Origin of the sequence: Bradyrhizobium sp. NBAIM18, from assembly GCF_020193825.1 — a bacterium.
Lineage (GTDB): Bacteria > Pseudomonadota > Alphaproteobacteria > Rhizobiales > Xanthobacteraceae > Bradyrhizobium > Bradyrhizobium yuanmingense.
In genome coordinates this window covers 112189-169387 of the sequence record NZ_JADYVO010000003.1, presented here as the reverse complement: position 1 = coordinate 169387, position 57199 = coordinate 112189, and the positions used below count along the sequence as shown (strand labels likewise).

Below are 57199 nucleotides of genomic sequence, written 5' to 3'. Positions count from 1 at the left end.
CGAACCGCTCGTCGAGTGCCTGCTCGGTCTCCTCGGCCAGAAACGCAAGCGCTTCGTCGAACGCTTCGTCGCGAAGCTCGGCATAGACTTCGGCCACCAGGCGGTCGGTCTCGGACTGGCTTGCGCCGCCATCGAGCGTCGCTGCGAATGGCGTGAGATTCTCGCTCCACGGAGCGAAGCCGATCGCCGCGCCGTTGCCGGTTTCGGCGAAGGCTTCAGCGAACGGATTTTCCTGCGCGGCGAAGAGATGGGATGACTCTTGTTGATTCAGCATCGCGCGACTCCGGCCTCCTGAACATCTGCGGTGCAGTTGAGCATGACCGCCGTCCGCCGCTGTGTGTGGCGCCGTCGCCTTGCCGTCTTGTTCGCGCGCTCAGTGCGGATTGCTGCCGTGGCCGCGGCGCTTTCCGAGGCGTCCACGCAGCGTCGCAGGATCGTCCGCGGGCAGACGACGGCCGTCCCTGCAGACTCCGGAAAAGGACGAGACAGAAAGGAAGGAAGGGAAGGGGAAGCTAGTGCGCGGTGCGTGAGGCGGGACAAATGCCGGCCACGCGCTTCGCGAGCGCCTCATCCGGGGCGACGCCCAGCTCGCAGGCAAGGCGCTTTGCCAGCGAACGGTAGCACTGGACCGCCTGGTAGCGATTGCGCTGGGCGAGATATGCATCGATCAGCGCTTCGGCCGCCGATTCGCGCAGCGGCTCGGCGGCGAGCGCGGCGACTCCCGCCTGTGCTGCCAGCGCGAGATCCCCACACGTCGTCATCATCCGGCAGGCCGCCTCGAGCGCCTCCACCCGCAGCAGGCGAAACGCCTCCTGCGCGGCGATCAGCCACTCCTCATGCCAGCCGGGCAGAACGTCGTTCGATAGCAATACGATGTCCTCGAAGGTAAGCGCTTCGCCCTTGAGGGCACGGGCCGCGATGGCCTGCGCGCGCGAGAAATCGACGTCCGCCGACAGCACCAGCTCGTCGCCCATGGTCTCGATCCAGCCGCGCGGAACGTGCCAAAGCGCGCGGCGGAGGTTGGCTCGGCCCGCGTCTTCGGCGAGATCCAGCCAGAGATTGCTGGCGGCTGCGGTGCGCGAGACCGGCCCGCCTTGAAGCGCGAGAAAGGCGAGAAGCCGGCGCGCCGGGAGCGAGAGGCGAACCATCGGGTAGACGCCAAGCCGCCCGAGAATGGCGACCTTGCGCTCCACTATCCTCTCACTGATGCCCCCCGTCATGAAGAGCCTTCCTGGTCGCGAGATTATGAACAGTTCGACCGAGCTCTGGCCGGCCGAGTAAAATCTTCTGTTAGGCCGTTCGTATTGCGGCCGGTCCTTAAATTCTCGACACTAGGCTGACAACCGGCGTGGTATGGTACGCCCGCCGCCCATCGTGGGCAACAAATCGGGCTGGAGCCCGAGGCCGGGACTTAGCGACAGATTTAATCGCGTTTTACTGTTCAATGGCGCGGGTGCGTGCGTATGCCGAAAACCGTGGTCGAACACTGTGGCGAACACGAGGCCTGTTGGCAGTTCGCCGCGCGCGCAGAATTTGCCGCAGATATCGCACATGGGCGTGCCCAGTCCTGTGCACATGTGGACCTCACCACAACTCCGACACGCGTTGATCGAAATCAGGCTCGACGGATTTGCAGCCAGAGCATCCTATGCTCGCGTGAGGGATGCGCGAGGCGGACCAAGAACCCAGACCGAATTCCGACCCGGACAGTCGTCCGATGCAGATGCTTTATCTCTCGATCAGTTCGTACCGTAGCGGTGTTTTCTATCCCGATAGTATGAACTAGTTCATTCTTGAGCCGCAACCAGAAGCTCCACGTCGAGCATAGCGGGTCAAAATGCAATGTTCGGTTGTAAAAATGAAGCGGCGCACGCATCTGACAAGAGTACTGCCTTGACCGTCTGAGACGCGGCTGTTCACGCCAGCTATCTGCCTTCGCTGCAGCAAAGGCGAGCAAGGGGCGGCCGACTGTTATCCTGGCGAAGACCAGCTCCTGCCCCATCAGCGAAGTTGCACCTCCGCGGCCGGTAGCCCGCTCGTTGAGCCAGAGCCGGACCAGATTTGCTCAACCTGAATTCTTCGCGTTTTTGCCCATCTGCGACATAAGCTGAATCGCAATCCCGCAGCACAGCAGTTCCTGCCGTATCGAGGTGTGCTATCCTTCAGAAGCACGGGAGGGACCGGGCAATGAACCGACGCTGGTTCATGACGATGCTCGGCGGCGCGGCCGCGTGGCGCGCGCGCAGCAAGCCCCAAAGATTTATCGGATAGGCTGGTTGAGCCCGGGATCGGGGATCTATCCTAGTACCGACCATAGCAATGAGCTAAACGGAGCTTTCACTGAGGGCCTCCGCCAGTTGGGCTGGATTGAAGGGCAAAACTTCATCTTTGAGCGTCGATACGCCGAATGGCTCGACCGAATGCCTGAGCTAGCGAAGGAGCTTGTAAATCTCGAGGTGGATGTGATTGTAGCAGGGGGAACGCAAGCGCCGCTTGCTGCCAAGAGTGTCACCGCAACAATCCCCATCGTCATGACAGGCGCGGGCGACCCGCTAGGAAGTGGTCTCGTCGCCAGTTTGGCGCGGCCAGGCGGAAACGTGACCGGACTGAGTCTCATGGTGCCGGACCTGGGCGGGAAACGACTGGAAATGCTCAGCGAGTTTGCCCCTAGTACCTCTCGCGTGGCAGTCATTTGGAATGCGGCGAATCCTTATTCAGCACGCGTCTTCGGCGAAACCAAAGAGGTGGCCCAGAGATTGGGGCTTGAGGTTCAATCCATCGATGTGCGAGTTCCCGCTGACTTCGACTACGCGCTCGAAGCCGTCACGGAGCAGCGCGCGAATGCTCTGGTTGCGGTAGAGGAACCTCTAACCATCACCTATCGGGGCCAAACCGACGCGATTGACCCTAAGCGGACTTGGGCGACGGTCAGTGGCCTGCTTTGTATTTGCGAGCGGCTCAATTTGAGTTACCGAAAGAATAATTACTTCTCGCTGCGTATCAAAAGATACATAACCAAACCCGGGGCTGTGTCATTATCCCTTCATCACGGACCGGACCTTGGCTTTTATCCGTGACGAGAACGCCGATTGCGCTCCCGCCTTCCTCCAATGGAAAGGAGCGCGTTATGACGATCATTCGTCGTCGTCGTTTCAAACAAACTAAGTCACTAAAAGTACGGCTTCTCGAAGAGGCTCATAAGCTCTTGGAGGAGGCTAGGTTGCTGCCACACGGACCGGTGCGCGACGCGGCATTAAGAAGAGCGAGGCAAGCAGAGACAGCCGCTCACATGGACGATTGGCTTAACTCGCCCGGCCTACAGCCGCCGAAGAAGGACGATCTCCCGGGGCCGAAGTAAGGCCGTCTCAGTTCGCGGCCTCTTTCATTGGTTGTCCCTCACTTCCGCTTGTGGCCCGGAACTGACCGTCTGCGGCCTCGGGCCAACGTCGCCATGTGACCCTGAGGCGAAGCCGAGGATTCGCCCGTCTTCTACTTTGCATCAACAAGCCGACCACTTACCAACGGACCGCTACCTACGGTGCGGCGCGCAGCCCGATCCTGCCTCCATCGACCACTCGGTCGCTGGGATGCAGAACTACCTGGCCCCCGCAGCCAGCCCGGAGAGCACCTCGGCCACTTGGTTGTTGCGGTGACCGATGCTGACCAGCACGGTTTTGGCGCGACCGTTCTCATCGGCGAAAACAGCCCACTGATCGCCTTTCCTGAACAAGGCGCTCACCGGCACAGTCAGAGCGTCCGAAGCGCTCCAGGTGGTGACGTGGACGACGACCCGGTAGTCGTGGCCGAGCGATGCCCACGCCTCGGGCGGATCCACGAAGTCGATGGTTACCCGAACTCGCTGTTCTTCGATGCCCAGGGCCGAGACCTTCAGGAAGCCGGCCGGGTCCACACGGACCAGCTTTCCCTTGATCGGCTGGCCGCCCCAGCCGTCGATCCGGACGGGGGCGCCGACCCTGACCTGGACGGCATCGGTCGAGAGCAGGTCTGCCACAACCTCCAGATCAAGTGGGTTGCCAATGTCGACGAGGGGCGTCCCGGGAAGGACGGTCGCCTCGCTGTCCTGGGCAATCTTCAGTACCCGTCCGTTCGCCGGCGCGAGCACCCGGACGCAGCAGGTCGGCTCCGCAGAGGGCACGGCGTTGGCCGGATCCATCAATCGAGCTGCCAAGCTGGTCCGCACCGCGCGGCGCATCTCGACCTGGGCCTTGGCGCTCGCCAGATTGGCTTCGCTGGTCGCCACCTCGAACTTCGCCTTGTCGAACGCCTGTGCCGAGGTGGACTGCGTCCGCAACAGCGCTTGCGCCCGTTGAAACTCGGTCTTGGAAAAATTCAGTGCGGCCTGGATCCGTTGCACCTCTGCCTCCTGCTGCTGAATGGCCGCGTCGGCGGCAAGCACCTCGGCCTGAAGCTGGTCCCGCGAACGCACGTCGATGAAACCGGGCAGCGCCGGCTGCATCAGGGCCATGACCGTCTCGTTGGCGACGACTTCGTCGCCAACGTGTAGCGAAGGTCCCTTCTCGCGCATCGGATGCGAGATCCTCAGGACCTTCCCCGCGATCGGGGCCGAGACCGTGTAGACATGGGCACATCGGTCTTCCCGTCGTCGTCCGCCGTGACTTCGATAGGCCCCTTCCCGACGATCGCGAGGTCCACCAAAACAGGCCGGGGCCAGGCGAACCAGGCCAGTCCTCCCGCGACCGCAGCTAGAATCGCGGCGCCGATGATGCGTTTGATCCACTGTGCCGGCATGGCTAGTCTCGCGTCTTGAGGACCGCGACCACGTCCAGGTTGTCGATGCGTTGGCGGATGACGGCCGCGGAGGCGATGGCCGCCAGCACCACGACGGATGTGGCGACCACATAGGTCGAATGCTCGACGACCAGGCGGACGCGCATCAGTTCACCGGCAAGGTTCGTCTTCATGACCCAGGCGAGCCCGTAGCCCATCAACCAGCCAGGCGGTTGCGCGATCAGGGTGAGGATCGCGAGCTCCAGCAAGAGGATGCGCAGCACCTCGCCCCGCGTGAAGCCGAGCACACGCAGGCTGGCCCCGGAATTTCTGGAGGATTGGGTAAGCGAGGACAACTCGGTCCATGTGATCGATGTGTTCGTCGAGGCGCTCGACCTGCATGGACTGGGGTTTGAGCGTGTGATCGCCAAGGGGACGCGCCGGCCCTCCTATCATCCGGCAGTTCTTCTGAAGCTTTACATCTATGGTTATCTCAATCGGGTGCAATCCAGTCGCCGCCTGGAACGTGAGGCTTGCCGCAATATCGAGGTGATGTGGCTGATCGGCCGCCTGGCTCCCGATCATAAGACGATCGCCGATTTCCGGAAGGACAATGGTGCGGCGATCCGGAAGGTTTGTGCGAAGTTCATTGCACTATGCCGGCAAATGGGCCTGTTGCAGACCCCAAGCGTCGCGATCGACGGCAGCAAGTTCAAGGCGGTGAACAACCGCGACCGCAACTTCACGCATGCCAAGATGGCGAGGCGGATGGCGCAGATCGAGGAAAGCGTCGGTCGATATCTGCGTCAACTCGATAGCGCCGATCGGCAGGAGCCATCGGAAGCGATCAGCATCAAGACGACGAGGATCAAGGAAAAGATCGCTCGGCTGAAGCAGGAGATGAGCCGCCTGGAACTGCTTGATGCGCAGATGCGCAACACGCCGGGTCAACAGATATCGCTCACCGATCCGGATGCCCGTTCGATGGCCACCAGTGGACGCGGATCGGGTGTCGTCGGGTACAATGTCCAGGTCGCGGTGGACACCGAACACCATCTAATTGTTACGCACGAGGTCATAAACGTTGGCAACGTCGTGGGCAGCTTGCTCGGATGTCGAAGCAAGCCAAAGAAGTGCTCGAAGCGGACAAACTCGAGGCGGTCGCCGACCGTGGCTACTTCGATGGAGAAGAGATATTGGCCTGCGAGAAGGCTGGCGTTGCAGTCACCTTGCCCAAGCCCATGACGTCGAACGCCAAGGCGGAGGGCCGGTTCGGCAAACAGGACTTCGCCTACCTGCCTGATGAGGACGTCTACCGCTGCCCATCCGGCCAGCTGCTGCCCTATCACTACACCAACATCGAGCATGGAATGACGCTGCGCCGTTACTGGTCGACAGCAGCGTGCCAAGACTGCGCGATCAAGAGCCAATGTACGCCCTCAAAGGAGCGTCGCATCACGCGTTGGGAGCATGAGCATGTGGTCGAGGAGGTTCAGAGACGGCTCGATTCCAACCCAGACGCCATGCGGACGCGGCGCGAGACGGTCGAGCATCCCTTCGGCACGATCAAAGCCCGTATGGGTGCGACCCACTTCTTGATGAAGCGCCTGCGGAATGTCGCCGCCGAGATGGCGCTGCATGTTCTCGCCTATAACCTCACACGAGTGATGAACATCATCGGCAAGCCGAGCCTGATTGCAGCCATCCGCGCCACCTGAAGAGCGGAAAGTGCGCCCAAAAGCGCAATACTGCCTCGCGATCCCCCCTTTGGCCGTCATTGGGCGATCCGACGCGAGAACATCAGCCGCCTGCAGTGATTGGCGACCACGGCCGCGTGCCGACCATCCGTTTGCACACAACCAAGACCCATAGCTGACGTAGGCCGGCTCTCCGGCGCGACCTGCTCCTGTCGCTTTTGCCCGCTAGGGTGAGGAAGCGACCTAACCGTTCCCCGGTAGGAGCGCGGAACACTTGGACTGAATGTACATTAATCAACATGAACGACCAATTCAGGAAATTTGGCGTCATGGGTATCGAACGTATGCACTCGCCTCATTACTGGGAGATGCGAGCGGAGGAGTTTCGGACGAAGGCGGACAACTGCGAGCATCCTGAGACAAGGAAAAGCTTGCGTAAGGTCGCTAAGACCTATGAGGAGCTCGCCCGCCGCGCGGAGCAGGTCCGCACCCTCCGAGATGTAGCAGAGCAGCCAGTTAGGAACTGCGGCAACTAGTGCGGCACTGCCTGTCTCGCCGCGCATTGTTGGCAGAAGGGCCGACTCGCTGGATTGGCAGTCTTGATGGTGCGGCCGTGTAGTTGCCGCTGTTTAAAGGTGTGGCAGGGAAGCTTGCGCTATCATGGCCGGATGAAGGGAAGAACCTGATCATTGACTACCGATCGCCTGTCGCGATTAGACGTAGTCCCCGAGCGTCAGGTGCAAGGCGCAGGAAAGGCTCGCCGATGCACACTACCTGTTACACCAGTCCTGACGCTCTTGGATGGCGAGTTCCACCTTGGTGGCGAGCCCCAATAGGTTCGAGGAGAGATCAGCAAACAACTCCTTCTTCGATTGGTCGGCTGCGTGGCGTCTGCTGATAACCGCGCACTCCTCCGCTTCCGTGAGGAGTTTTTCTTGGTGGATTCGCATGTCGTGCATGGCTGTATCCTTGCGGCACTAACGTGCTGGCGCGCCACCGTGTCGCGGAACTGACGTCCCTCAATCTTCAATGGGCCGCCGGGTTGGTCGTTCCTAAAGCGAATGTGGGTATTGGCCAATTCGGCTACTTTTGAGTAGTTCCTGGATAGTTGCGTGTGGACGAAATAAACCGTTGGCCTTGTCACCTTCCTAGCCGCACTTTGTTCCATCACCGACTGGTCCGACACCTCTATCGGTGTGTGAACGCCAGTTGCGCTCCGCCTAACTCACCAATGGAGCAGCGCCATGATAGAGCGCCGTCGGTTCAAGCAGACCCAATCTCTCGACGAACGGCTTCACCAGGAAGCCAATCGACTGCGCGAGGAGGTGAAGTCTCTGCCGCGCGGCCCCGAGCGCGAGCAAGTTCTGCGGAAGGCCCGCCAGGCCGAAACCGCTTCGCATATGAGCGAGTGGTTGACGTCGCCCAGCAAACTCCGTCAGAAGGCGCGTACTGGTTTGGAAAACGCCAAGCGCTTTCAGGACAAGGCCGCCGAAGCTTTACAGATGGCCGATCAAGTCGGCAATGAGTCTAGGCGCGAAACATTACAACATATCGCCAAGAGCTAGACATCAGCCTTCGTGGTCGGCGATTATAAAAGTTAGATTGAATTGGTTGACCGGGCGGTTGCGCTCAACCCAAGTTCATTTGTGGCATGGAGTTGCAGAGGCCAAGTCTTCAGAATACTCGGCTCGTGCACAAGGATAGCCGCCAAGAAAGCAAGCCGAACCGTCGAAAGAGGTGCGAGGAAAAACTCGGCGCTCCAGCACTCCAATGGATTTCTGGGAAGGAAGAGTTGGCAGCCGGTTGGCCGGCGGCGTAGGAGCAGTCGGTCGAAACTGAGATGTCTGTTGGGACGACATGGCAGATCGGTTCGTCCTGTCGAATACGGGAAAAACTGGCAAAAGTTCCCATTGAGCGCGAGAGTGGGGAGCTTGATGTGGAACCTGCTGGGCGAGGAGGGGCTGCCCGGTAATGGCAAAGCAGACCCGGCATCGACGGCTTTGCACCTGAATGCCGACCTGAAGCGGGTCATCTTTCGCTAGCTTCTTAGCTGCTGTTCGTGTCAGCACCCCGAGCCTACCCATGGCGCCAACAGCAATTCGACACCTGCCGGAGCCGCCGTTCTGCTCGAACTCGGCGAAGGACAATCGGGAGGTGCACGCTAACGGGCATTCGAGCGGCGGTGCTGCAAGGGGTTTGCAGTTGAGGCCTGCGACTTTTTAGGAACGTCGCATCCAAAAGCAAGTTGCGGGATCAAACAGGCTTCAAGGATAATGTCATGGCCAACTCTCCCGAAATGGTTCGTTCAAGCCACCGCACGCCCCCTCAGACGAGCGAGGTCGTTCCCGCTGACGAAATTCGCACAATCATGTTGAACCAGGTCGCGTGGGGCGCCGTTTTCGCGGGTGCAGCCATCGCCCTTGTCATACAGATTATCCTGAACATGATCGGTCTGGGCGTGGGTTTATCGACGGTCGACGTTGGGGAGGGTAGTACGCCCAGCGCAAGCTCGATGTCGGTTGGTGCTGGTATCTGGTTCGTAGTTTCTGGAATTGTGGCTGCAGCGCTAGGGGGCTACATAGCCGGTCGGCTTTCTGGCAAGGCGTCGGCTTCAACGACGGCTTATCATGGACTGATGTCATGGGCCGTCTCGACGCTGGCAGTAATGTATCTGCTTTCTTCCGCCGCTTCCGGCATCGCTGGTGGCGCTCTCAGCACAGCGTCCTCCGCTTTGGGCGGAGCGGGCAAAGCGCTTGGAGGGTCGGTACAAACGGCAGTTCAGACGGCGGCGCCTACGCTGAACAATGTTAGCGATCCGATGGCTGCCATCGAAAGCAAAGTTAGAGGCGCCTCGGGAGGGCAAGATCCCGCTGCGCTTCGTGATGCCGCGGCCACAGCCGTCCGCGCGGCGCTAACGGGTGACGCTTCTCAGCAGGCAGCGGCTAACGACAAGGCCGCCGAGGCTCTAGCCAAGGCGCAGAATATATCACAAGACGAAGCAAAGGCGCAGATCAGTCAGTACCAGCAACAATATAAAGAAGCGGTAGCCAAGACGAAGGAGCAGGCCAAGCAGGCGGCGGACACAGCGGCCAAGCGCGTCTCGCAAGGTGCATTGTTCGCGGCGGTGGCTTTGTTAGTGGGCGCCTTGGCCGCGTTCTTTGCAGGGCAAGCCGGTGCCGTGAATCCAACAGTGTCGGCGCAAGTCGCCCGGCATTGACAACACGGACCGAAAAATTGACCTCAGCTCTCGACCAAGTTTAGCTGACCGAAAGTCGTCGTTCAGCCCTTTGTCCCTCGTTGAAACGCAGGCGACCTATCATGCATCATCGCTGGCAGATGATCAGGAAGGTCGCCGCGGACGAGCGGCTCCAAATGATCGTCTTGGCGGCCATTGCTTCATTTGCGGCATGGATCGTCACGGAATCGCTCCGAGCTTTGCTGGACTAGGACCAGGCGCTCGAAGAGCGCTCTAAGAGCTCCGATGGAAAAAGCGCAGGCGAGAAACAAAAGGACTAAATTCGCCAACAAACCGGTCGCGGCTCGCCTCCACAATGACTGCGCGGCCTTCGGGCGGCTCGCCATGTGAAGCGCGCTTAGACACCTGCGGGAGAATGCCGGCAGACTCCCCGGACCTTTCCCTCATTTGGTGTCCGCTTCTGGCCGCTGAGCAGACGTTTCCGGGCTGGTCGGCTGACCGCCGCTTTTGACCGAAGGCGAAGTCGCCGCCGTCTATTTGCATATCCGTCAATGGGGATCTGAGCCGGCTCATTGCACTCGCGGCGAGTCTTTCCGTTGATGAGTGCAGCCCACCGCCTATTATCCAATGCGTCGTTAAGGGAGCCGACCGGTCATACGTCTGGCGGCAGTGATAGCATTGTTGCCTCATCAGTCATTCACGCCAACGTCCGTAAAAAGGAAGCCGGCCGGCGTCCTGGTAAAGACGAAGATGAGCTGGCCGCAGAAGACGGAGTAATAGTCATTGTTCTCCTGATCGCGATCGTAGAAGGCTTTGCCGCGCTGGATACACGCGCGATTTTTCGCCGTGAACGAGGTCGGATAGGTCTTGGCACGAAACTGCGCGGCGGCGCGAATTCCGCTGTCGTTCATGAACGGCAATCGTGTGATACTAGCGACGGCGGCGGAATCGTTTGTCCTCAGCGCCGCGCGAAACTTCTCGATGAAATCATTGAATTCCTTCTGTAAGGCAGGAGAAGCGACGGCGTTCTTCGGCGTCGCGGCGACGGCTGGAGCAAGGTTCACGAGGGCGGTTGCAAGCATAACTCTCAGCAAAAATTGCACGGGTCGGCTCCGTCCATCTACCAATCAAAGGTGTTCCGAATCCATGGTGTTCTGTCGCGTCAAGGACCTTCTGGTTCACCAGCGCAGCGTTGACCCGCCCAAGCGTGGAGCGACAGCATTCGCCGCAGCATGCGCTGGCATGTTCTGCCGCCTATTTAAGGCAGAAATTGCCCGTTCCTGACCCTAGTTCAAAGCGTCGCCACGCTGCTTCCCGCAATGATCCGAAACAGGCGATGCGAGCGGGCCTAAGCAGCTCTTAAGCTTAGTGAGCGTTATTCTGAGTGGAGCTACTTGACAATGGAAAGCGTTTGACTGGCCGAGGACGGCTAAGTGAGCTGATCAAGGCCATCGGCTATTATCTGCAGACTCGCGCCTCTAGGCCCGGTAAGCGCTTTGGCCGCGGAGGCATTCAGGTCGGCGGTAATGGCAATCGCATATTTCGAGAGCTTTTGTATCGCGCAGCGGACGCATCGTCGCTACGATGGCGGCTTGTCATACCGTCTATAGGAACCAAGACAATCGGATCCTATTGAGATGAATTCTCCATGGGATCGCTCGCTGTTTTCGGTGGAGCTGATTCCAGGAGCGGGTTTTTGGAACTCAGGAAGGAAACTACACGGAGGCCCCAATGTCTGACGTCGCGCCAACGTCGCCCATGCAGTATCTCGACAGGGCCACCCGAGCGTTGCGGGAGATCGGAATTGCGCCGCCCCAGCCGATCGAGGCTCCAATTGCCGGGTTGCTAGAAAAAATCTCCGCTCTCGATAAGGACCGAATCGTAATCATCGCTCGTACTCTGGGGCAGACCAGTGTGTTCAACGAGGTGGTCCGCGAGCAGGTTCAGGCGATGGAGATCGGCGAACGTTACCGTCAGATCACCGACTCTTTCAATTCCATTCGCGACGACACCAAGAAGATGGTGGACCAGCTCGCGGATCAGAAGATCGATCTGTTCGAGCGCATCAATAACGTTTGGATGAAGCTGTCGCGCGGGGATGTCGCCGATCGCTTCGATGAGATCAGAAAAGTCTATCTTGACGTCACTCGCTCAACCAAGGACCAGATCCAGCGCGAGCAGATCATCCTTGACTCCTACCGTGATTTCCGCGGCGCGCTGAAACATGCCGAGGTCATGGCCCTGGAGGTGCTTAAGACCGCCGAGCAAAAACTCAAGGGCGCTCAGGTCGAATTGCAGAAGGCGGCCGACGCCGTGGCCAACTTCACAGGACAGGAGGTATCTGAACGCGCAAGGCTAGAGCTTGCCCGTGACGAGCAACTCCGACGTACCCAGGACGAGGAGAAACGCTATCAGATCGCCAAAGACCTCTCGGACAATCTGACAATCGGATACAACACTTCTGAAGTGGTGATGGCTCGGCTCATGCAGATGACCAGCGCGAAGGAGCGCGTCTACGCGCAGGCGGTCACGTTTTTCTCGACCAACGACTCCGTCTTCACGGCTCTGAAAGCCTCGTTCACGGGCATGTTCGGCCTGAATGAGTCGACACAGACCCTCAACGAAATGAAAGAGGGCGTGTCCCGCAGCCTGGAAGTGCTGGCCGAAATCGGGGATCAGGTCGGAGAAGCCGCCATCAAGGCGGGCTATGGGCCGACGATCCGCGCGGATGCGGTCAAGAAGCTCGTGGAATCCGTGATCACCTTCCAGGAGCGCTCTCAGGAGATCATTGGTGAGATGCGACGACTTGCGACTCAAAACTCGGCCGAGATTCGAGATGCGGTTGAGGACGGCAAGCGCCGCATCGCACGTCTCGTAGCGGAAGGACAGGCGTTGCCAGTAGATGGCTGATCAAGCTGCATCGATCGCGCAGGAGAAGGCCCCTGCGAGCCTCAATGATTTGATGCTCGCGATGGATGTCGTGGACACTCTGCGCCATCAAGACAATCTCGTCAGCCGCGAGCTAGGCGGAGAGCAGCGGGACGCCCATCTCCTGAAGCGACTTCGTGAGATCTATCTTGGGCAGGGCATCGAGGTCCCTGAACGTATTCTGGTCGAGGGTGTGCAGGCCCTCAAAGAACAGCGCTTCGTCTATACCCCACCTCCGCCAAGCTTCGCCCGCACGATTGCGCTTGCCTGGGTCGATCGTGGTCGCATCGGTCGCCGTTTGCTGGCGTTGCTGGCGGTAGTGGCGTTCGGCTGGGGCGCATACCACTTCGGCGTTGTCGAGCCCGCACAGCGGCGGGTCGCCCAGGAGCGGGCCCAAGCGGAGCGCAACAGGATCGAATTGGCTGAGAGGCTGCCGGCAGCCCTGGAGCAGGAGCACGAGGATGTCCTGCGCGAAGCGAAAGTCGCCGCCGCGCGCGAGAAGGCCACCAGGCTTCTTGCCGATGGAAAGGCCGCCATTGCCCGCGGCGACGTCGATGCAGCACGGCGGGCCGTGAACGATCTTGACGCGTTGCATAGGGACCTGCGCCGCGAGTATCTCCTGCGTATCGTCTCGCGACCGGGCGAGGCCACCGGTGTTTGGCGCGTACCGCAACGCAATCCCACAGGCCGTAACTACTATCTAATCGTTGAACCCCTCACGCCCGATGGCCGCGTTCTCAAGCTACCCGTGACGAGCGAAGAGGATGGCCGGACCGTGGAGGCCTCGAAATGGGGCGTGCGTGTGAGCGAGGCGACGGCCATGCGCGTGCAGCAAGACAAGAACGATGACGGAATCGTGCAGCAGAATAGCCTTGGTGAAAAGCGCCGAGGCCATCTCGACGTGGATTACAGGTTGCCGGTTCTGGGCGGGGCGATCACACAATGGTAAGGCCATGATATCCGGAAGGCAGGCGCTTGCCCAGATCGAACAGTTCGTTCAGAGAGTTCGCCAGCAGGAAGCGCAACTCGAGCAAGCTTATGCGAAGGCCACGAAAGACGTCGGCCGCCTGCGTGTCCAGCGCACGGAAGCGTTCCGCGAACTTGCACGGCTAAAGCTCGACACCATCAGGCAGAACCAGGTCGTTGGCGAGCTGGATAGCGCGGAGCGCGAGGCAATCAGCCTGCTTCAGAGCCGGCAGGAGGCCTTGCAGCAGTTGACCGAGCGGCGGCATGAAGCCGAGCAACGGGTGCAGCAAGCGGAGGTTGAGCGGCAGGCTGCCCTGGACGATTTGCAACGTGCCTTGGGCGGCGCGGAGAGGATTCGCAAAGATGTCGAGGCTAAGATCAGCGTCAACACTGAATGGATTGCCCTGCGGGCGCGAGTTGAGGAGATCACCGGGCAAGTCCAGCAGGCTGAGAAGAAGGCTATCCAGGCGGAAGCCGATCGGGACGAGAAACGTCGTCCTTACGAAGCCGATCCGCTATTCATGTATCTCTGGCGCCGGAAGTTCGGGACCGCCGCCTACCGAGCCAACCCGTTCACCCGCTACATGGATCGAATGGTGGCCGGCGTCGTGGGTTATGACAGGTTACGAGTCAACTATGCCCTGCTCAACGAAATCCCCGTGCGGCTACGCGAGCACTCCAAGCGAATTGCTGAAAGGTTGCGCGAGGAACGATCCGATCTAAAAGTTTTGGAGCGCAACGCACTTGTCCAGTCCGGCTTTGAGGCCGCCGAAACTGAAGTTGCCAAGGGAAGGGATGCGGTAGCACATCGCGAAGCCCATCTCCAACAGGCGCGGGAAGCTCTCGCTGCTCAGGACCGAAGTTTCGATGCATCGATCCTCCAGGGGGATGCCCCTTATCGTGATGCGGTCGACCTGCTGGCAGCCGCCGATCAGCGCGAAGATCTGCAGGAACTCTACAGGGAGGCTGTTCAAACTCCGACGCCCAAGGATGAGGAGATCGTCAGGCGTATCCAATCTACGGACGAGCTAATGAATTCAGCGTTACGCCAAGCAGCAGACTCCCACCAGCGGCTCAAGGAACTCGCCCGGCGCCGCGAGACGGTCGAACAGGAATGGGAGCAACTACGGCATCAAGGCTACGACACCCCTTACGGCACGTTCAGTAACGAGGCGTCACTCGGAAACGTGCTTGGCGGCATCCTGACTGGGGTTATTGGGAGTGCGGTGCTGGGGCAAGTTCTACGTGATGGCTTCCATCGTGGGCCCAGCCCATGGGACTCGGGTTTCGGGGGAGGGTTGCCGATTCCGCCTCCAGACGGTTTCGGGACCGGAGGATCCTTCGGGGGCGGAGACTTCAGAACGGGTGGATCATTCTGATCCCCCTATGCAGACTCTACCTGTATAAACAAGCATATGCTCCGCCACTATGGTCGGAGTTTAACCGATGAGCAGAAGCGAGTCCGAGTCAATCGGTGGTGCGGGATGAGCGAGTTATCAGGCGCTTTCGACGGCCTCTTCAAGAGCGAATTTTCGCGGGGAGCCTGAGTTCATCCCAGCCAAGCCCGAGAACGATACGAAGCGAGTACGGCTGTGTTCTGCTCAACAAAGAGATAAGTATCGCAAACGTGTGTGCACTCGAAGCGATCAGTCCGGAAAAGATCGAACGTGCGGCAATCTCCTCGTTGGTATGAATGGGCAGCGGATCGAATTTTTGGGCAAATTCGATGATCTGTTCTTTGTGACCTGGTAAGGGCCAGCCGTACGCAGTTTGCCAACCTCCGCCTCCTCGAAATACAAGATGGCCATTGGCGCCCCCCTGAAGGCCGTCTGGCTGATAATGCGACAGCTTAACCTTTCGGCCATCCAAAGTCAGCAGGTCTGCATATGGCCCGAATGCGAAGTGGCGGCACGGCCTGACGGCGTCTGCTCAGCGGAGCATACCGGACCAGATTTGCTCAGCCCGAGCTCTTCTCAGTCTGACCCTGGCGGACTTCAATGTCCTGAGCAAGTGGGACGATGCGTCCGCATTTGCACAGTTTAACGCGGCTCGGCCCTCAGCGCGCGGTTCAAAGTCAAACTGCTTGCGGGCGACACCCTTTCAAGGCTGTAACAGCGAGAGGAGGCGTTGTCGGTCCTGATCAAGAATACGTTGGGCTCTGCGCATTGTGTCCAGCTCTGCTTCAGCGGCTGTGCTATCCTTTTCTCCTTCAACTACATCGCGCTCGACCTGCCTCAACGCACCATAGACGAAGGTCTTGTCCATCAGTGTGCTCAGCTGGCGGGGCCCATCTCTTCTTCTTCGATCAACCTCAGCGCGGGCTCAACGTTCCGCTCGCAGCCACTTTTGCGCCGAAGCCGATCTCATGCGCCGTACCGGACTAAAGTTTGCGATAAAGTTAAGAACGATGCGTTGATGCTCGCGTTGGGCGCATGTCCATAGAGGAGGCAAACCATGCAAGGACAATGCGTAGTAGCAGTATACAGCTCCCGCAACGATGCAGAGCGAGCGTACCGAGCTTTGGTCGGTTCAGGGGTTCCAGCGGATCATGTGAGAGTGAGCAATCAACCATCACAATCTTCGATCAGCGATAGAGTAAGCGCCAGCTCGGATGGAGAAAGTTTCTGGGACTGGCTGTTTGGAAGCGATGTGCCGGATGACGAGCGCCGTCTCTATGAAAACCACATGCAAAGAGGTGGTGCCGCGTTGTCGGTGTTAGTAGATGCTCCGAGCATGGCCGATCTCGAACGTATTGAAGGTGTGCTGCAAGAGTACAATCCAGTCGAGATTCACGAAGAAAACAGCGATGGCACGGCAGCGGTCGGAAGCGGAGCATCAGGAAGCGCGGTAAGGCAAGAAGGATATGTCTCTCAAGGCGTCGAACGCGAAAAGGTCATCCCTCTTCCGGAAGAAGAACTGAAGGTTGGCAAACGGGCCACCGAGACCGTCAAACACATAAAAACTTACGTAGTCGAGGAGCCCGTGCAAAAGGATGTGCGACTGCGCGATGAGAGAACCGTGGTCGAGCGCCGTCCAGCCACGGGAGTTGCGACGGGACAACCCCTGGAGCGCGAGTACGAAGTGCGAGAACTGCACGAGGAGCCCGTGGTCCAGAAGGATGTTCGAGCCGGCGAAGAACTAGTGGTGCGCAAAGAAGCGACAGAACGTACCGAGAGAGTTGCCGATACGGTGAAGAAAACCAGGGCCGACATCGACAAGGCTGAGCGCTGAGTTCAGTCCTCGCCGATGGAGGGCCAGCACTCGTGTGAGGGCGGGTCAACATCCGCCCTCACTTACTCCGTCTTTAAACCGCGTGCCACAACTACACGCTGTGCTGGATTCCTCTAGTGATCTAGGCCTGCAAAGGCCGCTGCCGTGTGCGGGAACATTACAAATACCTGCCTCGGGTCACAAGTGAACACAGCAATCTTGCTGACTGGGACTAGCCTCCAAGTGCGTGGCGCTCCTTAGCGCCAGCCGTCGGACCGCCTTGGCCCCGCACTTGTCCCCTCCAGCCCCTAGGGGCCAAGGCTGGCCCGAGGGGCTTTGCAGCATCAGGATGAGAGCCTGCTATCCCGATCGTTAGGAGCGAGGGCGCGCCAATTGGGAAATGCAAGACCTCAGAATCGCACAGCAGCTCGGCAAAGCAGCGGATGGGTAGCGCCCACACTGCGCTTCACATTGATCCAACCTCAACGGCGTGGCTCGCGCCCGGATGGCGGCGTGAGAAAGAGTTCGTTAGGTTTCTTGTGGCTTGCTGAAAGCGTGCCGATTACCGCCGATTGCGGCACATTGGAATGGGAATGCCGGCCCCGGCTGTTTACCCCAGTCCTGCGGCTGGGGCCGTTTTGAACTTTCCTTGCATCGTTCAACCCGGTCCATGACCATGTTTAGAGGCATTGCCATCGCGCTATTTGGAATGGGCATCTTTTCGCAGCTTGACCGAGCGTTCTTCTATGGCCGCCATACCGACGCCGCGCGCAAGCTTGCGCGGGAGATTGGCCGAGGTTTTGGTCTGTAGGCCAGCCGCGCTGCGCTGACGAACGCTCGGAGCTACTTCTTCAACAGCAGTCCCAACGTTCGCGCCATACGCCTCACCGATCCGGCGTGACGGCCGAGTTCGGCGGCTATCCGCGATGTGCCAACTCCCCGCCGAGCGAGCCTGACTAATCGTCGGACTTCCTGCTCGGCCCATTGCTTTGGCTTCGGTGCTTTCATGGTGAGCGCGACCTGCAAAAGTCGGAGAAGGTTCTCGGTCGAGAAGATCGTCACTTCGAGAGAGGAGATATGTAGCTTCGATCTAAGACGGTCGGTCTGACTGCGCCGTCGAACAGCACCGTCACGCCGGGGGTGCGAATACTGATTTCGACAATGGTGCCGGTCTTGTGGGCCAATTTTGGGAACTGAACGATCCCCAGCTCGCTCATCTTGAAACGACTGCCGACAACAAGCCTGTCATCCTGCTGAGCGGTCATTTGGCAAGTCCGAACCCGCCTCATTGTGAGCCAACAAGACGTTTCTGTGGGCTCGCCTTGGCCTTCGTCTTTGCTGTGACGAATTGAACTCCGACGTGAGACCCGTCCACACAAACCAGCTCGCAGCGCCGAAATGCCAGTCCAGTTGACGAGAGAACTAGAAAGAATTCCTGTGCCTTCAGGGGGTCCGTTGAGCCGTCGACCTAAGCTTCGCGCCGCTTGCAGAGGCGTCCACGAGAACGCAGCTTCTTCGCCACGTGCCATCAACACCCATGATGCTCACGATGTGTTTGTGTTCAAATCGAACGCGGTGCGCCTTTCGATTGTTCTCTTTCATCTGCAATCCACGATTTCAAATCAGCTCGTTCGAATAAACACGCCGCCTCTCTGCAGGTCTCTGCAATCAGCAGATCGATCCGCGCCGACTGAGCCAGTAAAGTCGTTCGGGTTGTCTCGTTCAGTTTGGTTTGTCCGACGGTCAATCGGATGCAGCCATTCGCGAGTTCAAGAAGGATGATCGCCTGACGAGCGTCATCTATCGTCTGAATTTCGAGAGCTTGAATCTGCGATAATAAAGCGAGGAGGTTCACCAAAATATCGGGCAGTCCATAGCACGAGGGACTTGTCGCAGTTTTTGCTTTATATGGCTGTTCAAATTGTATCACTGACGACATCTGTCGCGAATCTCTAATTCCGATCGGCCTTGTCCTGCCGAAAGATCAAAAAAGCGATGATAAAAGAAAGACACTATACGCGAGTTACAACGGGGACAGGTCCACTCGGGCAAGCATTTGCTGTCGCAGAATGGCCACGCCGACCGGCTGTAGATGCTCCGTATCCAGAAATTAAGTCAAAGCGGTTGAAAAATAGTTAGCAGGTTGCGAGAAGCTGGTATCGTAGTACGACAAGTTGTGTCGGGGAGGATCGAAGTTCGGCGAACAATGGGTTGCCGAGTATCCGGGCTCGCAGCTGGTGTTCTAGATATTGCAGATGGGAGCATCAGGGCCGCCGGCCCGCTCACTTAGATCGTGCCCTCCTTCGCGACACGGAAGCTACGAACGTAATAACCTTGTCGATGAACGGCTGACCTAATCTCGTCGCTTACTTTGCGAATTCTTTTTCTACTCTTGCGCCAGTTATTTGCAGAGTAAGCACCGGGTATCGCGGCCCCTGTGCTTAGAACGAGCAAGTCCCGCTTGCCATTGCGATAGACATCAAACACTTTTCGCCCCCATTGATCGTATCGAATTAAGCACGAAATATGCTTCGGTCGTCTCAATGCAGGAGCTTAGTATCGCGGATAACTGTGCGGGTTGCAAATCTGCAACGCCTGCGACTTTAATTGCGCTCGCCCGCAACGAAGCAGAATTTCGCCGGGCCGTCGAGGCAATGCGACATGGCTAAGTCAATCACTTAGTTATCTCAGATTGCCGGCTATTTGAATCTTTGGCGACATGGTCGAGGCGGGCGCACTTATGTCGCACGCAAACGATCTGAGGGCAGGCTGTCGACGGATAGTCGCGCGGATCGTCCAAATCCTCAATGGTAGCAACCCAGCAGAAATGCCTTTCTTTCAAGAGATCCATTTTGAATTAGTCATCAATCTCAAGGCTGCCAAGAGCTGGGTTTAGAGCTTCCTCCTAGCCTCCTGACTCGCTCAGATAGGCTAATCGAGTGAAGGAGGCGACTTCGCAACGTCATTTGCAGGTTCCGTCTGTGATGAGAACGCCATAGCGCTCCCGCTCTCTCGAACACGGGAGTCGCCATGTTGACGCGGCGTCGTTTCAAACAGACTCAATCCCTGGAAGAGCGGCTTGCCGAAGAGGCAAAGCGTTTGCGCGAACAAGCTACGCTTATTCCGCCCGGGCGTCTACGCGAGCAGGTCATTCGGAAGGCTCGCCAATGCGAGACAGGGTCGCACATGAGCGAGTGGCTGCAATCGCCTGGACTAAATCCGCCCGAGTGAGGCGTTTCAGCCGGCAACTGTCGCCCTGAGTGCGCCTTGACCCTTCACGGCAGAGTCGTTCGGTCATGAGTTTACTATCGTCGAGGTGACCTCGGATTCAGGGTCAGCGACGGAGATATGGCTTGCCCTTGCTAAGCCAAACCAGGCGTCACGCTGGTCCTCGCAGCTAGGTTGGACAGCGCAAGTTCTACCTACTCTTCTTTCTGAAAAACAGCAGAGAATCTTTGAAGAAGTCAACCTCAAGCCAGGTGACGTTTACAAACTTTCCTCGGAATGAGAATGCGTCCTAGGCGACCCTATTTATGGGATGTCTTCCTATCGCCCAGAGCTGCCCTGCCGCACAACGCTTCGACAGTTTTTGATCCGAGCCGGAAGTCGTCCTTCAGGAACAGCGCGGTTATGATCGCGAAGATCTGTAAGCTCGAAATAAACAGTCTTTGAACTGGCTGTTCGGCTGGGGTTCAGATCAACCTTTTAAGGTTTCCGTCCAGGAACTGAAGGTTAGTGAACACATAAACGTAGGTGCCAGCCGTGGATCCGACTCCACGCCGCCGCGTAATCTACGCACCATGGAGGAGACGCTATGAGGAAGTTTCTTATTTCGGCTACGCGCAAGTATGCGCTCGGCGCCGCAGCAGCAACTGCTCTTTTCGTAATGCCGATCTCCGCCTTTTCCCAATCCATTGAGTTTGGACCGGGAGGTGTCCGAGTGTACGACGGTCGAGGGGGTCCGCAATGCGAGGAATTGCGGCGTGCCTGTGAAAACAAGGACATCTTAGGGGAGCGGGGCGAAGGAAATTGCCGCAGATACCGGGAGACTTGCCAACGACCAGTTCGGAGGGATGTCTGCGGCGAACTGAGACAAGCCTGCCTCTACAAGAACGAGTTGGGCGAACGAGGCGAAGGAAATTGCCGTAGGTATCGCGAGACTTGTCGAGGTCGCATGTAAGGCCAATCTTCGACGTTGCAGAGGCGTCGGCACCGACCCCATGCACCTGTCGTCTCGAGGGCCGATCGATCGCAAGTAGCGCACGTGATCCGGTTGCAGCCTGCTTCCAGCGAGGCAACCATGCAGCATTGGACATTACATGCGCTGGCGTGGGGGTTAGCCGTCCCAGGGTTGGCGGCTGTCGTTTCCATGGATCTGTAGGCGCGTCTCAACTAATGAATTGCGGTGGCTTGCCGCTCTCGAAATCGGGCCTGACCTCAGCCCCTCGAATGCCGCAGCCGGCGCAGACGAAGCGTGGCTCGATATCAGACAGGCGCATCTCATCAGGCCAGCGATCTCCCCTCAGAGCGACGTGATGGCCGCAATGGCAGTAGACCAAGACCTCGCGCAAGCCCATCGGGCGCAGCTCACCGAACGTAAACGGGGTTAGTGTCGAGGGAGCTTTGCACTCGGCTCAATCGACCGCAGTGTCGGCACGTGCGGAATCGAGGGGGCGGGTCGAGTGCGGAATCAAAGTGGTTAGTTTCCCAAGAGTTAACCTAAGCTAACCCACCAGCCGGACATTCCTAACATAGTTTGGGCCTTCATCAATTTTCGTTGCCGCTTCCGCAACCCTTGCCGCCCCGTCACATTGAGGAACATGCGCTTAGGCGCACGGCTATCCAGTCCATAGCCCGAGCGGCCCCAGCCCTGGGTCATTGATCCAGGCCTGGGGTCGTTCTTCTGCCGAACACCAGGTGATCTCCATCAAAGTGGGGACATGCGTGCGGCTGCCCGCGGGAGGATCAGACGTCCGGAGTCGACCACGTCGGCCCAACGTAGAGGTCTTCAGATCGAGCACGAGCTGGGAGTGAGCGGTCTGTGGCTACCTGGCCGCCATTTCTTCTCCGAGAACATCCCCTAGTGCATTCAACTTTGTGAGCCGCCCAAAAATGAAGGCCCTAACACGGTAGGGATCCAGCTCGCGACAAGTCTTGCCAATGGCACGCAGGATGGAGGGGTAGGCAGAACACTCAGCGCATCTCGCTTGGTTACATGCCCCGGGCCGGTGTCTTGGACGAATAGGAACCCGGAAGTCAACAGGATCGTTGCAAACACCAGGATAGCTGCGATGACCAATTATTTGAAGCTGCCGACTTGGGCCGACAATGAGAATATCTTCGCCGTCGTTGAAACTCCTCGCGGGAGTTGCTGCAAATTGGAGTTTGATAGGAAGCTGCGGGTGTTTACGCTATCAAAGGCATTGATGGCTGGCTTAACATATCCTTACGACTGGGGATTTATCCCATCCACTCTAGCTGATGATGGCGACCCGTTGGACGTGTTGGTGATCCACGACGGCGCTACGTACCCCGGCACGGTCCTCAGGTGTAGGCCCATTGGCATTCTCAAGGTCCTTCAGGTGACCGAGCGCAAGAAAAAGAGGAACGACCGAGTTGTTGCGGTGCCGCGTCACTCTTTCTTTGCCGGTGATTTGCCGGACGTTCGCAACCTACCTGCGACTGCAAAGAAGCAATTGGAAAAGTTCTTTGATGCTACCAACGCGCTCAAAGACAAAAAGCTCGAGTTTCTCGGTTGGCGCGGGCCGGTCAGGGCCATGAAGCTCATAAATCGATGTCGGCTCTAACCTCGGTACGTTCGGGACCGCCACTGTCGCATCGTCCGCTGAGCGGCAACAAGCGATGAATCTGCTGCAGGTTGAGGGACAACTGAGGCGAGCTCGATTCAGAATGGCGAATGCTCGTGACATTGAGGGCGGCAGAAGCCCGGCGCCGGGCGCGTTTAGGAACGTAGCTCCGCACACGATGTTCTTGCCTTCAGAACCAGCGGAGGAACAGATGACACAAACGGCTCGCGACATATTCGTGGTCGGCTTGAGGAACGCGCACGCGATGGAGATCCAGGCGCGCGAACTGATGGAACGGCAATCCGAGCGCCTGGACGAGTACCCGGAGGTGAAGCAAAAGGTCGCCGCCCACCTTCAAGAGACGAACGAGCAGTTGAAGAGGCTGGAGCAATGTCTGGAAGCATGCGGTGAGAGCACCTCCACCGTCAAGGACACGGCGCAGTCGCTCGCGGCGAACACCATGGCGATGGCTCATTCGATGGCAGGTGATGAGATCCTGAAGAATACCTTCGCCAACAACGCTTTCGAGCATTTCGAGATCGCCGCCTACAAGTCGCTGCTGACCCTTTGCCCGGCGGCCGGCATGGACTCCGCCCGCGCTCCGCTCGAGGCCTCCTTGAACGAGGAGGAGCGTATGGCCGCCTGGATCGACGCCAATGTGGCGAAGGTCACGATGGATTACGTCGCGCACGAACAGGCGGCGTAAGTAGCGTCGGGAAGCACCTTGGTGACGGGCGGCGCGTTGGGAGGTACTTACCTTCCGATGCATGAGCCATGTTAGGGTTGGATTAGCGTCGCGTCAGCGCGAGGCCGGACGTTTCTGGTCAAAGATCCGGCCGACTAAACCGGATGGCGTGATCGCACCGTCCATTCCCCGCACACTGCACCGGGGCCGGAGGTAGTCGCCCCCCTGACTTGGGGGCCAACGAGAAGGTCCTTGTGCCGCCCGGAGCCGTCGCTTGGGTTGCGTGGACGCAAAGAGACCCTACAGCGCGCCGGCAATCATGCTCTGCTCGTCACGGTCGCTGCCTCGCTGCTGCCCCATGCCCTGAAGCGGCTGTTCGACCAGACCCGGCCCAACCGCAGGACGGTGATTGGCCACCTCCATGGCGTTCCATTCTCCGGAAAACGGGAAGGCGCGTTCCCTTCGGGCCACGCGATGCATATGGGAGCCGGCGGCCTTCGCTCCTGAGGTCTGCGGTGATGTGACGGTGATGCCTGCTGCCTGCGCGCGCTTCATGCAGCCCGTAACCAGCAATCTCCAGTAGGCCGCCAACGGACCTTCTATTAGGTGTCGCTAATTTTGAAGGCCGGAAACATCGTGCCCCGATGCATGTGAAAGGCGCCAAACGGGCCGACTTGCTTAGGACTTGCCCTAAGACCTTGACAGCTCTTCTCTCGCTCCGTAAACCATCTATATGGATGGTGAATGGATGGTTTTTCCATGGCAGACAACGTTCGCGAACTCCGGCCGAAGCCTTCGGACAGCGAAAAAATCACCATCAATCTTGGCTATGTCGATCTTGGTCAGGTCGACCTGATGGTGCAGGAGGGTTTCTATTCGAACCGCACCGATTTCATCCGCACGGCAATCCGCAACCAGTTGGAGCGGCATGCCGACATCCTGAAGAAGTCCGCCACCCGAAAAAGTTTGGATCTGGGTTTGAGGCACTTCAGCCGCGAAGATCTCGAAGCGGCGCGGCAAGCCCGCGAAATGCTCCACATCAACGTCTTGGGCCTTGCTAGCATCGCTCAAGATGTCACGCCCGAGCTTGCTCGCGCCGCGATTGCGTCGGTCTACGTCCTGGGCGCTTTGCAGGCCAGTCCGGCGGTCAAGGCCGCCCTCGCCGATAGAACGCGGTGAACACGATGCTGAGACAGGACATGATTGGAGAAGCCACGCGCCTGACGCGCGCTGGTCGGCTCGTCGAGGCTACCGCACTGCTGCAACGCATGCTGCGCGGCGGAGGTGCGCCAGGCCCGAATTCGCGCAATGCCCAGCCCACCCTTGAAGAGCCGACAATCATCGACGGGCAGGCCAATGTTATCGAGGAGAACAACGGGCCGGACGTGACGCCGGCGCAAGCCCACATGCTCGGCGAGTTGCTTGACCGCGCAACGCAGCGCGGTGGGTTTGCATTGCGGGGTGTAACTGCGCGCAAGCCGCCCTCGCCGGCAGATGTCGTGCCTGACGGCACACGATTCATCGAAGGTAGCTACAGCAATCCAGCGGGAAGTCGTGCCTACAAGCTCTTCATCCCGAGCCGCCATAAGGAACAACCCCTTCCCTTGATCGTGATGCTGCACGGCTGTACCCAATCCCCGGACGATTTCGCCGCTGGTACGAGGATGAACTTCATCGCTGAGCAAAAATCCTGCTTTGTGGTCTATCCGGCGCAGCGCAGCGAGGCAAACCGCGCGAAATGCTGGAATTGGTTTCGCGCAGCCGACCAGCAGCGGGGCAGGGGTGAACCCTCGATCATTGCGGGGATCACTCGTCAGGTCATGCGCGATTTTCCGGTTGATAAGGATCGTGTCTATGTCGGTGGACTATCGGCCGGAGCTGCCGCTGCTGCTGTCATGGGTAACACCTATAAAGATCTGTACGCAGCAATTGGCGTACATTCTGGACTTGCTTGCGGCGCCGCCACTGACCTTCCTTCTGCGCTGGTCGCCATGCGACAAGGCGGGGGATCCAATCGCTGGGCTGTTGTTGGTGACGGGCCGCCTGTCCCGACCATTGTTTTTCACGGCGATCACGACACAATCGTTCATCCCAACAACGGTGATCAAATTCTTGAGCAGTCTGTACGAGCCATGCGGCTGCATAAGAAAATTGACCGCGGCCAGGTACCTGGAGGCCATGCCTACACCTGCACGATCCTCAGCGACGCGAGCGGGCGCGGAATATTGGAGCACTGGAATATCCACGGCGCAGGACACTCATGGTCCGGAGGCAGCCCTGCTGGCTCCTACACTGATCCGAAAGGACCGGACGCAACGAGGGAAATGATGCGTTTTTTCCTCGGGCATTCGCTCGCGCAGCGATCAGGGTAGCGGCCGTCCGCTCATGGGCCCGATGACGAAGTTCGGTTTGGCTCAGATATGGTCTTTTGATCGGGGCACACCGGAAGTGACACGGCGCCGTTCAAACCGGCGCTTTTGACCCGTTGCGGAAGTCACGCCTAGCTAGCCTTCTTCCGCTGGGTGACTAAGTATCGCGGCAGCCGCTGCATGCCGAGACCGGCAAGAACGGGGAGCGCCACGAACTCCGGCAGCAGACAAAGTGCGCAGAGCCACGGGTTCACTTGCTTGCGCGGTCGGACCGTCAGGCCATTGACGATGAGCGGTGCTGAAGCAATTTGATCGTCGGTGAGCGACTTCGGTACGTCTCGTACCGGTGGTTCAGGGCTGAGCATAACTTCAACTTACCACGGGCCTTTCAGCGGTTCACGACTTCACGATCCAATGCTCGGATGGCCTTCAGGGACGATTAACCAAAATGCTGACGGTGACTGCTGTTGGCCCGAATGCGAAGTCTAAGCGGGCAGCCAAATAGTTTGCTTGTCGGGTGTGACCGGAAACGGCGATACGCCCGCGAGCAATAGCGTCTGAGCTCACGGCCGGTTGCTTAAGGGCGTCCGACGAGCAATGGCAGCACGTCTGCACCGCCCGCCATGAGCCGATTCGACGGCTCGAAATGTTCCCGCAATTCTCGCTTCCGGACGAGTGAACGCGCATCGAGAAATGCGGTCCGCAAGTTCGACGCCGCAGACCGGGAAAGGGGTCACGGCGCGCCTCGCACGTTGCGAAAGCCCCGAAGCCCACCAGCGAACTCCCCGATTCGGAAGAATTTCTTGGATGAACCAAGCGTTTGCCGATCGACAGCAGCAGAGCCTCGGTCCCAGCTCGTTTTTCGATCCTAAAAACCTCCAGGCTGGGACCGATGTGGTCTACAGCGGCGAAAGCCGTTCCATCAATACCAGCCCATCTTGAAACAGAGGCCACACCAACCAGCGAGCGCGATTATAGCGGCGATGTTGATGTACTTCTGCACCGTCTGCATCACTTGTCGTAGTCAAAGGCTCGGCCACACGAGCTTTCTAAGCCGACCAACGATCTTGCTCTTCCTGATAGGCTTGCTCGTTGAGCCGCTCAGCGATCTCCCCCGCAAGCTGTTCCGTCTCGGCAGAGGCGACCGGCTCGCCTTTTTGGTTCTTGAGCTTTTCCCTGTGCACTTCGATTGGGAAATCGTCCGGTGTCAGTGGGGGATCTTTGTTCATGGCGACCTCAGGGGTTGTTTGGTGCTGTAACCCAGCCGATCGTTGATAGTTGCTCGCGAGGGACGCCTGAGAGATCGGCGGCGAAATCCTCAATGACCCGCCGCGCCTCTGCGAGCCGGGACGGTCTTGGCTCTCTTACCTCGCTCTGCTTCACGGCCTCGACCATGGTCCGACTGAGCGCCTCTTTGATTCAATCAAGGACAGTCCCTAGCAGTTCGCCCGCGTCGTTCGAATCCGTGAGCGCCCACCAGCCCTTGCGCGCGAGCTACGGCTGGACAAGCCGGCTCCAACACTGATGTCGCGAAGCGAGGCAGGCCGTCACGCTAGAGCCCGACGCGCGGAGGGCAGGCTTTCGCCGCGACCAAGGTGAGCAACCTTCACGCCCCCGCCTTTCGGATAGACTTGTGGTCACGTCACCGGTCGTGCTGTTTCCTTCACCGCCTGGGCTGTTGTCGCCATGCCGGCGGCATAGGCGGCTCCTGCGCCGAGGAGAAGCGAACAGAAACTTGCAAACATCACATACGCGAAGTGTTTGCGAGCTGCATCGATCTGGGCCGGCGTCGCAGGTCGGCCCGTTGCACCGACAGTGTCCCGTCCCGTGTTGTTGGACCAATAGGCGACGCGGGCGCTGGCTGTATATGACGGACCGACCAGGTTGCTGGCGATGCTGGTCGCGGACGCCGGCATCATCGCTGCCGCACCAACCACGACGACGGTCGCGACCGCCCAAGCGGCAAGTGCGTGGCCGACGCGGCCGAGCCCGGTCTGGTCCGGCGAATTGGCTGCGGCAACCGCACCGCCAAGAAACGCGGCGATGATTCCCGACACTGCCCACCACACGAAAGCGGCCCAGCTGGCGCCAGCAGGCGCCGACGCGGCCGTGGGAATGTCGATGGCGAGCAGACCGACGCCCAGGCCCAGCATGGTCAGCAAGATCTGGACGACCAATGACGTAAATACTCCGGCCAGTACGGCCGACCAGGTCCAACCAAAGAACGGGTTGGCTATTGTACGTGTGCCCATAGCGAGTCCTCCACGAACTTTGTTTCGTGTTCCAACGCTCCCTCGAATTTTCCGTTCCTGGGACAGGAACTCCGGAGGCATTCGCGTTTTGGTTCGCACAAGGTAGAAGAAGGCCGGATACCATGACACTTGGTAGAGGTGCCCTATTGTGGCTGTTCGGTATTCCCCTCCCTGTCATCCTGCTGCTTGCGCTGTTCTGGCGTTAGCTTGCGGATCGGAGAGAAGGGCGCAGCCTTAGCTGAGCCAGGAACGTTGCTTGCGCTGATATCTTTGCGGGGTCTTTGATCCCGCTTCGAGCGATTTTGATGATTGTCTTCGCCACCAATTCCGTGAGCGGATCGTCGCGATCCTTCACACAAAGGGTGCGCAACGTTTGCTCGTAAGCCTTTGTAATACAGGCAATCTGCTTCGGCGCCATACTGTCGGTTTGCAAATGCAAGTAGATGGCCATGTCTCGCCCTCCAGCACGCCTATGAGGTCGCACAATACCATGGAACCGGAGCTTAGCGGGAACTGGCCGTCATTCGTTCTCCTAACACCGTGACCCCCGTGCGGCAGGTCAAGGTATTTGGTCCTACGAGAACAGAACAAGTCCGAAAAAGCCTGATCCACTTTTAGAAATCAGTGGGAACTTCCAACCATGCAGGGCCATCAACCGGCGTGCTGGCACATTGCCCCGGGCTGCCGAAATGAAATCTGAGCCAAGGACTTATCTGCGCAACGAGCTGATCGAATGAGCGCGATTTCCGCTGTTGGCCCTTAGCCGTCCTGCGCCACCCACGCATTTGCCACGCAGCATTGCACACGCAATGGGTATAACCATCGAAAACAGGATACTCTCGCCTCATCGTCCTCGAGCTTGATGAGGATCGAATGAAGCGGCGGGAGTTCATAGCGGGCACCGCGGCAATACTCGTTTCGCCAAGGTGTTCGGAGGCGCAGGGACGCCTCGGCGAATTGGTTTCCTCGGCGCTTGGGCGGATGAGCCGGCTCGCGACCCAGTTCACGCCGCGTGGCTCAGCGGCTTGCGCGAGAAGGGCTGGATCGAGGGCAAGAACCTGCTTATCGAATATCGTTATGCCCGGGATCGACTGCCAGCTTTAGCCGCCGGGTTGATCGCTCTAACTCCGGATCTGCTAATTGCCTCCGGGCCCGCAGCAGCACTAGCCCTGAAATCGGCAACTGTTACCATTCCGGTTGTATTCGTGGCTGTGTTTGACCCCGTGGGGCTCGGCCTCGTCCGAAGCCCTCCGCGAACTGGTCCCTGGCGCCTCGAAGGTTGCGATCCTAGTCAATCCGGACAACCCCATGCACCGCTTGGCATTAGCCCGAGGAGATACCCCGCACAGCGCGAGCTAGGCTTGGCTCTGCCGATTGTTGAGGCAACCAAGGCCGAAGAACTCGACACCGCCTTTGCCTCGGCCTCCGCCCAGCGCGCCGCTGCGATCATTGTCCTTGGCGATTATTTGACTGTTTTCGAGTCTCCGCGAGTTATCGCACTTGCGGCCCAACACCAACTGCCCGCGATTCATCTCTTCCGGCAATTCGCCAAGGGCGGATTGGTCGTCTACAGTCCTGATTTAGCCGACATCTGGCGTCGTGCAGGCAGCTATCTCGATAAGATCCTCAAAGGCAACATGCCTGCCGATCTGCCGGTAGAGCAGCCAACCAAACTCGAGCTAGTAATCAACATGAAGACTGCCAAGGCGCTTGGCCTCACTGTGCCGCCCTCGCTGCTCGGCCGTGCTGACGAGGTGATCGAATGACACGCAGTTTGCTGCGATGCATGAGTCCGGAAGTGGCCCATAGGCGACCTACGATCATGTCTGCTGTTTGTGCCGCTGTTGAACGATGAGCGGACATCTGGAGCGCCCGAACTAAGCGCGTGAACACGCTCCAGATCGCCGATTGCTGGGAGGTTCGCTTTCGGGGTTGATGGGCGGTACAGCACGACAAGACTGGCTTAAACGCAGACCAAATCACTGCTCAATTGCTGAATTCAGTACTTCACTTAACCCAATGCTTCTGTTTGCCCCCGTAGCCGCACATACGTGCTACTCTCATGCAGCTCCAGCCAGCCGCGCTCCTGCGCCAACGCGACTGCGGCGCTGAACTGTTGGCCCGTGCCGCCCTGTTTAAGGAAAGGCACATTGATCAGCTCAATGACGATCCGTCCGTCCTGTACGGGTTTAATGCCGCTGGCGATCTCGACCAGCTTTCCAGCGGCGACTTCCGATCAGCTAAGGGGCGGGCAGCGGCGTGTTTCATGGCGGACAATCGAAATATTGAGTCGCCGTGGAAGACCAAGCACATGTGCGGTGTCAGCCAATATGAAGCTACTTCGGCTTCTGCTTGTCTGCCAACTCGCGAGCGGCCAAGCTAAGCTCCAGCTCTCTGAGCTGTTCGACCAACTCCTCTACTATCTCCTCGTAGTCAGATCGCGGCAGGGAGTGTATGCCGCGCGATGTCATCTGGCTTCGTAGAATAGTTGCCATCATGGCTTTGACGCTCATGACCTCTCGCTCAAAAGCTAATCGTCATAAAAACAATCGGAAGTAGAAGCCAAACACTGGGGGTGCGCAATCTCCGTAGAATTACGGCCATGGCGGACCATTGCAGTGCAAATACGGCATGCTCAACGACCGCTTTAGCCGCGCGCTTCGACATTGAGCCCGAAAGAACGCAATGGATTGCGCCCATTGTGATTGACGCGCGATTTGAAACCGCAGCGAAAGCCGATCGAGATTCGGAAAGTAAAATTGGTTCAGAGCTATAACTATAATGACTCCGACGCAAAAATAGAAAATAGGGTGCAAAAAACAAAAAATGAATGGGAGGAGTAGGTGGATACTGTGAGTCGCCTGCGCGCGATGGCATCGCTGTGCCGTCAGACTGCCGCGCATCACCCCGATAGAAGTTGGAAACTGCTCGCCGAAGCTGAGTATTGGGAGCATTTAGCCAACGATGCGCTGCACGATCACTCGTGCGCATCTGCCTTCCCGCTCCTAGCAATCGGAGATGATGCGAACACCACGCAATCGGCGCCCAGTATGGCGGTATGAGCGTTTCGGTTATTTTCTGTTCTGGCCGGAGGGACTCTCAAACTCGTCGCGCGAGTACGAGCAAGTTGGCAGTTGCAATCGCACTTACATTACGAAAAAGCTGAACTGATCTTTTTAGCAAGGGTTGCGTTCATGGATAGCGTAGAAAGGTGCTTCGCCGCAGTGACGGCAATCGGTTTCTTTCTGTCACGACGGGTGAGGTGATCCGTTCGAAGATTCCGATCGCACTGATCGCTGCCTTGCTCCTCGCCGAGATTGCTTGGCTTCGATCGGAATTTGCTCACAGCTCTTCGGCTTGCCCGATGACCAAGCCAATCGATCAGAGCTCCCTGTTCTGTGCGCAACTTACCGAGTGCGGAAAACACGACGGTACTGATAGCTTGTTGCTGGCTGCGCAGATGGTCTTCAACTAGCTTGTGTCGAGTGACATAGCCTGCATTCACTCCAGGGATTGAATGGTTCATCAGGAGCTTGGCGTCGAATTCGGAAACGCCAGCAGCGGTGGCAAGTGTCCGAAATGTTTGACGAAGGTCATTGCCCCATTTTGATAAGATATCTCGGTCCTCCTTGGTTTCCGCCAGGTGTCCGGAGGCGCTCTCAGCTGGGAATAACCATTCTTGCGCCTGAGTCGGATGCATTTGCCTGCCGAAGCGAAGCACTCGAATGAGGCTCAGTATCATCACCCGAGACAGCGGGATGTCGAACGCTCGCTTGCTGCCTCCCTTGGGCCTAGGGATGTGGAGCGTTCGCCGTCGAAAATTGATGTGTTCCGGCTTAGCCTGCTGCAATGCGGTTGGCCTAGACCCACACAGCAAGGTGAAAAGATGGAATTCGCGCCGGATTGGATTGTCCAGATTTGCCAGCTCTATGAACCATCTTCTCAAATCGCCGGTGCCCATACCCGTGTTCCTGCGCTCCTCCTGATTCCAATCGACAGCATCCGCGGGATTGTCACGCGGCAGCGATCGATTGGTCTTCCGAGCATGATTGTAGATGGCTCGCAGCGTCCGCATGCTCCCATTGGCCATGTAGGGACCGTTCTCCCTAGTAAGCTGATCATGCTTTTTGGCGACGCGAGCCGGATCATTCGCGAGATCGAGCAGAGGGGTGTCAAGCCATTCCGAAAAGAGACGTTCGACGTGATCCCGATAACCACTTATCGTTTTCTCGCTACGGCCTTTTCGGATTAGGTGGGCTTCCAAATAGCGTTGCCAAGCCTGCTTCAGGGTCGCGCCCGTTACCCCACTGTTCCAATCGGTCTCGGCCTGTCCGGCCTTTCCGCCTAGCCTCAGTTTCGGGTGCTGCCCCTTGCTGATCTGAGCAAGGTATTCCTTGGCAATTGCGCGAGCCGCTCGAGTCGTTAATTCGGTGGCATCTCCAATCGACACTCTTATGGAAGAGGCCCGCTTCCCCCGATGTCTGAGGTCGCCTTGAACCGTGAAGGTCCTTTTCCGCTTACCCACGACGACGAAGAAACCTTTCAACTCGGTGTCGCGAGCCAAATACCAGCCATCTTCAGGAGTCGGTAGCTGAGCGATAGCTTTGTCGCTGAGAGCAATGCGAATGTCGCTCATGGGGGCGGATGTGAACTGCTAAAACGGTTTTCAAACGGTTTTGGCGAGCCGAGGTGTTTGAAGGTCTGGGTTCGCTGGACTGCGAAGCTATGCGACAAGTCCCTAGAAATAAAAGACCTTCTTGGCCGTTGTCGCGGCGTGGCGTAGATTCAGAAATCGTAGAGAGGCGCCCGTCTTGAACTCTTAATCAGCGGGTCCCAGGTTCGAGCCCTGGTGCGCCCACCATACAAGGCCTTCTCGATCCATCGCTTGGGCGGACCCTTTTCGAGAACAAAACGGGTCTCGTGCGAGTTTTTTGTAATCGGACGTTACACGGGCGGACCGGGCGTCGACCTTTTGTTTCTGTACCTTCGCCCATTCGATACAGGGCGGAAATCCGACGGTACAGGCCGATCGCGTGCTCATCGTAGATTAGGATACAAGAGCGAGCAAAACGGGCAATCTGTTCTGCCCGTCGCCGCAGGCTATTGATTTGCTCCAATGTCGGCCTGACTATCAAAGGTCTGTCGTTCCGTCTCCGGCCTCAGCATGGCGGTGAGGTCGTAGAGGCGGGCGGCCGCGGCTAGCAAATGAATCCGCTTCCGAGCACCATTAGCCCACAATATACGTGGCGATCGCTTGCCACAGTCCGGGTCCGGGCCGTGAATTGTACGACGATCCTGTGGTCGCTTGTCAGGCGAGGGCTTGTAGGTGGCGATGTAGGGATGGGCGATGTCGTTCCGAGTCGGTCGATGCCGATTTTACCTGGATCGGCCTGGATACATCGAGCGGCAGCGCTCGCCGGCTGGAGACGTTGCGCACCGCGAGACCAGAGCGGATGCTCGCGACCCCGGCGATCCGGGATATGCGTGCGATCAGATTTTCGAGGTCGGAGACGTCGGACACAATGGCACGCAACAGATAATCCTGATCTCCGACCATGAGATAGCAGTCCATGATTTCGGCGATGCGACCGACTTCAGCAGCAAAGCCGTCGCGGACACTCTGCACGTGTTTTTCCAACGTCACCTGGATGAACGCCATGACGCGCAGGCCGACGATCTGCGGATCGACAACGGCGACGCGCCGATTGATCACGCCGAGCCGCTCCAGATTCTTGACTCGGGCAAGACAAGGGGACGGGGAGAGGTTGACGCGCGAGGCCAGCTCGACATTGGTGAGACTGGCGTCATTCTGAAGTTCTTGCAGGATCCGCAGATCGATTTTGTCCAGCGTGTCAAAGCTCATCGAGACCTCCTTAGCTTTCCCCAAATACCCGCCGGGCGAGTTTTTCTGGGTAAGAGCCGCAGCTTCGGGTATTCGAGGAAGCTAAGGCGGCTCTGGGGGTCTGTATTTCGCTAAATTGTCATCCTATATCGAAAAACAGACAACCTTGAAATTTATGTCATAAGCCGCCCTTCGAACTGACCAATATCGCTCCAATCGGCTGATCACGAATGGATCAAATTGCTCAATGGGCGTGCTACGTTCTCGCCGGGTTGGGTCGAAGGGACCGGCAGCGCGGTGCAGTAGAAAAGTCGGCGCGGAGCGCTCCGCGCAATCGTTTCTGCCGTCGATCGGGTCAAGCCTCTCACAATACGGTAGTTCATTCAACGCGGATCCCGTTAGCCTATCGGGCATGATGGATGCAGACATTCTCAAGATCAGGCGTGAACCGGACCTCGTCGTCCTCACGATGAACCGGCCTCCCGCAAACGCCCTCAATTATGCGCTGATTGCGCGCTTGCTCGAAGAGATCAGGCGCCTGGAATCCGAGCCGGATCCGCCCGGCATCGTTCTGACCGGCGAGGGAGATCGCTTCTTCAGTGCTGGCGGCGATATTCGCGAGGTCACCGGGCTGCAAGTCGCCGCGCCGCGCATTCGCTTTTTCCATGCAGTGTTGTGCGCGTTCGAGCGCTATCCGGGTCCCGTGGTCTGTGCTGTGCGCGGTTACGCGGTCGGCGGCGCTCTCGAATTTCTCCTGCATTCCGATCACGTGATTGCCGACCACAGGGCCAAGATCGGATTTCCCGAGATAAATCACGGTCTTCTGCCGGTGGCCAAAGGCATGCGCCAGGCCGCGCTGCGGCTAGGAAAGCGGGCGGCGCAGGTCTTGCTCTATTCAGGAGTCCTCGTGGATGCGGGGAAAGCGATGCAGATCGGTGCCTTCGACGAAGTGGTTAACACCGACGCAGTACTGGATCGCGCGATCGATGTCTGTCGGGACTTCCGAAGCAAGGACCCAAAACTCTTTGCGGCCATCAAGCGATCCTTGAATTTGACGGGCCAGCTAAGCGATGATCAGCTTGAACAGATGACGGTCGACGACCTCGGCCAATATCTCGACAACGACGACTCCGCGGATGCCCGCGCGCGGTTTCTCGCCAGGAAATGAAAGCAAGATGACGGAGGATGCATCCGCGGACGCCCTGAAGCTCGAGCTCATGACGTTCGAGGAGGTAGCGGCTGCGTTGAAGGACGGCTTCGACACCGTGCTCGTGCCGTGCGGCGCAATCGAGCAGCACGGACCCCATCTGCCCCTGTGCATGGATGCCGATCATGCCGAGCATCTGGCAGTGTTGATCGCTCGAGATCTTGGCAAGACGCTCATTGCGCCAACCATCAAGGTTGGCTGCTCGTCGCATCACCTAGCGCTGTCAGGGACAATCTCCCTGCGCAACGAGACGTTCGAGGCGGTCTGCCAGGATTATTGCACCAGCCTCGCCCTGCACGGCTTCAGGCGCATTCTGCTGTTCTCGGGCCATATCGGCAATTTTCCTGTTCTGGCGGACATGCTGCCGCGCTTGCTCCGGGCCACTGACGGCCAGGTCCGCATCGCCGCCTATACGGATTCCCAAGCCTGGATCGGATGCTGGAGGCATGCCGTCCAGGCTGCCGGAGGCGATCCGGAGAATGTCGGTGGCCACGCGGATATTGCCGAAACGTCTCTGATGCTCAAGCTTCGGCCTGAGAGTGTCCGCATCGATCGCTTCGTGCGCGGCCATCTCGGCGCGTTGACACCCGATCAACTGGATCTGATGTGGAAGAACGGCATCGTGTCCGTGTCAAGAAACGGCATCGTCGGCGATCCGCATGGATCGACAGCTGCGATCGGAGAACAATGTTTGCATGATGTCGGTGGCCTTCTGGCGAATTTCTTCCGTACCTTGGACTGAGACTTCCGCGTCGCTCTTGCCGACATCGCATCAAGACCCCGCAACTATGTTGCGGGGTTTTTCCGTTCCGAACCAGCAATGACTGCGCATCCTTCGTGCAGCAGGAAATAGGGAAATCCATATCTCTCGGCGTCACCTTCGGGAGAAAATATCGTTCGACCTATGACAGTCTCTTTGCATCAGAGGCGAGGCGAAGGGAAACGATGCATGTCACTCAAGTTTGGATTGTGGTCGGAGCAGGAAACGCAGGTCGGACACAGCTATGCTCGCAGACTGCACGAACTTGTCGACGAGGCCAGGCTCGCCGAGAAGATGGGCTTCGATTTCGTCGCGCTATCGGAGCAGCATGTTGCGCTCGGTGGCATATCGAGTTCGGCTCCCGAAGTCGTCTTCGGTTATCTTGCGGCTGTCACCCAGCGGATTCGGCTCCGCACTGCGGTGACCCTGATGCCTCAGCGCATCAACCATGCCCTGCGTTCGGCCGAGCGGCTCGCCGTCAGCGATATTCTGTCTCACGGGCGGATGGAAATGTATTGCGGCCGCGCGAACACGACGATCGCCATGCGCGCTTTCAACGTCGATCCCAAGGAAACCTTGCCGCAGATGGAAGAAGGCATGGCCCTGCTGCGTAAGGCGATGCGCGAGGACATCTTCACGTTCGATGGTCAGTACTATCAGGTGCCGCCGCGCATGCTGGTGCCGAAGCCCGTGCAAAAGCCATATCCCGTTATCGGCATTGCGGCGACGAGCGAGCGCAGCCACGCCTGGGCAGGCGCGGAAGGCCTGGCTCTCATGAGCGCCACGATTTACCAGGGTTTCGAGAATCAGCAGAAGCTGATCGATGCCTATCAGAAGGCCTGGAAGCGCGACGAGACCGGTCCCCTCGATCGCCCGCGCGTCGGCGTGCCGCTATTCTTCGGCATCGGGAAGACCGATCAGGCGGCCAAGGACGACTACGCCGAAGCGCTGATGCACTACGCGCGCATCTCGACCGACGCCTATCCGCGTCTCGCCAAGCTCGCCGACGACTACTCCTATATGAGCGAGAGCGTGCCCGCGATGGAGCGTGCAGGTCGCGATTGGGACTATCTGCTCAATCATTCGGGCACCACGGTGTGCGGCAGCCCCGATACTGTCATCCGCCAGATCGAGAAATTCCAGGCGATGGGCATCCAGGAGGTGCTCCTGCATCTCGACTCCGTGACCCACGAGAAGATCATGGAAGGTATCGAAATGGTGGGCCGCTACGTCATTCCGCACTTCAACGACCGCAACAACGTCGTTCGCCCGACCGACGAGATACTCGACAGGATCAGGGCGATGCGTCCGCAAAACGATTCGCCGGCGGCCAAGTCGGCCTGAGGAGACGGCCATGACGTCCTTTAACTACACGTATCTGCTCATTGACAAGCGTCCCAGCGGCGTCGCCGTCGTGACGATGAACCGCCCCGAGCTCCTCAATGCCGTGAACTGGGAGATGCACCATGAGCTCGAGCGCGTTTTCGTCGACCTCGATTCCGACAAGGACGTGCGCGCCATCGTGCTGACCGGCGCGGGCCGCGGTTTCTGCTCGGGCGGCGACCAGAAATCGCTCGACAAAGTCGCGATCCCGTCGCCGACGCGGGCCGGACGTCACCTGATCCGCAACATCCTGGAGGTCGAGGCGCCCGTCATCGCCGCCGTCAACGGCGCCGCGGTCGGGCTGGGAGCGACGCTCGCCCTGATGTGCGACGTGATCTTCGCCCATTCTAGCGCGCGCTTCGCCGATACCCACGTCACGGCGGGTGTCGTCGCCGGTGACGGCGGCGCCGTCATCTGGCCGCTCCTGATCGGGCCGGCGCGCGCCAAGCACTATCTGATGACGGGCGATTTCATCTCCGCCGAAAAGGCGGCGGCGATGGGGATGATCAACGAGGTGGTGACCGACCGCGACGTCCGCGACCACGCGATCGAATATGCCGAAATGCTGGCGAGCGGTCCGCGCGAAGCGATTGCCTGGACAAAATACTCGGTCAACAAGATCATCAAGCAGTACACCCACCTGCTGCTCGACACGTCGATTGCGCTGGAAACGCTGACCTTTGCGAGCCCCGAGCGCCGCGAGGCCGTCGCTGCCTTCGCCGAGAAGCGCAAGCGTTTCGCGGAGAAGTGACGATGACAGAGCCAACGCGGACGTCTGGCGCCCAATATGCCGACGTGACGATCCCGAGCCTGCTGAGGACCAGAAGCGTCGAGCGAGCCGGGGAGGTCGCATTCTGTCAGAAGCGAAACGGCCAATGGCTTCGCACCACCTGGAAGGACTACGCTTCGCTCGTCTGCCGTATCTCCGCCGCAATGAAGGCGGTTGGGCTCAATCGCGGAGACCGCGTCGCGATCATGGGGGACGTGTCGCAGGAGTGGCTTTTGGCCGACATGGCCACGATCTGCTCCGGCGCCGTGACCGTTGGCATATACTTCACCTCTTCGCCGGAGGAAGTCGACTATTACCTGCAGGATTCGGGGGCGCGAATTGCCTTTGTCGGCTGCGAGCTGCAGCTTCGCGCCTTTCTCTCCGGCAGCCAGGCGACCGCACTCGAGAAGATCATCATTATGGATCCCGGCTGGAGCGGGGCTTCGCCGGCAAATAACGTCACGACGCTGGCGGACTTTATCGGCGGGGTCGCGGTCGATGCCGGCGCGGCGCTGGCCGAAGAAGCCGCTACTGCGAAAGCCTCCGACATCGCAACGATCGGCTACACCTCGGGAACGACGGGTTATCCCAAGGGAGCCATTCTAAGCCATACGGCTCTGCTTGCGGGGGCGCATACGAACATCACGTTCTGTCCACCACTCGCAACGGAGCCGCAACGGGTTGTCGTGCATCTGCCGATGTCCCACACCGTCGCCCGCGCGCAAGCCACGACAAAGCCGCTCATCACGCGCGTCGTCCCCTATTTCGGCGAGACCACGGCCGAATTCGCCGCGACAATTCGCGAAGTGAAACCGACCTTCTACATGGCGCCGCCGCGGTTCTATCAGCGCAATGCGGCGCAGATTCTTAGCAAGGTCCAATCCGGATCGGCTCGGCTTCGCCAAAACTACAAGCACGCGATGCGGATTGCGAAGACGGTGCTCGCGCATCGCCAGGCGGGCCGCGAAGCGAATCCCTTTCTCGACGGTCTGTTCGAGGTGTGCTGCGAGAAGGTGTTTCGTCCTCTGCTGGCCGAAGTGGGTTTCGATCAGCTCACCTATCCTTACACCGCCTCGGCGCCAATGCCGTCGGAAGTCATGACCCTGTGGCAGCTCTGGGGACTGAACCTCAAGGAGTGCTACGGCCAGACCGAAATGGTAGGCGGGAATCTCGGCCAGATGGCGGATTGGTCCAAGGCCGGCACTGTCGGCATTCCGGTTCAGGACCCGGCCTGGGAAACCCGGGTTCTCGAAGACGGCGAAATGATCGTGCGAGGTCCGGGCCTCTTCAGTGGCTACTGGAACAAGCCCGCGGAAACGCAATCCGCGCTGAGGAATGGATGGCTCTATACGGGGGACGTGGTCCAGGTTCAACCCGATGGGGCCTTCAAGCTCGTCGATCGCAAGAAGGAGATCATCAACACCTCGGGCGGCAAATCGGTCAGCCCGACCCAGATCGAGAACGAACTGCGTCAGAGCCCGTATATCTCTGAAGCCGCTGTGATCGGCGAGGGCAAGAAGTACCTCACGGCCCTGATCGAAGTCGATGCCACAGCCGGCCTGGATTGGGCGCGGTCGCGCGATGATCAGGTGAAGGAGTACAAAGACCTCGCCAAATCCGAGATTGTGATCCGCCTGATCGAGGGCGAAGTCGCAAAAGCCAACATTCGGCTCGCGCGCGTCGAGCAGATCAAGTCGTTCCGTATCCTGCCGGAAGAACTCTCGCCCGACACCGGCGTCATGACGCCGACGCGCAAGAAGCGCCGCAAGCCGCTGATGGAGCGGTACAAGTCGCTGATCGATACCCTCTATGACGATTCCGAAGAGCAGCTCATCAAGGATCAGTTGTCGCCGGCGTCGAAGTCGCACGAGGTCAGTCCATGAAGATCAAGCACGCGTACCTGACCGCGTCGAACCCCGAGGCCCTGGCGCAGTTCTATCGCGAGATCGGCATGCCGGTTCGTTTCGCCGATGGCGAGCGATGGATACAGTTCGCAACGGATGGCGCCGCATTCTGCATTGCGGGTCTGGACGAATCGGCCGTGGAGCCGTCCTCGAATGCCGTTGTCGTCTTCGAAGTCGAGAAGCTTGAAGGCGCGCTGGCCAAAGCCATCGACGCGGGCGGGACGAACATCTCGGGCATCCGCGACATGGGTAGCCACGGCCGTGCGGCCCAGATCCGCGATCCCCAGAACAACCTGATCCAGTTCTTCGAGCGGGCCAAAGCATGAGCGAGGTCGCTGTTGCCGCTCGCCTGGAACCGTGTGCCAAAGCCGGAAGAGACGACATGACTGCCGAAGCCTATTTCGACCCGAACAATCTCGTCGACAGCGCATCTTTCAAGCGGGCGCTGAGAAGCGTGGCTGGCGCGGTGTCGATCGTGACGTCCGGATCTTATCCGTCGCGCCACGGTCTGACCGTCACCGCCGCCTGTTCGCTGTCCATCGAGCCTTCGACCGTCCTCGTCTGCATCAACAAATCGGCAGGGGCGCACGACACGATTGTGAAGACGCGCTCGTTCGGTTGGAACCTGTTGTCCTCCTGTCATGTGCCGCTCGCCCAGAAGTTCGCCGGACTTGACGGCAGCAAAGGCGACATCCGCTTCGTTGACGAGGAATGGCGCTCGCTCAGAACTGGCGCGCCCATTCTGATCGGTGCGCTTTGCAGCTTCGACTGCCGCGTCATCGGGGTACATCCGATCGGCACGCACACGGTCTTTGTCGGGGCGGTGCTGGCAGAACAGCATCGCGACGAGCTCGAACCCCTTGTCTACAGGCACGGGCAATTTGCCGTGCCCGCCAGTCTCGATCCCGGCGGCACGGAAAAGGCGACCTGAATTATGCAAGCATTGCTTCTTTCATAGACGGAGACTTCGATGACCAGCCTCAAGGGACCACTGATCAACCGACGTGCGGCGATGAAAGGCGCTGTCGGGCTCGCGGCTGCGACGATGGCACCCTGGGTTCGCGCGGCAGTGCCGCCGCCCGTCAAGGTTGGTGCGATCATGCCGAGTAGCGGCATACTTGCGTTTCCGGGCCAGTCTTGCGTGCGTGGCATCGATCTCGGCGCCAAATTCGCTAGGGAGCGTTATGGCGTCGAGATCACCGTCGTTCACGCGGACACGCAGAGCAAGCCGGAGAACGGCAGGATCGCAGCCGACTCTTTGATCCAGCAAGGGTGCAACGTCCTGATCGGTGCGTGGGACTCCGGCGCGACCATCTCGGCCCTGCAGGCCGCGGAAGCGGCAAAGGTGCCCATGGTCGTGCACATCGCGAGTGCCAACCAGGTCACCTCGCAGGGCTTCACGCAGGTGTTTCGTTTCTATCCGCCCGCCGCCACGATCGTCCGCCAGTCGCTCGCCGAAATGAGAGCGCTGGTCACGAGCGTCAACGATCCTCCAAAGGGCGCTGTCGTCCTGCATCTGAGCAACACGATGGGAACGTCGACGGCGACCAGCCTCGATGCGGCCTGGAAGGAACTCGACCTACCCGTCAAGCTTCTCGAATATATTCCCTACGACGAGAAGGCACGCGACCTCTCGGTCGAGGTGGCGAAAGCGAAGGCATCCGGCGCCGATGCCTTGGTCTCAGTCACTCGCGTCAACGACGCTATCATGATCATCCGGGAGTGCATCAAACAGGCCTGGAATCCTAAGCTGATCTTCTCGCCGAACGGCAATGGCGTGCCGGACAAGGCATTCTACGACGCGCTTGGAAAGTATGCTGATGGCGCGATGTCCTCGAACCTCTGGTACAATCCGAAGGGCGAAGATGCGCGGACGATCGTGGATCGGTTCCAGTCCACCTATGCCAACGAATGGATGGATGCCAATTCGGGATGCGCGTTCGAGGCGGTCCAGATCGTGGCCGACGCGGTCGTGCGCGCCAAATCGGCGGTCTCGTCCGAGATTCACGCCGCGCTGAAGGCGACGGACCTGAAGCCCATGCTCATGTACAGCGGTCCGATCAGGTTCGATGCCACTGGGCAGAACACCGGGGCAGCCGTGACCGTGCTGCAGGCAAGGCAATCGAAGCCGCGCGTAGTCGGGCCCGATGGCATAGCCGAGTACAAGGCGCAGTATCCTCTCGTGCCATTCGAGAAGCGCTAGATGCTGACGTTGTGGGGCAATGTTCTTGCAAGCGGGATCCTCATGGGTCTCGTTTACGGTATCATCGCGCTGGGGCTGACGATCATCTTCGGCGTCATCCGCATCGTCAATTTTGCGCACGGTGCGATGGTCGTGTTCGGTCTTTATGTCGGCTATTGCGCCGGAGCCTGGTGGGGGATTCCGACGATCGTCGCGGCGGTCAGCGCCGGCGCTCTGCTGTTCGTGTTCGGCTACGGGCTCGAGACGTTGGTGGTGAAGCGGTTCGTCACGCGGCCGCACCATATCCAGTTCATTTTGTTCATCGGTATTTCGCTGGTCCTCAGCGGAGCGCAACTGATCGCGTTCGGACCCGACCCGCGCCCCTCGGTCTCACACCTTTCCTTCGAGACCATCGCCCTTGGGCCGATCCGGCTAGACCTCGCCAGGCTGCAGGCGGCAACGGTTGCGGCAGTGATGATCCTGGCGCTCGCGGCGTTCCTCAAATACTCGACGTTCGGTCGGTTCATCCGTGCCGCCGCCGACAACCGGCTGGGCGGCCTGATGGTCGGGCTGCCGATCCCGAAGATCTACGCGATGACGTTTGGCATCGGCGCGGCCTGCGCGGGCGTTGCTGGAGCGCTGATATCGCCCTTGTTCGATGCCCAGCCGTTCCTCGCCGTCGATTTCACGCTGCTGGCGTTCGTCACGGTTATCGTCGGCGGTCTCGGAAGCTTCGTGGGAGCTCTCGTTGGCGGGCTGACGATCGGTCTCACGGAAGCAGTTGCGGCGCTGTTGTTTGCCCCCTCGCTGAAGTCGGCGTTGTCTTATGGCCTGCTGATGATTGTCCTGATCGTGCGTCCAAGAGGGTTCTTCGGTGCAAAAGAAACGTGATGCCTTACCGGATCGTGGTGCAGTTATCGGCTGTCTGGCTGGCTTCGCCGTCCTGGCGATGCTCGGCGGCGTGTTGAACTCCCATCTGATCTCGCTGCTGACGATCGTGTTTCTGTTCACCTTCATCGGTCAGTCGTGGAGCATCATGCTGGGGCTCGGCGGTCAGCTCTCGATTGGTCACGCGCTGTTCGTCGGCATCGGCGCCTACTCGGTCGCGGTCCTCGACATCCGCTACGGTCTGAGCCCGTGGTTCGGATTGGTCGTCGGCATGGCGCTGGCAGCTATTGTCGGCGCGACGCTGGCCTGGTTGAGCTTTCGCTTTGAGGTCCGAGGCATTTATTTCGCGCTGCTGACGATCGCTGCGGCCGAGTTTGCCCGCGTCGTGTTCAGCGGCTGGGAATTCGTCGGAGCCATGCAAGGCTTGTTCTTCCCGGCGCATTCCGGGCCGAACTCGTTCTGGATGCTGCGTGGTGATGCGCGCTTCTACTATTTCGTTTCGCTTGCCGCAGTTTTGCTCGGCGTCAGTGCCACGGCGCTCATTCGCCAATCCTTCCTCGGCTATGTATGGCGCGCGATGCGTGACGACGAGGACGCCTCACGCGCGCTCGGTGTGCGGACGTTCCTGCACAAGATCCTCGTCGTTTCGTTCTCCGGCGCCTGGGCCGCGATCGGCGGGGGACTGCTCGCGCTGGTTCAAGGCTCGGTGTTTCCGGATTCGATCATGGGCATGGGCATCTCGGTCGACATCCTGGTCGGTCCCATCGTCGGCGGGCTCGGAACGGCGTTCGGGCCGCTGATCGGCACTCTCATCACGTTGCCGCTGGATCATCTCGCGAGCGCGATCGGCAACAAGTTCGGGATTCCGGGCCTCAATAACGTCGGCTACGGCCTCGCCCTGATTGCCGTCGTCTGGCTGCTACCCGATGGGATCTGGCCAGCGATTGTCAATTCAGCCAAATCCATCACCAGGTTCTCCTGGTTCGGCAACCTTCGGATGGAGCAGGTCAAGAAGTGACTGATCTTCTCGAACTCGACGGCGTCTCGCGCCGGTTTGGCGGATTGCTTGCCGTCGACAATGTGAGCTTCCGCCTGAAATGCGAAGGCATCACCGCGCTGGTCGGACCAAACGGCGCCGGCAAGACGACATGCTTCAATCTCATTGCCGGCGCCCTCCCGCCGACGCAAGGGTCGATCAGGTTCGGCGGCGAGATCATCTCCGGATTTCCGGCAGAGGACATATGCCGGCTCGGCATCGGCCGCACCTTCCAGGTCGTCCGGCCCATGCGCGACATGACCGTTCTCGAGAATGTCATGATCGGTGCGTTCAGCTGGACCCGAAAGGTGAGTGAGGCGAGAGACGCAGCGCGCGAAGCGCTTGACATGGTGGGGCTCGGACCGAAGGCCGATGCCGCCATCAGCAAGCTGACGCTCCCCGACCGCAAGATGCTCGAGACTGCCAAGGCGCTATCGACCCGGCCACGCCTGCTTCTGCTCGACGAAGTGATGGCCGGGCTTCGGCCTCCTGAGGCTGCGGCCGTGGTCGCGGTGCTCAGGCGTCTGGCCGAGAGGGGATTGTCGATCCTGCTCGTCGAGCACGTCATGCGTATCGTGATGGAAGCCGCAGAGCATGTTATTGTTCTCCATCATGGCGCGAAGATCGCCGAAGGCACACCACGATACATCGTCAGCCATCCGGAAGTCGTCGCCGGATATCTCGGGGAGGGGTTCAGTGCCTAACGAGCCGCTTCTCACGGTACGGTCTCTTACAGTGGATTATGGTGGATCCACGGCCCTCAACGGCGTATCGCTCAGCATCTATCCGGAGGAGCTGCTGAGCGTCGTCGGCGCAAACGGCGCCGGCAAGACTTCTCTTATTCGGTCGATCGCGGGGGTCGTCCGGCCCCTGGATGGCGAGATACGTTGGCGCGGCACCAATATTGCGGGTTTTCCACCATGGGAGATCTGCGAACTCGGTATCGCGCAAGTACCCGAAGGTCGCGAGCTGTTTCGTAATTTATCGGTCGAGGAGAATCTGCTGATCGGTGGCTCGCTCAAGCGGGCAAGAGCCCGCAGATCGGGCAACATGCAGCAGGTTTATGGGCTCTTCCCGCGGCTCCTGGAAAGGCGGCTGCAGGCCGCGGGCACATTGTCGGGCGGCGAGCAGCAGATGCTGGCGATCGGACGGGCCATCATGGCCGAACCCGAACTCATCATGCTCGACGAACCGTCTATCGGGCTTTCGCCATCACTGACTCGGGCAATGTTCGATATTGTCAAAATGCTGCACACCAAGAAGACCACCATCCTGCTGGTCGAGCAGAACGTCGCGGACTCGCTTTCGATCGGCGATCGTGGCTACGTGCTGGAGAACGGACATGTTGTACTCGAAGGCACGGGTGCCGCTCTGCTCACCAATCAGGATGTCCGGCGCGCCTATCTGGGTTTGTGAGAGCGACTTGCGCTGTCGTCAGTTTGTCCTCGAGATACCGCTGATCTTTCGATCGGCCAGATACCGGCGGGGGCTCTTGCCCAGGGCCTTCTTGAACATCGTGATGAAGGCGCTTGGCGTTTCATAGCCGAGATCTTGTGAAACAGTCTGAACCGATATTCCGGCCGAAAGCCGTTGGAGCGCGACCAGAATATGCAGACGCTGGCGCCAGCGGCCAAATGTCAATCCTGTCTGCTTCTGAATGAGACGCGCCAGAGTCCTTTCGCTCATCGCGTATCGCTCCGCCCATTCGTCGAGCGTGCTGCGGTCACCGGGATCGCGCAGGAGAGCCGCAGCGAGTTGCTGCAGGCGGATGTCGCGTGAAATCGGCAGATACATCTGCTCGGAGTCCATCTGCACCAGTTCGTCGAGCAAGACCTGGGCGAGCCGGCTCGTCGGTCCGCCCACAGGATATAGCGGAGGGAACGAGGCAAGCCTGTCGATCAGCTCACGCACAAGGGGCGAGATCGTGAACGTGCAGCATCCGGACGGCAGCTTCATTGCACGGGGGTCGATGAAGACGCAATAGATCTTGCCGAATGATGAGACGCAATTGCTGTGCTGGACGCCTCCTGGAATCCAGACCGCCCCCTGCGGTGGAACAATCCAGAGACCGTCCGGCGCCCGGCACATGACCGAGCCGCGAGAGGCTACGACCAACTGCCCCTTCTTATGCACGTGCATCGGCAATTCGTCATCGTTCTGCCGGGTCTCAATGCAGACGGATATAACGGGGCGGTCGAGAAAGTCGGGATCGATCGGCGTGTAGTTAATCCGCAGATCTGGCAGCTGCATCATCCGCAGGCCTGCATCGTCCCGCGGAAACCGTACCTGCATTTCAGGGGGGCGATACACGATCTTGCTCCGATGATTAGATCTGCTCGTTGAACTCGGGCGATTTACCTGCCTTGTCGTGCGACGGCCACCAAATATAGCGGCTCTCGCGCAGGTCCGCCAAGAACAAATCGCCCCTCTTCGTGAAATCACGGCATGATCTGCCGTCGCCAAGGCGATCCACGGCAGAGACTGCGATAGCAGATAGTGGAGCGGCTGCTTTCAGCAGAATGCTTACGCCAGGGATGGTATCACAGCATTTGCCCGCAGGGTCTGTTCAGCGAACGTGGTGTTGGTGGAGGTAGCGAACCTTGAGGCGTGTGATCCTAACCGTTCAGGAGATTGAGTTCGCGTTCGCCTGCAGAACATTCGTGCTCGAGATGGATCCGCGCGCCGGGAATCAGATCATCATTGAAGGCGATGCGCTGGCCGTTCCGAATTCAGGGAAAACACGGCGCGCGTTTCTTAATTATGGTCTTGCAAGATTGTTGCGTGTTTTCAACAGGGCGATCGAGCAAAGGGCGATCCCGCTGGAACAAGTTCCCGGGCTTCTCTCCAATCTGGCTCTCTTCAGTGAGAAAGTCCTGAACGCGTTCGAAGCATTTCCTGAGCACTGATGAACAACGAATCTGACATCTTGCGGTCGGGCCAGGGCCGCCCATTTGCAGGCATTCGTCGCACGATCATAATCATAGCACCGCCTGATATCTGAACACGCGCTGCTCTGCCACGATCGTTTGCTATTCGGTGTTTCCCTACTTTCGATATCTTCATCCATTCGATACAGCGCGCAGATCCGATGGGACAAGTCGGTCACGTGCTTGTCGTAGATTAGGAAACTGGAGCGGGCAGAACGGACGGTGTGTTCTGTCCGTCGCAGCAAGATACCGCTTGCTGCAGAACCAGAAGCAGAAGGTTCCGGATCTGGGCCCCCGAAGCGCAATGCGCAGTTCGATGCGGCGCAGCGATCGCTGGCGGAGTCATGCGCAAAGATCCGTTATGCACGCACGATCTAGCCGGCTTAACCTCTTTCGCGTCAGCCGCGCTTTCGCGGAGAGGGTAACGTAAATTCCACGACCTCGTGCTTGTCGCACCGATCAGGTGGCTGATTTTTCTTCACGATCAGCTCGAGCTCGAGAGCCTCGAAGGCGAGCTCATCCGCCAAGCGCTTGAACAGCTCGCGCTTTTCTATGTCCGTCGCCCGCCGACTCATCATCGAAAATTCTCTGGCGTCAGCGCGGACCTTTTCCAAACGTCGTCGGAGGTCCTTCATGTGTGCCGGCGTAGCTTTCAATATTATCCTTGGATCCGAACAATCAGTTTGCTTGTTCGGATCCACCGGGAGTCAACCGCCGAAGCTCGATACTGGTTCTATGTGGACCGCTAATTCGCCGCTCATAGTGCTGCGATATTTAGCCATGCTCCATGACCCAGCCCCGGTTCAGGGATTGCAAGCTGAAGTCGGCCGTCTTGGCTGATGAGCCATCTCTGTCCGGCTCTCGCCCGATGATGCATAGACTAGCATACCTGAAGGGCCTGAATGTCCGAAAGCGCACAGACGCGAGTGTTGCGCCCGACTAGGCTGCGAGCGATCCTGGGCGTTCGCGAAGCGCTCAGGCCCAACGGCATCGCCGGATGCCAAATGTGCCGGCTGCGGCGAAGCGGCTCCGTCCGCGAACGCAGTGTTGCCGGCTGCATGAGGCAGGAGTAAGCTCGGCAGATTAGATCAACGATGGTCGTTCTCGTGCGTAGCTTCCTTCTCATAGTGGGAATATGGCTGCTGGTGAACGTTCTGTTCGTTGTAGCTGTCCTGCCCTCGCGCAGACCGGCACCTACTCGGCGCGCAGTAACTCCATCTCCGGTGACGATCAACAGGACGGCCAGCCGCTTGGACATTCACGACCCACCACTCTTGCAGCGCGGGATGACGCCGGTTCCAATCAGAGTTCTTTTCGCCGTCCTCGTCCTTCCAGCCCTTCGGGCGTGGAAGGCGGCCAGACGGCACTTCAAAGGGCATCGCAACTAGACGCGGCCATTGCGCGCTTGAGATTCGCGTCGATGTTGTCACTGCGCCCGCGGGCCCCCCGGGCACGCTTTGGCACGCAGTGAGATAGCGCCACTGAGGTAACGACATACGAGGTACTGCCGCTGCGCGACCGAGGGTTTGAACGAGCAGGTATAGCCGAACTGCCACACTTACAAAGGTTTCGTTGCGTCGCACCTGGTTTGGTGCTGCCTAAACCGGACATTCGGGTACGATGATGGTCACCCTTTCATGCGGTACAAGGTGTTCGTGGTGGACGGCAGCCGGCAAGTGATCTGCGCTTGCGAAGCTCGACTGTATTGGCGAGTAGTGCCGACTGCAAAGTCGGTACCTGGCTCGCCTGGAGATTCGGATGCGCTACGCCGGACGATGGTGGGACTGGCTGCATTCGCCGTTGCCTCAACGTCTTGCCGACTGCGCTGTGCATCCCGCCGCTTCTGAAGAGCTGACATCTTTCGTTCGGCTTGAGCGAATCCGGCTCGAGTTGCGATTGAGTGCAGTTCATCGAGCCTCTGCTTGCAAACGGCGCAGATATCGAAGCGCGAACACGAACTGATGATTGCGGCAGTGCAACTGACGGAATCGTGCGGCTGCAAGGCAGCGATCAGTGCGATCGGAATCTTCGAACGGATCACCTCACCCGTCGTGACAGATGTGCTGCGTCGCGCCTTCGCACGTCGCGAATTTGCTCCATGTGCGCGGGCCAGGGGCGCAGCATCCGGTCGATTATGTCGCCCTCACATGATTACCTATTAATCTTATTATAGCGCTGCTCATCCGTAATAATCCGGTGATTGCTTACCGACTCCTGCCAGCGCTCTGCCCAGGATCCGATTGTTGGTTCGGCTATCGTATTTGATTTACGGCGCTTTTGTCGATTCTGAGATTGTTGTGACGGCTCGCTTCGCAGTGCGTCGATTTAAAATCGGAATTATATATTAAATGTTGACGCTAATAGGTATTTAATGAATAGTTTGTCGCTGGCGGGGCCGGAGATAAATCCGCAGCCGCTGAAGTTGCCAAGGTGTCTGAAAAATCCATCTTGAAAGAAGGGATTCCTCTATGTTGCATCATTTCATCGAGACCAAGGAAGCGTTGAAGCGTCTGCGGACGGACCAGGACGGCGTGGTGTCATTCGAGTACATCATCGTCGCGGTTTGCATCATCGGCGCAGTGTCAGCTGTGTTCGGCGTTGGGGCCGGCGGTGCGATCGGAACCGCGCTGACAGGCGGGATCACCGCGATCACCACCGCTTTTACTGCGGCAGTCTGATACGGCCGTCCGGCCAGAGGGGGGCATCGGAATGTGTCCCCCTCCGAATGTTATTTCTCTCCATTCTTATTGTTGCTGTGCCTTCCCACCACCCTGAGGCATGCATGAGCTGGGTTTCTTCCATCGTCTCGATACTGGAAATCTCGTTGTTGCTGTATGTCGCAACGCTCGACGTCGCGACCCGCACGATCCGAAATGACGTCTGTCTCTTGCTGGCGCTGCTCGGGATCGCCCGTCAGCTTGCCAGCCCAATGCAATTTGCCGAATCCCTCATCGCCGCGACGCTCCTGTTCCTGCTGCTGCTCGCGCTCTACCAGCGTGGCGGGATTGGCGGAGGCGACGTCAAGTTACTGGTAGCTTTGGCCATTGGCCTGCCGCCGACAGGCTTGATTGAGTTGCTGGCGGTAACCGCGCTGGCCGGGGGCATTCTTGCCCTGGTGCATCTGGTGATGCGCGTCCTGCCATATCCGAAATTGGCGCCGGTCGGTTCGTCGCTCGCACGGCGCGTCTACGCGATCGAGCGCTGGCGCCACGTGCGACACGCGCCCCTGCCTTACGGGGTGGCCATAGCGTGCGGTGGCATCTGGACCATCTCGAGCAGAGGATTTTGACATGTCATCCACGTTGCGCCTCTCGATCATCCTGGTGCTCTTGCTCGCAACCACCGCATTCGGGCTGATCGCCTACAACATGAACCTGCCGAAACAGGTTCCGGTAACGGTTACGGCGCAAGGGCCGGCGCCTCCTTCGACTATCGGGTATTTTGTCGCGGCACGTCCGCTGTCGAAAGGTACATTGGCCCGCGAAGAAGATTTCGCCGTGCGCTCGGTGTCGCCTGAACGCCTTCCCGCAGGGGCGATCCTGGAAACACCGGACTCGAAGGCCGGACTTCCCGGCTCTCTGGTCCGCAAGTTCGTCGACGCTGGCAGTCCCATCACCTTGCAGGACGTATTGCGACCTCGGGATCGTGGCTTCCTGGCCAGCGTCCTGGCACCGGATAGCCGTGCGATCAGCATCAAGGTGGACGAGGAGTCTGGCGTGTCGGGGCTGATCAGGCCGGGTGATCATGTTGATGTCTTGTTGACCCAGGTGTTCGAGAAGGCAGATCCCGCGCGCCGGGCCCTGAGCGAGACCGTTCTAGGAAACGTTCGAGTCATCGCGATTGACCAGGAAATCATGCAGGGTGGCCGAACCGTAAGCTCGGTAGCCGGCTCGGTGGCCGGCAAGCAAGCGCAGACTGTATCGTTGGAGCTTGCCCCGGACCAGGTCAAGAAGATCACGGTCGCAAGGCAGCTCGGAACGCTTTCCCTGGCGGTGCGGGCCGCAGTCGAGCAGTGGGATACGGCGGACACTGGCGCCATGTCCAGCTGCGATGTGTCGCCGGAAATCGCCCGCCAAAATGCGATTGCCGGCCGGACAGCAGCGGTCGTTGTTCATTCCGGTGGTCAGATAAAACAATACTCCGTCAGGAAACAGGAATCTGCCGACGGCGACGTTCCGATCAACTGCGACGGGTCGGAAGTGTCCCGCCGCGGAGCGACGATGGTGGTTCAGGCAGGCAAGTTGCTGGAGAAACGTTGATGAGCGTTAACATAGCGGCCCTCAGCACTCCTGAAGAAGCGACGTCTGTTGTCGCCCGCAATCGAATCGTCTGCTTCGTCAATGACGAATTGAGTGCCGCGGCTCTGCGCAAGGGCCTTGAAGGCAGCAATATTTCGATCAAGCGGGGCACGATCCGCAATGCCATACGGATGCTCGAAACGGACACCGAACTATTCGCCCTGGTGACGGACATCAGTGGTATCGATGATCCATTTGCCGAACTGGAGCGGCTGGCCGGCGTCTGTCCGCCCGATGTCCGGGTGGCTCTGATCGGTGAAAGCAGGGAGATCACCTTCTATCGCGCGCTTATGGAGCTCGGCCTGACCGAGTACCTGCCGAGACCGATCACGCGGGACATGGTGCTGGACCAGCTGCGCCCAAAGCTGCTGGGCGATCGTGCGCCGGCGCCGACCGACCGAGGCGGGCATGTGATCTCGATCTGCGGCGCGCAGGGCGGTGCCGGCGCAACGAGCATCGCCATCAATCTCGCGCTGCAACTGGCGGAGACCACCAAGGCCAAGGTCGCGCTGCTCGATCTTCATCTTCAAGGCGGCGAAACAGCCGTGATGCTGGGTGTTCAGCCCGGACCAGGCCTGCGCATCGCCCTGGAGAACCCGATGCGGGCGGACACGTTGTTCCTCGAGCGCGCCGCAATCGCAGTCAACGAGCGAGTCAGCCTGATTTCCGCCGATGAGGAACTGGACGCTCAGCTCGACATCACCGAAGCGGGCGTGAGGCACGTCCTTGGCCTGCTCCGCCAACGATTCAACTACATCGTTGTCGATGTCCCGGTCCCGTTTCCGTCATCCATCCATCCGGTGATTTCTCTTTCCCGGCACGTGCTGGTGCTGCTGGAGGCGGAGGTGACCGGACTTCGCAATGCCCACGCACTGCGGGCCGCCGTCACCAACATTGCCGGCAGGGATCGGGTCTTCACCTTGCTGAACCGTGCCAATCGCCCGGGGGGCCTTCCCAGGGCCGCGGTGGTCAAGGCGTTGGGGACAGAGCCTGACATGGTCGTACCCGATCTCGGGAAGGGCATGACCCAGGCGGTCAATCTCGGAATTCCCGCGCTGAAGCACGTATCTGCACTGCGACGCCATCTCGCGCCGATCGTACGGGAGATCACGGGGCTTGGCGCCGAGCAGAAGGGACGGCTGCGGAGGCTGCTGGGGCTATGAGAAAGTTTGGTAGGCGCGACGAGGAAACGCCGGTTCGCTTGCCTGCACCGACGCCGAGCTTGGCTGCAACGACGCCAAGCGTGCCTGCATCAACCTCAAGGCGCGACGAGGCTTCGATTGACCGGCCGGTGATGCCAGCTTCACTGCGCGAACGCGTCATCGAGCAGATTGAGCCATCGGTGGCCGCAACTGTTTCGCGTGACGTCCTTCGGCGCCAGATCGAGGAAATCATCCATGGCATCGCCAATGAGGAACGGCTCGAACTGTCGGGTCGCGAGCAGCTTCAACTGGCGGACGAGATTGCCGACGACATGACCGGCTATGGGCCGCTGCGTCCGCTTCTGCTCGATCAATCGATCAACGACATTATGATCAACGGGCCGAGCAACGTTTATGTCGAACGAGCCGGCAAGCTGGAGCGGATCGCGGTGCGCTTCCGCGACAATGATCACATCGCATCGGTGGCCCAGAAAATTGCCGCGCAAGTTGGACGGCGCATCGACGAATCCAGTCCGATGGTGGATTGCCGCTTGTCCGACGGCAGCCGCGTCAACATCATCTTCCCGCCGCTGGCGATCCACAGCCCCTGCATCTCGATTAGAAAGTTTCCGAGCCGCCGCCTGGATATCGCCGCACTGATCGAAAACGGCTCGATGACCGCAGCCGTCGGACAATTGCTGGAGATTGCCGCCCGGTGTCGGCTCAATGTCCTGGTCTCCGGCGGCACCGGGTCCGGCAAGACGACGCTGCTCAACGCCATGAGCCAGTTCATCGATCACAGCGAACGCGTCGTCACCATCGAGGATGCGGCGGAGCTGCAGCTCCAGCAGCCGCACGTGATCAGCCTGGAGACCCGGCCTCCCAGCCTTGAAGGCACGGGGCAGGTGACACAGCGCGATCTCTTGTGGAATGCGCTGCGCATGCGTCCTGACCGGATCGTCGTGGGCGAGGTGCGCGGCGCGGAAGCGTTTGACATGCTGCAGGCGATGAACACCGGCCATGATGGTTCGATCTCCACGGTCCATGCCAATAGTGCTCGCGACGCCCTGACCCGCATCGAGAACATGGTGCAGATGGGGCAGGTGAATCTGCCGTCGCGAGCCATTCGAACTCAGATCGTCGCTGCACTGGATCTCATCGTGCAAGTCGAACGCATGCGCGATGGGCAACGTCGCATTATCCAGATCAGCGAGGTGATGGGGCTGGAATCGGATGTGATCACCACCAATGACATCGCAACTTTCGAATACCAGGAGGAGGACGACAATGGGCGGATCTCGGGCACTTACCGGGCCACCCTTGCAGTCCCGAAATTCAAGAGCCGTCTCGTCTATTTCGGGCTCGATCGCGCCTGGGCCGAGGCAGTGAGGCAGATATGATACCTGAGGCCGTGATCGTCGCTGTTCTGGTGCTCGCGATGTGCGCAGCCGTCGGCTCGTTATGGCTCGACGGCCGGGAGCGACGCATGGACCGCCGGCTGGCGGTCGCTCTACCGGCCTCCCATCCGGCCAGTCTGCCATCCATTCGCCGGGCGGAGACCGGCTCCCGGTATCTGCTTCTCCACCGTTTGGCCAATTATAGGCCCGAGATGGTTCACGCCTGGCATCCGGCGTATGTGCTGCTTGCTGCCGCTATCGCCGTAGCAGCGATCTTCTACGCTAATCGCCTGCTGGGATTTTCCGTTCTCTACGTGTCTGTCGCGGCTGCGATTGCCGCCGTGGTGGTCGTGCGAGGTCTGTTTGGCTGGCAGCAACGTCGGTTCGCCAGTCAACTTTTCCGGCAGCTGCCTGACGCCATTCAGCTGGTGACGAGTACGGTTCGATCGGGTCTGCCTGTGCACGAAGCATTTCGCACCATCGCGCGCGAAATGCCGCAACCGACGTCTGGACAATTTGCAATCGTGTGCAGCGAAATGAATCTGGGAAGACCTCCGGAGGAAGCCGTCGAAGGCGTCTATCGGCGAACGCAAGTGGCAGAGTATGCGATGTTTGCGGTGACACTTGCGGTTCAATTGAAGTCCGGCGGCAGCTTGGCCGAGACCTTGCAGACGCTGGGCGACACGGTGAGTCAGCGTGTTGCGCTCGCTGCTCGCGCCAAGGCGCTGGCGGGAGAAGTGATCTTTTCCTCGCGAGCACTCACGATCTCGCCCCTGATTGCCGGAGCATTGCTATACGCGGCCAATCCGCAGAACGTCGATCTGCTGTTCACTGACCCGACCGGAAACAAGCTTCTGGCTTACGCGGTAGTCTCGGTGCTCATCGGGCATCTGGTGATAAGTTGGATGGTCAGGCGGGAAACAGAACTATGACTTTTGGTCTGGGGCTGGCGGCCCTCGCAGTCGTAGCTGGAACGGCGGCCTTCATGCTGATCATCCGCGAACTACACGTCCGTGCATTGGACACGCGGGTCTCAAACGCCGTGATGGGTATCCCTTACCGTTCAGCCCCCTTCAAAGACCTGACCGGTTGGTTCTCGTGGCTGGGCATGCGCTATCGGCGCTTCTACGCCGAGGAGAATCTGGAGGAGCTACGAACGGTCCTCCACTCATCTGGTTTCAATCATCATAGAACCTTGCCGATCTGGATCGGCATCAAGATCGTCAGCATGTTCGCGCTGCCGGTCATTGCGCTGCTTCTGGCGCAACTTTCGGGAAGGAGACCTGCCGACGTGCTGGTCTTCACGCTGATGGGTGTGGTGATCGGAATCTTGGGTCCGCGATTGGCTCTGTCGGTGATGAAGCGGCGCTTTGATGCTGCCATTCGGCTGGGCACGCCGGATATGATCGATTTGCTGATCGTGTGCAGCGAGGCGGGAATGGGCCTGGAAAGCGGGCTGGGGCGCGTCGCCGAAGAAATGAAGTCGACCAATCCTGCTATGGCCTGGGTGCTGCACCGACTCCTTGATGATCTCCGGATACTGCCAAGTCGCGTCGAAGCATTCGAGAACTTGGCGGTCACTTCGGATGGTCTTCGCCGGTTTGGCACGATGATCAGCCAGAGCTTGCAGTACGGAACGCCGTTGGGCCAGGCGCTACGCAGTATCGCGCTCGACCTGCGGCGGGAACGAATCACCAAGCTAGAAGAAAGGGCGCACAAGTTGGGCGCCAAGCTGACCATTCCGATGGTGCTGTTCCTGCTCCCAGCGATGTTCGTCATCATGGGAGGAAGTCCCGTTCTGCACCTCGTGCGTTCATTCGCCAGCTTCGGAAAGTAGCCATGAGCACAATCGCCCTCTCCAAGAGCGGATCTTACGACCGGATCATGCGGCTGCTTGGCAGCTTGTGGTTCTTGTTGCTGGCTCTTTGCGTCGCCGTCAGGATTGGAGCGTCGCTGCACGATCCATGGCCCTCGCTCTTGTCGAGCTTTTGCCTCGGCATCTTCTACATGCTCCTGGCGCTGTTGATCATGACGCGCTCACCGGCAAAGGCGCATGCCGACGGCCTGCTTCCAAGAATAGCTGCCTTCGTCGGCAGCTATCTGCCATGGACGATCAGCTTCCTCGGCAAAACCGACGACACGCTGCCCAACCTGGCATCGACCGCCTGCGTGCTGGTCGGCACGATCATGATGCTTGTTACGATCCGACATCTGGGTCGGTCGTTCAGCCTGGTGCCACAGGCGCGCTCGGTGGTCCAGACCGGTCCGTATCGATGGATCAAGCACCCGCTCTATGTCGCAGAAGAAATCGTGGTGCTGGGCGTCGTGCTGCAATACCTGACACCGGTTACGGTGATCGTCCTGGTCCTGCATATCGGCATTCAGGTCTGCCGAATCCTTTACGAGGAAGACCTGCTTCGGCGCAATTGCCCTGAATATTCGAGTTACGAAGCATCACGTTGGCGAGTGATTCCTTACGTTTGGTGAGCGGCTATGCGTGGCCGGATTGTGGTGGATATGGTTCAGATCGCTGCGGCTCGGGTGACGCGATCGCACGTGGCAAGTCCCCGTGGAGGCAGGCGCGCGTATCGTAGAGGGTCCTTCGTCGCCGATCAGCGCGGCGCCGTCGCGTTCGAGACAGTCATCGTTTACATTTTCATGGTGGCGAGCCTGCTGATGCCGCTCGCCGATGTCGCTGCCGCGGGCTTCCGGTTCATCTCTGCGTGGTCGGCGCTGCGGTCTTTCGGGCAGTACATTCAATACAAGAACCCGCCCGACCCGGCGGACCCGGGGACTTGGGTGTCGGCGCTACAGACAACGGTCGCCGGGCATACCATCGGCAATATCCAGGTCATGTGCGGAAGCACTGTCTGCAGCTCCGGCACCCTTGGTTCGACTCCCAAGTACTTTACATTTTCGACGACTGTCACTTTGGCCCCGATTGTGTTGACGTCGGTGCTCTGTCCCAACAGTTGCACATACACACTGGCTTATTCGGAACGTTTCCAGTAGGTGTTTTCATGCGTAGTCTGCTCCGTTCCAAACGAGGCTCGGCCGCATTTGCGACAGTGATCGCGCTGGTGCCGCTCATCGGTGTGGTCGCGCTCGGGGCCGAGGCCGGATCGTGGTACGTTACCAGGCAGCACGCGCAGAATGCCGCCGATGCAGCGGCCTATTCGGGCGCTTTGCGACTTGCATGCGCGAATGCTGGTGTGCTCTGCGATACATCAGTGGACTATCACGCCAAGCAATTCGCGGCACAGAACGGGTTCTGCAACACCGGCGATACGGCCTATCCGGGCACCAACTGTGCGCCAAGCCTTCCAACGGGAATCTCGCGGGCGGTGCAGATCGACATCGGCAGCTACAGTGCGGGTGCGTTCACAACGCCGCCCGGAGGAGGCGGCGGTAACGCCGTTCGCGCCCTCGTCAGTCAGCAACAGCCGGCCTATTTGTCGGCAGTGCTGGGTTTGACGACCGTCAACATCCCCGCCCAAGCCATCGCTCTGGTCGAACTGCCGAGCAAGGTGTGCGCCTTGGCGCTCGGACCTGATCCGAACGGCGGCGGAGGGGCGCTTAAGATTGCCGGTAACGTCAGCAACAAC

54 protein-coding genes and 5 pseudogenes (2 of these 59 running past the window's edge) are annotated in these 57199 nt (G+C 59.3%); 40 read left to right on the top strand and 19 right to left on the bottom strand.

Features of this window, described 5'->3' with window-relative positions; genetic code table 11:
- On the bottom strand, window positions 1-274 hold the 5' end (the start) of the coding sequence (locus tag I6F17_RS08330; protein WP_225125305.1) for a hypothetical protein. Its footprint begins 2117 nt before the window's first position; the window shows 274 of its 2391 coding nt (coding positions 1-274); the start codon lies at window positions 272-274; its stop codon lies off the left edge, out of view.
- Window positions 275-512: 238 nt separating this feature from the next.
- On the bottom strand, window positions 513-1220 hold the full coding sequence (locus I6F17_RS08325; RefSeq protein WP_225125307.1) for a BTAD domain-containing putative transcriptional regulator: 708 nt from the start codon (window positions 1218-1220) through the stop codon (window positions 513-515).
- 930 nt (window positions 1221-2150) lie between these two features.
- Between I6F17_RS08325 and I6F17_RS08320 the strand changes: the two genes are divergently transcribed.
- On the top strand, window positions 2151-3077 hold the full coding sequence (locus I6F17_RS08320; RefSeq protein WP_346769959.1) for an ABC transporter substrate-binding protein: 927 nt from the start codon (window positions 2151-2153) through the stop codon (window positions 3075-3077).
- 456 nt (window positions 3078-3533) lie between these two features.
- On the opposite strand, the pseudogene I6F17_RS08310 reads toward I6F17_RS08320, so the two are convergent.
- Both I6F17_RS08310 and I6F17_RS08305 read right to left on the bottom strand, forming a co-directional pair.
- Window positions 3534-4770: pseudogene (locus I6F17_RS08310) on the bottom strand (HlyD family efflux transporter periplasmic adaptor subunit).
- 2 nt (window positions 4771-4772) lie between these two features.
- Window positions 4773-5105 carry an FtsX-like permease family protein gene (locus tag I6F17_RS08305; protein ID WP_225125312.1) on the bottom strand — a complete coding sequence of 111 codons (333 nt, stop codon included), beginning with the start codon at window positions 5103-5105 and terminating at the stop codon, window positions 4773-4775.
- Between I6F17_RS08305 and I6F17_RS08300 the strand changes: the two are divergent.
- Window positions 5023-6467: pseudogene (locus I6F17_RS08300) on the top strand (IS1182 family transposase). The gene I6F17_RS08305 and the pseudogene I6F17_RS08300 sit on opposite strands and share 83 nt — an antisense overlap.
- A 749-nt stretch (window positions 6468-7216) precedes the next feature.
- Here the strand turns inward: I6F17_RS08300 and I6F17_RS08295 are convergent.
- Window positions 7217-7405, bottom strand: a complete 189-nt coding sequence (locus tag I6F17_RS08295; protein ID WP_225125315.1) for a hypothetical protein — start codon at window positions 7403-7405, stop codon at window positions 7217-7219.
- A 285-nt stretch (window positions 7406-7690) separates the two neighbouring features.
- Between I6F17_RS08295 and I6F17_RS08290 the strand changes: the two are divergent.
- Together I6F17_RS08290 and I6F17_RS08285 are read left to right on the top strand one after the other, a co-directional pair.
- Window positions 7691-7870 (top strand): annotated as a pseudogene (locus tag I6F17_RS08290) (hypothetical protein); the annotation flags it as partial.
- A gap of 854 nt (window positions 7871-8724) precedes the next feature.
- Complete coding sequence (locus I6F17_RS08285; protein WP_225125317.1) at window positions 8725-9663, top strand: PhnA-like protein; 939 nt, start codon at window positions 8725-8727, stop codon at window positions 9661-9663.
- A 668-nt stretch (window positions 9664-10331) separates the two neighbouring features.
- On the opposite strand, the gene I6F17_RS08280 is transcribed toward I6F17_RS08285, so the two are convergent.
- Window positions 10332-10745, bottom strand: a complete 414-nt coding sequence (locus I6F17_RS08280) for a hypothetical protein (protein WP_225125319.1) — start codon at window positions 10743-10745, stop codon at window positions 10332-10334.
- A gap of 628 nt (window positions 10746-11373) precedes the next feature.
- On the opposite strand from I6F17_RS08280, the gene I6F17_RS08275 reads away from it, so the two are divergent.
- From I6F17_RS08275 to I6F17_RS08265, 3 genes are read left to right on the top strand one after another with little or no spacing between them, the layout of a single operon-like run.
- Entirely contained in the window at window positions 11374-12552 is a 1179-nt protein-coding gene (locus tag I6F17_RS08275; protein WP_225125321.1) for a cell surface protein, read from the top strand.
- A complete protein-coding gene (locus tag I6F17_RS08270) occupies window positions 12545-13519 on the top strand; it encodes a DUF6384 family protein (RefSeq protein WP_225125325.1) in 975 nt (324 codons plus the stop codon). The genes I6F17_RS08275 and I6F17_RS08270 overlap by 8 nt, the downstream gene beginning before the upstream one ends.
- The gene (locus I6F17_RS08265; protein ID WP_225125415.1) at window positions 13446-14915 is read left to right on the top strand and encodes a hypothetical protein; all 1470 of its coding nucleotides are present in this window, start codon (window positions 13446-13448) and stop codon (window positions 14913-14915) included. Before I6F17_RS08270 ends, I6F17_RS08265 begins: the two co-directional genes overlap by 74 nt.
- A gap of 139 nt (window positions 14916-15054) precedes the next feature.
- Here the strand turns inward: I6F17_RS08265 and I6F17_RS08260 are convergent, their stop codons facing one another.
- Complete coding sequence (locus I6F17_RS08260; protein ID WP_225125327.1) at window positions 15055-15405, bottom strand: MaoC/PaaZ C-terminal domain-containing protein; 351 nt, start codon at window positions 15403-15405, stop codon at window positions 15055-15057.
- A gap of 231 nt (window positions 15406-15636) precedes the next feature.
- Window positions 15637-15801 carry a hypothetical protein gene (locus I6F17_RS08255; RefSeq protein ID WP_225125329.1) on the bottom strand — a complete coding sequence of 55 codons (165 nt, stop codon included), beginning with the start codon at window positions 15799-15801 and terminating at the stop codon, window positions 15637-15639.
- Between the two features lie 291 nt (window positions 15802-16092).
- On the opposite strand from I6F17_RS08255, the gene I6F17_RS08250 reads away from it, so the two are divergent.
- Window positions 16093-16767, top strand: a complete 675-nt coding sequence (locus I6F17_RS08250; RefSeq protein WP_225125331.1) for a YsnF/AvaK domain-containing protein — start codon at window positions 16093-16095, stop codon at window positions 16765-16767.
- A gap of 1037 nt (window positions 16768-17804) precedes the next feature.
- Here the strand turns inward: I6F17_RS08250 and I6F17_RS08245 are convergent.
- From I6F17_RS08245 to I6F17_RS37910, 4 genes and pseudogenes are all read right to left on the bottom strand, one after another.
- Window positions 17805-18011 (bottom strand): hypothetical protein, encoded by a 207-nt coding sequence (locus tag I6F17_RS08245; RefSeq protein ID WP_225125334.1) that lies wholly within the window; start codon window positions 18009-18011, stop codon window positions 17805-17807.
- A gap of 20 nt (window positions 18012-18031) precedes the next feature.
- Window positions 18032-18348 (bottom strand): annotated as a pseudogene (locus tag I6F17_RS08240) (PilZ domain-containing protein).
- Window positions 18308-18601, bottom strand: coding sequence for a hypothetical protein (locus I6F17_RS08235; protein WP_225125335.1), 294 nt, complete (start codon window positions 18599-18601; stop codon window positions 18308-18310). The pseudogene I6F17_RS08240 and the gene I6F17_RS08235 overlap by 41 nt, the downstream one beginning before the upstream one ends.
- 431 nt (window positions 18602-19032) lie before the next feature.
- On the bottom strand, window positions 19033-19233 hold the full coding sequence (locus I6F17_RS37910) for a hypothetical protein (RefSeq protein WP_225125337.1): 201 nt from the start codon (window positions 19231-19233) through the stop codon (window positions 19033-19035).
- Between the two features lie 543 nt (window positions 19234-19776).
- Here I6F17_RS37910 and I6F17_RS08225 point away from each other — a divergent pair.
- From I6F17_RS08225 to I6F17_RS08195, 6 genes are all read left to right on the top strand, one after another.
- The gene (locus I6F17_RS08225; protein ID WP_225125340.1) at window positions 19777-19977 is read left to right on the top strand and encodes a hypothetical protein; all 201 of its coding nucleotides are present in this window, start codon (window positions 19777-19779) and stop codon (window positions 19975-19977) included.
- A gap of 2060 nt (window positions 19978-22037) precedes the next feature.
- The gene (locus I6F17_RS08215; protein WP_225125342.1) at window positions 22038-22553 is read left to right on the top strand and encodes an inorganic diphosphatase; all 516 of its coding nucleotides are present in this window, start codon (window positions 22038-22040) and stop codon (window positions 22551-22553) included.
- A gap of 211 nt (window positions 22554-22764) precedes the next feature.
- Window positions 22765-23259 (top strand): ferritin-like domain-containing protein, encoded by a 495-nt coding sequence (locus I6F17_RS08210; protein WP_225125417.1) that lies wholly within the window; start codon window positions 22765-22767, stop codon window positions 23257-23259.
- Window positions 23260-23490: 231 nt separating this feature from the next.
- Complete coding sequence (locus I6F17_RS37905) at window positions 23491-23745, top strand: phosphatase PAP2 family protein (protein WP_346769958.1); 255 nt, start codon at window positions 23491-23493, stop codon at window positions 23743-23745.
- A gap of 252 nt (window positions 23746-23997) precedes the next feature.
- Entirely contained in the window at window positions 23998-24417 is a 420-nt protein-coding gene (locus I6F17_RS08200) for a CopG family transcriptional regulator (protein ID WP_225125419.1), read from the top strand.
- Window positions 24418-24422: 5 nt separating this feature from the next.
- Entirely contained in the window at window positions 24423-25610 is a 1188-nt protein-coding gene (locus tag I6F17_RS08195; RefSeq protein WP_225125421.1) for a PHB depolymerase family esterase, read from the top strand.
- 1046 nt (window positions 25611-26656) lie between these two features.
- On the opposite strand, the gene I6F17_RS08190 is transcribed toward I6F17_RS08195, so the two are convergent.
- The 3 genes from I6F17_RS08190 to I6F17_RS08180 form a co-directional block, all read right to left on the bottom strand.
- The gene (locus I6F17_RS08190) at window positions 26657-26836 is read right to left on the bottom strand and encodes a hypothetical protein (protein WP_036031726.1); all 180 of its coding nucleotides are present in this window, start codon (window positions 26834-26836) and stop codon (window positions 26657-26659) included.
- Between the two features lie 408 nt (window positions 26837-27244).
- The gene (locus I6F17_RS08185; RefSeq protein ID WP_225125348.1) at window positions 27245-27784 is read right to left on the bottom strand and encodes a hypothetical protein; all 540 of its coding nucleotides are present in this window, start codon (window positions 27782-27784) and stop codon (window positions 27245-27247) included.
- Between the two features lie 277 nt (window positions 27785-28061).
- Window positions 28062-28310, bottom strand: a complete 249-nt coding sequence (locus I6F17_RS08180; protein WP_225125349.1) for a hypothetical protein — start codon at window positions 28308-28310, stop codon at window positions 28062-28064.
- A 475-nt stretch (window positions 28311-28785) separates the two neighbouring features.
- Here I6F17_RS08180 and I6F17_RS37900 point away from each other — a divergent pair.
- From I6F17_RS37900 to I6F17_RS37895, 3 genes and pseudogenes are all read left to right on the top strand, one after another.
- A pseudogene (locus tag I6F17_RS37900) lies at window positions 28786-29049 on the top strand (ABC transporter substrate-binding protein); the annotation flags it as partial.
- Between the two features lie 171 nt (window positions 29050-29220).
- Window positions 29221-29625: an ABC transporter substrate binding protein gene (locus I6F17_RS37590; protein WP_225174708.1), complete on the top strand. Its 405-nt coding sequence runs from the start codon at window positions 29221-29223 to the stop codon at window positions 29623-29625.
- Window positions 29626-29921: 296 nt separating this feature from the next.
- Entirely contained in the window at window positions 29922-30242 is a 321-nt protein-coding gene (locus tag I6F17_RS37895) for a hypothetical protein (protein ID WP_225125353.1), read from the top strand.
- A 768-nt stretch (window positions 30243-31010) separates the two neighbouring features.
- Here I6F17_RS37895 and I6F17_RS08165 read toward each other — a convergent pair.
- Complete coding sequence (locus I6F17_RS08165) at window positions 31011-32495, bottom strand: integrase arm-type DNA-binding domain-containing protein (RefSeq protein ID WP_225125355.1); 1485 nt, start codon at window positions 32493-32495, stop codon at window positions 31011-31013.
- Window positions 32496-33167: 672 nt separating this feature from the next.
- On the bottom strand, window positions 33168-33722 hold the full coding sequence (locus tag I6F17_RS08160) for an Lrp/AsnC family transcriptional regulator (RefSeq protein ID WP_063710679.1): 555 nt from the start codon (window positions 33720-33722) through the stop codon (window positions 33168-33170).
- Window positions 33723-34113: 391 nt separating this feature from the next.
- On the opposite strand from I6F17_RS08160, the gene I6F17_RS08155 reads away from it, so the two are divergent.
- The 12 genes from I6F17_RS08155 (at window position 34114) to I6F17_RS08100 (ending at window position 45246) form a co-directional block, all read left to right on the top strand.
- Window positions 34114-34869, top strand: a complete 756-nt coding sequence (locus I6F17_RS08155; protein WP_225125357.1) for an enoyl-CoA hydratase/isomerase family protein — start codon at window positions 34114-34116, stop codon at window positions 34867-34869.
- The gene (locus I6F17_RS08150; protein WP_225125359.1) at window positions 34838-35650 is read left to right on the top strand and encodes a creatininase family protein; all 813 of its coding nucleotides are present in this window, start codon (window positions 34838-34840) and stop codon (window positions 35648-35650) included. The genes I6F17_RS08155 and I6F17_RS08150 overlap by 32 nt, the downstream gene beginning before the upstream one ends.
- 207 nt (window positions 35651-35857) lie before the next feature.
- Entirely contained in the window at window positions 35858-37012 is a 1155-nt protein-coding gene (locus tag I6F17_RS08145) for an LLM class flavin-dependent oxidoreductase (protein ID WP_036041881.1), read from the top strand.
- A 10-nt stretch (window positions 37013-37022) separates the two neighbouring features.
- Window positions 37023-37802, top strand: a complete 780-nt coding sequence (locus I6F17_RS08140) for an enoyl-CoA hydratase-related protein (RefSeq protein ID WP_225125362.1) — start codon at window positions 37023-37025, stop codon at window positions 37800-37802.
- 2 nt (window positions 37803-37804) lie between these two features.
- The gene (locus tag I6F17_RS08135) at window positions 37805-39703 is read left to right on the top strand and encodes an AMP-binding protein (RefSeq protein ID WP_225125363.1); all 1899 of its coding nucleotides are present in this window, start codon (window positions 37805-37807) and stop codon (window positions 39701-39703) included.
- Complete coding sequence (locus I6F17_RS08130; RefSeq protein WP_036041887.1) at window positions 39700-40050, top strand: VOC family protein; 351 nt, start codon at window positions 39700-39702, stop codon at window positions 40048-40050. The genes I6F17_RS08135 and I6F17_RS08130 overlap by 4 nt, the downstream gene beginning before the upstream one ends.
- Before the next feature lie 56 nt (window positions 40051-40106).
- Window positions 40107-40655: a flavin reductase family protein gene (locus I6F17_RS08125; RefSeq protein ID WP_036041916.1), complete on the top strand. Its 549-nt coding sequence runs from the start codon at window positions 40107-40109 to the stop codon at window positions 40653-40655.
- A gap of 39 nt (window positions 40656-40694) precedes the next feature.
- On the top strand, window positions 40695-41927 hold the full coding sequence (locus tag I6F17_RS08120) for an ABC transporter substrate-binding protein (protein WP_225125365.1): 1233 nt from the start codon (window positions 40695-40697) through the stop codon (window positions 41925-41927).
- Entirely contained in the window at window positions 41928-42797 is an 870-nt protein-coding gene (locus tag I6F17_RS08115) for a branched-chain amino acid ABC transporter permease (RefSeq protein WP_036041891.1), read from the top strand.
- A complete protein-coding gene (locus I6F17_RS08110; protein ID WP_225125368.1) occupies window positions 42781-43812 on the top strand; it encodes a branched-chain amino acid ABC transporter permease in 1032 nt (343 codons plus the stop codon). Before I6F17_RS08115 ends, I6F17_RS08110 begins: the two co-directional genes overlap by 17 nt.
- A complete protein-coding gene (locus I6F17_RS08105) occupies window positions 43809-44534 on the top strand; it encodes an ABC transporter ATP-binding protein (protein ID WP_225125370.1) in 726 nt (241 codons plus the stop codon). Before I6F17_RS08110 ends, I6F17_RS08105 begins: the two co-directional genes overlap by 4 nt.
- On the top strand, window positions 44527-45246 hold the full coding sequence (locus tag I6F17_RS08100; RefSeq protein ID WP_036041895.1) for an ABC transporter ATP-binding protein: 720 nt from the start codon (window positions 44527-44529) through the stop codon (window positions 45244-45246). Before I6F17_RS08105 ends, I6F17_RS08100 begins: the two co-directional genes overlap by 8 nt.
- Window positions 45247-45264: 18 nt before the next feature.
- On the opposite strand, the gene I6F17_RS08095 is transcribed toward I6F17_RS08100, so the two are convergent.
- Window positions 45265-46080: a helix-turn-helix transcriptional regulator gene (locus I6F17_RS08095; RefSeq protein ID WP_036041918.1), complete on the bottom strand. Its 816-nt coding sequence runs from the start codon at window positions 46078-46080 to the stop codon at window positions 45265-45267.
- A gap of 350 nt (window positions 46081-46430) precedes the next feature.
- Here I6F17_RS08095 and I6F17_RS08090 point away from each other — a divergent pair, with 350 nt between their 5' ends.
- On the top strand, window positions 46431-46736 hold the full coding sequence (locus I6F17_RS08090) for a hypothetical protein (protein WP_225125372.1): 306 nt from the start codon (window positions 46431-46433) through the stop codon (window positions 46734-46736).
- 419 nt (window positions 46737-47155) lie between these two features.
- On the opposite strand, the gene I6F17_RS08085 is transcribed toward I6F17_RS08090, so the two are convergent.
- Window positions 47156-47392 (bottom strand): hypothetical protein, encoded by a 237-nt coding sequence (locus I6F17_RS08085; protein WP_225125374.1) that lies wholly within the window; start codon window positions 47390-47392, stop codon window positions 47156-47158.
- 1833 nt (window positions 47393-49225) lie between these two features.
- Here I6F17_RS08085 and I6F17_RS08080 point away from each other — a divergent pair.
- The 10 genes from I6F17_RS08080 to I6F17_RS08035 all read left to right on the top strand — a co-directional run.
- Window positions 49226-49435, top strand: coding sequence for a hypothetical protein (locus I6F17_RS08080; RefSeq protein ID WP_036008144.1), 210 nt, complete (start codon window positions 49226-49228; stop codon window positions 49433-49435).
- A gap of 104 nt (window positions 49436-49539) precedes the next feature.
- Entirely contained in the window at window positions 49540-50046 is a 507-nt protein-coding gene (locus I6F17_RS08075) for a prepilin peptidase (RefSeq protein ID WP_225125377.1), read from the top strand.
- A gap of 1 nt (window position 50047) precedes the next feature.
- Window positions 50048-51016 (top strand): Flp pilus assembly protein CpaB, encoded by a 969-nt coding sequence (cpaB, locus tag I6F17_RS08070; protein WP_225125379.1) that lies wholly within the window; start codon window positions 50048-50050, stop codon window positions 51014-51016.
- A complete protein-coding gene (locus tag I6F17_RS08065) occupies window positions 51016-52218 on the top strand; it encodes an AAA family ATPase (protein WP_036031703.1) in 1203 nt (400 codons plus the stop codon). Before cpaB ends, I6F17_RS08065 begins: the two co-directional genes overlap by 1 nt.
- Window positions 52215-53597: a CpaF family protein gene (locus I6F17_RS08060; RefSeq protein WP_225125390.1), complete on the top strand. Its 1383-nt coding sequence runs from the start codon at window positions 52215-52217 to the stop codon at window positions 53595-53597. The genes I6F17_RS08065 and I6F17_RS08060 overlap by 4 nt, the downstream gene beginning before the upstream one ends.
- Window positions 53594-54526, top strand: coding sequence for a type II secretion system F family protein (locus I6F17_RS08055; protein WP_225125392.1), 933 nt, complete (start codon window positions 53594-53596; stop codon window positions 54524-54526). The genes I6F17_RS08060 and I6F17_RS08055 overlap by 4 nt, the downstream gene beginning before the upstream one ends.
- Window positions 54523-55431, top strand: coding sequence for a type II secretion system F family protein (locus I6F17_RS08050; RefSeq protein WP_036008129.1), 909 nt, complete (start codon window positions 54523-54525; stop codon window positions 55429-55431). Before I6F17_RS08055 ends, I6F17_RS08050 begins: the two co-directional genes overlap by 4 nt.
- A gap of 47 nt (window positions 55432-55478) precedes the next feature.
- Complete coding sequence (locus I6F17_RS08045; RefSeq protein WP_225125395.1) at window positions 55479-56081, top strand: methyltransferase; 603 nt, start codon at window positions 55479-55481, stop codon at window positions 56079-56081.
- Between the two features lie 6 nt (window positions 56082-56087).
- Window positions 56088-56606, top strand: coding sequence for a hypothetical protein (locus tag I6F17_RS08040; protein ID WP_225125397.1), 519 nt, complete (start codon window positions 56088-56090; stop codon window positions 56604-56606).
- A gap of 8 nt (window positions 56607-56614) precedes the next feature.
- Window positions 56615-57199 carry the 5' portion of a pilus assembly protein TadG-related protein gene (locus I6F17_RS08035; protein ID WP_225125399.1) on the top strand. 789 nt of this gene lie beyond the right edge of the window, so 585 of the gene's 1374 nt are visible here — the first part of the coding sequence; the start codon lies at window positions 56615-56617; the stop codon falls past the right edge of the window.

What these genes read in the sequence shown, in the direction of transcription:
- I6F17_RS08325 (WP_225125307.1), bottom strand. Translation starts at nt 1,220, where the DNA reads ATGACGGGGGGCATCAGTGAGAGGATAGTGGAGCGCAAGGTCGCCATT.
- I6F17_RS08295 (WP_225125315.1), bottom strand. Translation starts at nt 7,405, where the DNA reads ATGCACGACATGCGAATCCACCAAGAAAAACTCCTCACGGAAGCGGAG.
- I6F17_RS08285 (WP_225125317.1), top strand. Translation starts at nt 8,725, where the DNA reads ATGGCCAACTCTCCCGAAATGGTTCGTTCAAGCCACCGCACGCCCCCT.
- I6F17_RS08275 (WP_225125321.1), top strand. Translation starts at nt 11,374, where the DNA reads ATGTCTGACGTCGCGCCAACGTCGCCCATGCAGTATCTCGACAGGGCC.
- I6F17_RS08270 (WP_225125325.1), top strand. Translation starts at nt 12,545, where the DNA reads ATGGCTGATCAAGCTGCATCGATCGCGCAGGAGAAGGCCCCTGCGAGC.
- I6F17_RS08255 (WP_225125329.1), bottom strand. Translation starts at nt 15,801, where the DNA reads ATGGACAAGACCTTCGTCTATGGTGCGTTGAGGCAGGTCGAGCGCGAT.
- I6F17_RS08245 (WP_225125334.1), bottom strand. Translation starts at nt 18,011, where the DNA reads ATGACCGCTCAGCAGGATGACAGGCTTGTTGTCGGCAGTCGTTTCAAG.
- I6F17_RS08225 (WP_225125340.1), top strand. Translation starts at nt 19,777, where the DNA reads ATGTTGACGCGGCGTCGTTTCAAACAGACTCAATCCCTGGAAGAGCGG.
- I6F17_RS08215 (WP_225125342.1), top strand. Translation starts at nt 22,038, where the DNA reads ATGACCAATTATTTGAAGCTGCCGACTTGGGCCGACAATGAGAATATC.
- I6F17_RS08210 (WP_225125417.1), top strand. Translation starts at nt 22,765, where the DNA reads ATGACACAAACGGCTCGCGACATATTCGTGGTCGGCTTGAGGAACGCG.
- I6F17_RS08200 (WP_225125419.1), top strand. Translation starts at nt 23,998, where the DNA reads ATGGCAGACAACGTTCGCGAACTCCGGCCGAAGCCTTCGGACAGCGAA.
- I6F17_RS08195 (WP_225125421.1), top strand. Translation starts at nt 24,423, where the DNA reads ATGCTGAGACAGGACATGATTGGAGAAGCCACGCGCCTGACGCGCGCT.
- I6F17_RS08190 (WP_036031726.1), bottom strand. Translation starts at nt 26,836, where the DNA reads ATGAACAAAGATCCCCCACTGACACCGGACGATTTCCCAATCGAAGTG.
- I6F17_RS08180 (WP_225125349.1), bottom strand. Translation starts at nt 28,310, where the DNA reads ATGGCCATCTACTTGCATTTGCAAACCGACAGTATGGCGCCGAAGCAG.
- I6F17_RS37895 (WP_225125353.1), top strand. Translation starts at nt 29,922, where the DNA reads ATGCAGCTCCAGCCAGCCGCGCTCCTGCGCCAACGCGACTGCGGCGCT.
- I6F17_RS08165 (WP_225125355.1), bottom strand. Translation starts at nt 32,495, where the DNA reads ATGAGCGACATTCGCATTGCTCTCAGCGACAAAGCTATCGCTCAGCTA.
- I6F17_RS08160 (WP_063710679.1), bottom strand. Translation starts at nt 33,722, where the DNA reads ATGAGCTTTGACACGCTGGACAAAATCGATCTGCGGATCCTGCAAGAA.
- I6F17_RS08155 (WP_225125357.1), top strand. Translation starts at nt 34,114, where the DNA reads ATGATGGATGCAGACATTCTCAAGATCAGGCGTGAACCGGACCTCGTC.
- I6F17_RS08150 (WP_225125359.1), top strand. Translation starts at nt 34,838, where the DNA reads ATGCCCGCGCGCGGTTTCTCGCCAGGAAATGAAAGCAAGATGACGGAG.
- I6F17_RS08145 (WP_036041881.1), top strand. Translation starts at nt 35,858, where the DNA reads ATGTCACTCAAGTTTGGATTGTGGTCGGAGCAGGAAACGCAGGTCGGA.
- I6F17_RS08140 (WP_225125362.1), top strand. Translation starts at nt 37,023, where the DNA reads ATGACGTCCTTTAACTACACGTATCTGCTCATTGACAAGCGTCCCAGC.
- I6F17_RS08135 (WP_225125363.1), top strand. Translation starts at nt 37,805, where the DNA reads ATGACAGAGCCAACGCGGACGTCTGGCGCCCAATATGCCGACGTGACG.
- I6F17_RS08130 (WP_036041887.1), top strand. Translation starts at nt 39,700, where the DNA reads ATGAAGATCAAGCACGCGTACCTGACCGCGTCGAACCCCGAGGCCCTG.
- I6F17_RS08125 (WP_036041916.1), top strand. Translation starts at nt 40,107, where the DNA reads ATGACTGCCGAAGCCTATTTCGACCCGAACAATCTCGTCGACAGCGCA.
- I6F17_RS08120 (WP_225125365.1), top strand. Translation starts at nt 40,695, where the DNA reads ATGACCAGCCTCAAGGGACCACTGATCAACCGACGTGCGGCGATGAAA.
- I6F17_RS08115 (WP_036041891.1), top strand. Translation starts at nt 41,928, where the DNA reads ATGCTGACGTTGTGGGGCAATGTTCTTGCAAGCGGGATCCTCATGGGT.
- I6F17_RS08095 (WP_036041918.1), bottom strand. Translation starts at nt 46,080, where the DNA reads ATGCAGCTGCCAGATCTGCGGATTAACTACACGCCGATCGATCCCGAC.
- I6F17_RS08085 (WP_225125374.1), bottom strand. Translation starts at nt 47,392, where the DNA reads ATGAAGGACCTCCGACGACGTTTGGAAAAGGTCCGCGCTGACGCCAGA.
- I6F17_RS08080 (WP_036008144.1), top strand. Translation starts at nt 49,226, where the DNA reads ATGTTGCATCATTTCATCGAGACCAAGGAAGCGTTGAAGCGTCTGCGG.
- I6F17_RS08075 (WP_225125377.1), top strand. Translation starts at nt 49,540, where the DNA reads ATGAGCTGGGTTTCTTCCATCGTCTCGATACTGGAAATCTCGTTGTTG.
- cpaB (WP_225125379.1), top strand. Translation starts at nt 50,048, where the DNA reads ATGTCATCCACGTTGCGCCTCTCGATCATCCTGGTGCTCTTGCTCGCA.
- I6F17_RS08065 (WP_036031703.1), top strand. Translation starts at nt 51,016, where the DNA reads ATGAGCGTTAACATAGCGGCCCTCAGCACTCCTGAAGAAGCGACGTCT.
- I6F17_RS08060 (WP_225125390.1), top strand. Translation starts at nt 52,215, where the DNA reads ATGAGAAAGTTTGGTAGGCGCGACGAGGAAACGCCGGTTCGCTTGCCT.
- I6F17_RS08055 (WP_225125392.1), top strand. Translation starts at nt 53,594, where the DNA reads ATGATACCTGAGGCCGTGATCGTCGCTGTTCTGGTGCTCGCGATGTGC.
- I6F17_RS08050 (WP_036008129.1), top strand. Translation starts at nt 54,523, where the DNA reads ATGACTTTTGGTCTGGGGCTGGCGGCCCTCGCAGTCGTAGCTGGAACG.
- I6F17_RS08045 (WP_225125395.1), top strand. Translation starts at nt 55,479, where the DNA reads ATGCGGCTGCTTGGCAGCTTGTGGTTCTTGTTGCTGGCTCTTTGCGTC.
- I6F17_RS08040 (WP_225125397.1), top strand. Translation starts at nt 56,088, where the DNA reads ATGCGTGGCCGGATTGTGGTGGATATGGTTCAGATCGCTGCGGCTCGG.